This window comes from Saccharopolyspora mangrovi, from assembly GCF_035320975.1.
In the GTDB taxonomy this organism is placed as follows: domain Bacteria; phylum Actinomycetota; class Actinomycetes; order Mycobacteriales; family Pseudonocardiaceae; genus Saccharopolyspora; species Saccharopolyspora mangrovi.
On record NZ_JAWLNX010000003.1, the window covers coordinates 286,294 to 343,964 of the forward strand.

Below are 57,671 nucleotides of genomic sequence, written 5' to 3' on the forward strand. Positions count from 1 at the left end.
CCCCCCCCCCCGGGTTTCCCATGGCGCTGCCCCCCCCCCCCCCCCCCCCCCCCCGGGGGGGGGGGGGGGGGGGGGGGGGGCCCCCCGCGGCCCCCCCCACCCCGCTCTCCTGGTCCCGGATCGGTGGGCGGTTTCCACTGGGCATGGTTCGCCCGGTCAGCTCTCGCTGAAACTGCCCTGCTCCTGGGGTTTCGCGGCCCGGGACGGGTCCGCGGCCTTGGCGAGGGTGAGGAACAGGGCCGCCGCTGCCAGGCCGCAGAGGGCCAGGAGGTAGAGGCCCGCCGTGTCGGAGTTGAGGGTGGATTCGACCCACGTCTTGGCGACCGGGGCGACGAAACCGCCGAGGTTGCCCAGCGAATTGATCAGCCCGATGCCGGCCGCGGCGGCGGTTCCCGTCAGGTACGCGGCGGGGAAGGTCCAGAACACCGGCTGGACGGCGATGTAACCGGCCGCCGCCACCGACAGGCCCGCGATGGCCAGGAACGGGTTGCTGAACGCCGCCGAGGCGGCGATGCCGAGCGAGCCGACGGCCACGCAACCGGCCGCGACGAAGCGCTTCTTCGGCTGGGCCAGCCGGTCGGCCGCGGTGTTGACCACGATGTTGACCACGAGCGCGACCGTCCACGGGATCGCGGTGACCAGGCCGACCAGCAGCCCGACCTCGCTGCCGACCGCCTCCGACACCTGCGTGGGCAGGTAGAAGGTCATGCCGTAGACGCTGCACTGGATCAGGAAGTAGATCAGGCAGAAGTACAGCACCCGCGGGTCCACCAGCGCCGAGAGCAGCCGGTGCGGGCCGTGCTTCGCGTCGTCCTCGGCGTCCAGCGCGGTCCGCAGGGCGGTGCGCTGGTCGTCGGTGAGCCACTTGGCGTCCGCGGGGGAGTCGTCGAGGTAGAAGAAGGCCCACACGCCCACGACGCAGGCGATCAGGCCTTCGACGGCGAACATCCACTGCCAGCCCAGGACACCGGCCACGCCGTCGAGCTCCAGCAGGGCGCCCGACAGCGGCGCGCCCAGCACCGACGCCAGCGGGATGCCGAAGTAGAACAGCGCGTTGCAGCGGGCGCGGAAGGCGTGCGGGACCCAGTAGGTGATGTAGAGGATCACGCCCGGGAAGAACCCGGCTTCGGCGACGCCGAGCAGGAAGCGCATCAGGTAGAACAGGAACTCGTTGTTGACCAGCGACATCGCCGCCGAGATGAGTCCCCAGGTGACCATGATCCGGCACATCCACCAGCGGGCGCCGACCCGGGTCATGATCAGGTTGCTGGGCACCTCGAACAGCGCGTACCCGATGAAGAACAGGCCCGCGCCCAAGGCGTAGGCGGCGTCCGAGATTCCGGCGTGGGCCTGGAACTCCTCCTTGGCGAAGCCGATGTTGACGCGGTCCAGGAACGCGATGACGTACATCAGGAACAGGAACGGGATCAGCCGCACCATGACTCGGCGTACCGCTGCGTGCAGCGCCGGGGCGTCGGGTTGCACCTGGCCTCCTCGGTGAGGTTCGGTATGTCGAACGTTGTTCGTGATTTGGGTCACCGAGACTAGGAGTGCGGATCACCAGCGTCAACGGTGCTGTTCGAAATCGCAACCGTTGTTCGGTATTGCGGATGGACTATTGCGCGCGGACGCCCGAGCTGGTTACGTCGCCCCCATCCGCTGGAAACCACAGCACGGGAGGACGCGATGAGCACGCCGCGGCGCAGCGCCAGCTGGTTCGGGGCCTACGGGCGAGCGGGCATGACCGCCCGGTCCTGGGTGAAGAACCAGGGCTACAGCGACGAGGTGTTCGACGGCCGGCCGGTCATCGGCATCGGCACCACCTGGTCGGAACTGGCGCCGTGCAACGCGCACCAGCAACGCATCGCCGAATCCGTCAAGCGCGGCGTCTGGCAGGCGGGCGGATTCCCGCTGGAGTTCCCCAACATGGCGCTCGGCGAGACCCTGATGCGGCCGACGACCATGCTCTACCGCAACCTGCTGGCGATGCAGGCCGAGGAGACCATCCGCGCCAACCCGCTCGACGGCCTGGTGCTGCTGTCCGGCTGCGACAAGACCACGCCCGGACTGCTCATGGCGGCCTCCAGCGTCGACCTGCCGTCGGTGATGCTCACCGGCGGACCGATGCTCAACGGCAAGTACCGGGGCACCGACATCGGCTCCGGCACCGCCGTGTGGCAGGCCGAGGCGGACCTCGTGGCGGGCCGCATCGACCAGGAGGAGTGCTACTTCATCGAGGGCTGCATGTCCCGCTCCAACGGGCACTGCATGACGATGGGCACCGCCTCGACGATGGCCTGCGTCGTGGAAGCGCTGGGCATGCAGCTGCCCTACGCCGCGTCCTGGCCGGCGGTGGACGCCCGCCGCTACGCCACCGCGCAGCAGACCGGGCAGCGGATCGTGGAGATGGTCTCCGAGGACCTCAAGCCCTCCGACATCCTCACCCGCGAGGCGTTCCGCAACGCCATCCGCGCCAACGCCGCCATCGGCGGGTCCACCAACGCCGTGGTGCACCTGATCGCCATCGCCAAGCGGGTCGGCGTGGAGCTGACCGTCGACGACTTCGACCTCGACACCCGCGAGGTCCCGACGTTGGTGAACCTGCAGCCCAGCGGCAAGTTCCTGATGGAGGACTTCTGCTACGCGGGCGGCCTCCCCGCGGTGCTCAAGGAGCTCGGCGGGCTGGTCGACCGCGAGGCGATCACCGTCAGCGGCAAGACGATGGGCGAGAACATCGCCGACGCCGAGGTGCACAACCGCGAGGTCATCACCTCGTTCGACGAGCCGTTCCAGGCCGTGGGCACCGGCACCGCCGTGCTGCGCGGCTCGCTCGCGCCGGGCGGCGCGGTGATCAAGCAGTCCGCCGCTTCGCCCAGGCTGCTGGTGCACCGGGGCACGGCGATGGTGTTCGAGGACGTCGACGAGTACTACGCGGTCTGCAAGGACGACGACCTCGACGTCGACGAGAACACGGTGCTCGTGGTCCGCAACGCCGGCCCGAAGGGCTACCCGGGCATGCCGGAGGTCGCCAACGTGCCGGTGCCGAAGAAGGTGCAGGACGCCGGGTTCGACGACATCGTCCGCATCTCCGACGGCCGGATGAGCGGCACCGCCTACGGCACGGTCATCCTGCACGTCACGCCCGAGGCCGCCGCGGGCGGGCCGCTGGCGTTCGTCCGCACCGGCGACACCATCAGCATCGACGTGCCCAACCGGACGCTGGACCTGGAGATCCCGGACGAGGAGCTGGAGCGGCGCCGCTCCGAGTGGAAGGACCCGGACAACCCCTACGAGCGGGGCTGGCAGCGCCTCTACTACGACCACGTCCTGCAGGCCTCCGACGGAGCCGACCTCGACTTCCTGGTCGGCAAGTCCGGCAGCTATGTCCCCCGAGACGGCCACTGACGAACGGCCACTGAGGAACGGCGAACCGCGCTGAGCGACCCCTGCCCGGTCGCTCAGCGCGGTCAAGCGTTCCAATTTCGCGCGAAGTTCGAGTCCGAACTTCGGCCCTCGAACTTCGCGCGAAATTCGAGTCCTCAAGTCACCCGGAACTCCGCGCGTCATCCCAACGCGCCTTCGCCTCGGTGGGAAGTGCGTGGTCAGGCGGGGTGCCTTTCGAATTTCGCGCGAAGTTCGAGTCGGGACTGCGGCGCTCGAACTTCGCGCGAAATTCGAAGGGCCTGGTGGGGTCAGCGGCCGGCGGGGACTTGGGGGTCGCTCCAGCCGAGGTAGTTGGCGAAGTAGGAGGTGCTGTCGGCGTGGCCGATGGCGCCGTTGACGCTGCTGCTGTGGAAGCCGCCGTTGCCGTCGGCGATGCCGACGTGGCCGTACTCGCTGATGTTCCAGTAGACGAAGGCGCCGGCCGGGGGAGTGGAGCCGTCGGTGTGGGCCTTGCCCGCGGCGACCGCGCCGTTCCAGTGCTCGATGGCGGAGGGCCAGACGCCGGTGACACCCCAGGCGTTCTCGGCGGCCATCTCGCACATGCCCTCGTAGGAGGTGTCTCCCGCGCGGGCCTCGAACCACTCGACGGCGCCCTGGGCGGTGCCGTCGCCGGGCGCGAGCGGCGCGACGGCGGCTGACTGAACGGCCGGAGCCGCCGGAGCGGCGGCCAGCGCGGGCTGGGCGGCCAGCGGGGCGACGATCAGGGCGGTGGCGAGGGAGGTGGCGGCCAACCGGCCCAGACGATGATTCCTCACGATTTCCTCCGGAGATCGGTGAATCTCTAACGGACCTCCGGAACGTTATAGGTCCGGAATGTCGTGAGCCAGGGGGCCGTCCAGTTCTCGCCACGCCCCCTGCGGGCCGCGAAAACGGACGTCGTCCAGTCCGTTCGTCACGCTTCGGAACGGACGAGCACGGGGCGTCGAAACGGACCGCCCGAACCGGGCGAAGGCCGGCCGATCGCTGCTCGGATCGGCGTAGCGGCCGGGCGGCCGAACGGGTGGGCGACCATGAAGATGCGGCCACCAGTGGTACCGGTAGCCTGTCGCGACGTGCCTTCCGCGGTCGCGACTGCCCCGCCTCGACCCACCCAGGTCGAGCCGGTGGAGATCCAAGAGCTCGCCGATGAGATCGGCGCGCGCGTGGTGCGCGTACCCGGTTGTCCCGCCGCCGACGCGGCGGTCACCGGTGCCACACTCCGCGCCCAACACGTCCGTCCCGGCGACGTCTTCGCCGCCCTCCCCGGTGTCCGCGTGCACGGCGCGGACTTCGCCGAGCAGGCGCTGGCCGAGGGCGCGCACGCGGTGCTCACCGACGCCGAGGGCATCCTCCGCGCGGGCCTGACCGAGCACCCCGCGGTGCGCGCGGGCAAGGTCGCGCTGCTGGAGCACGACGACCCGCGCGGCGTCCTCGGCAGGGCCTCCGCGCTGATCTACGGCGACCCGTCCAGCAAGCTCAAGATCCTCGGCGTCACCGGCACGTCCGGCAAGACGACCACCAGCTACCTGCTGGAGTCCGCGCTCAACGCCGCGGGGCTGACCACCGGCCAGATCGGCACCGTGGAGACCCGGATCGCCGGTGAGCGCCTGGACAGCGCCTTCACCACCCCCGAGGCCCCCGACCTGCAGGCGCTGCTGGCGGTGATGGTCGAGCACGGCGTCAGCACGGTGGCGATGGAGGTCTCCAGCCACGCGCTGGCGATGGGCCGCGTGTCGGGCACCCGCTTCGCCGTGGGCGCCTTCAGCAACCTCTCCCAGGACCACCTGGACTTCCACCGCGACCTGGAGGACTACTTCCAGGCCAAGGCGCTGCTGTTCGACGGCCGCGCCGAGCGCGAGGTGGTCTGCGTGGACGGCGAGTGGGGGCGCAGGCTGGTCAAGTCCGGCACCGTCACCGTCTCCACCGAGTCGACCGGCGCCGACTGGACCGCCACCGACGTCACCGCCTACCCGACCGGCGAGCAGACCTTCACCGCGCACGGCCCCGACGGCGTCGAGATGCCGATCCGGCTGCGCCTGCCCGGCCCGTTCAACGTCGCGAACGCGCTGCTGGCGATCGGCGTGCTGCACGCGGCCGGGGTGCCGCTGGCCGCGATCGAGCAGGGGCTGGCCGAGGTCGACGTGCCCGGCCGCATGGAGCGTGTCGCGCTCGGGCAGGACTTCACCGCTGTGGTGGACTACTCGCACAAACCCGGTGCGGTTTCGGCCGTGCTGGACGCCGCGCGAGCGCAGGTCGACGGTGACGTCATCGTCGTGCTCGGCTGCGGAGGCGACCGGGACACCGCCAAGCGCCCGCTGATGGGCGAGGCCGCCGCGCGGCGGTCCGAGCTGCTGATCGTCACCGACGACAACCCGCGGAGCGAGGACCCGGCCGACATCCGGGCCGCGATGCTGGCGGGGGCCCAGGAGGTGCCCACCGGCGAGCGTGGTGAGGTGATCGAGATCGGCGACCGCCGGGCGGCCATCGTCGCCGCGGTCGAACGCGCCAAGCCCGGCGACATCGTCGTCGTCGCGGGCAAGGGCCACGAGACAGGACAGGAGGTGGCGGGCGTGGTGCACCCCTTCTCGGACCGGGAGGAGTTGGCCGCCGCGCTGCGCCATAGGCTTGGCCGCAACGAAGAAACCCAAGATCGTCGGGGGCGGGACGCGACAGCGGGCGCGTGAGCGCCGAAACGCTCATCCGCAGCAGACCAGGAGGCCGGGTGCGAACCCAGCCTGCCGGGCGCGGGTGTCCCGCAAGAACACCGAGGAGGCAGGTTGATCCGGCTCAGCCTCGCTGACATCGCTTCGGCGGTGGACGGCAGGCTTCACCGTGCGGAAGGTTCGGAGGTCGTCAGCGCCGGGGTCGAGTTCGACTCGCGCAAGATCGCCGAGGGCGGGCTGTTCGTGGCCGTGCCGGGAGAGCGCGTCGACGGGCACGACTTCGCCGCGCAGGCGATCGCCGACGGCGCGACCGGCGTGCTGGCCGCGCGCGAGGTGGACGCCCCCGCAGTGCTGGTGCCGACGGTGCCGGTCGAGGAGCGCTCCAGCGCGATGGCGCTGGCAGGCGACGCCGACGGCACCGGCGCGGCCGTGTTGGCCGGGCTGGCGAAGCTGGCCCGGCACGTCGTGGATCGGCTGCCGCAGCTGGCCGTCGTGGGCGTGACCGGCTCGTCCGGCAAGACGTCCACCAAGGACCTGATCGCGCAGCTGCTGACCCCGATGGGGCCGACCGTGGCGCCGCCCGGCTCGTTCAACAACGAGCTCGGCCACCCGTGGACCGTGCTGCGCGCCGACGAGCAGACCCGGCACCTGGTGCTGGAGCTGTCGGCTCGCGGCGTCGGGCACATAGCCGCCCTCTGCGAGGTCGCGCCGCCGCGCGTCGGCGTGGTGCTCAACGTCGGCCACGCGCACCTCGGCGAGTTCGGCTCGCAGGAGGCGGTCGCGCAGGCCAAGGGCGAGCTCGTCGAGTCGCTGCCCGCCGACGGAGTCGCGGTGCTCAACGCCGACGACCCGCTGGTCGCGGCGATGGCCGAGCGCACCCGGGCGCGCGTAGTGTTCGTCGGCGAGTCCCCGAACGCGCACGTGCGCGCCGCGGACATCGAGGTCGACGAGCTCGCGCGGCCGACCTTCACGCTGGTCACCGAGGCCGGCGAGCAGCGCGTGACGCTGCCGCTGTTCGGCGAGCACCACGTCGGCAACGCGCTGTCGGCCGCCGCCGTGGCGCTGGAGCTGGGCGCGACGCTGCCGCAGGTCGTCGAGCGGCTGGGCTCGATCCAGCGGGTCTCCGCGCGACGCATGGAGGTCGCCGAGACCCCGAACGGCGTCACCGTCGTCAACGACGCCTACAACGCCAACCCCGAGTCGGTGCGCGCCGCGCTGAAGACGCTGGCCGCGATGACCAGGGGCCGCCCCGCGCGGGCGTGGGCCGTGCTCGGGCCGATGGCCGAGCTCGGCGACGCCGACGTGGAAGCGCACGACGAGATCGGGCGGCTGGCCGTCCGGCTGAACATCGACCGGCTCGTGGTGGTCGGCGAACAGGCCCAGGCGATGCACCAGGCCGCGTCGCTGGAGGGGTCGTGGGGAGAGGAATCGGTGCTGGTTCCGGACATCGACGCCGCCGTCGCGCTGCTGCGCGCCGAGCTGCGTCCCGGTGATGTGGTCTTGACCAAGGCGTCCAACTCCGCCGGGCTGTGGCGGGTCGCGGAAGCCTTGTTCGCCGATGGCGGTAATGGGGAGCAGCAGCAGTGAAGCCGATTCTGATTTCCGCCGCGGTGGCGCTCGTCGTCTCGATCCTGTTCACGCCTTACCTGATCCGGGTGTTCTCCCGGCAGGGCTTCGGGCAGGAGATCCGCGAAGAGGTGCAGGGCACGCACGCCGCCAAGCGCGGCACGCCGACGATGGGCGGCATGGCCATCCTGGTCGCGATGTGGTGCGGCTACCTGGTCACCCACCTGATGCTGGGCGACCAGCCCACCGCCACAGGACTGCTGGTGCTGGGGCTGACCACGGCGCTGGGCATCGTCGGGTTCCTCGACGACTTCATCAAGATCCGCAAGCAGCGCAACCTCGGTCTGAACAAGACCGCGAAGCTGGTCGGCCAGCTGGTCGCCTCGGTGCTGTTCGCGATCCTGGCGATCCAGTTCCCGAACCGCAACGGCGTCACGCCGGCGTCGGTGGACCTGTCGTTCCTGCGGGACATCACGGTGATCTCGTTCGGCGCCGTCGGGTTCGTGATCTTCGCCTACATCGCGATCAGCGGCTGGTCCAACGCCGTGAACTTCACCGACGGCATGGACGGGCTGGCCGGTGGTACCGCGGCGATGGTGCTGGCGACCTACGTGCTGATCTCGTTCTGGCAGCTGCGCAACGACTGCTTCGGCGCCGGTCCGGCCCCGGGCTGCTACACGGTCCGCGATCCGCTGGACATCGCTGTGGTCGCCGCCGCGGGGATGGCCGCCTGCGTCGGGTTCCTGTGGTGGAACGCCGCGCCCGCGAAGATCTTCATGGGTGACACCGGCTCGCTGGCGCTGGGTGGTCTGCTGGCCGGTCTGTCGATGGCGACCCGCACCGAACTGCTGATGATCATCATCGGTGGCGTGTTCGTCGTCGAGGCGCTGTCGGTGGTGCTGCAGATCGTGGTGTTCCGGACGACCCGGCGACGGCTGTTCCGGATGGCCCCGTTCCACCACCACTTCGAGCTGGCGGGCTGGGCCGAGACCACGGTCATCATCCGGTTCTGGGTGCTGGCGGGCATCAGCTGCATGTTCGGCGTCGGCCTCTTCTACGCCGACTGGCTAGCCCTGGCTAGGTAGGGATGCCCATCTGTGGTCAACCTGCTTTGCGGTGCGGGTAGCGGAACCTGAGCGGCTCCGTGGACTGCGGGTGCCACTCCTGATGTATGTCCAATGCACGGCGGAGTGGCCGTCCTCGCCACGAAGCCGCTCAGAAATCCCCCGAAGGGGATGGCTCCGCGGTGCAAGTGCCTAGGGTGGGCTAAGCGGCTCCGCCGCTTGAGGACGTTGGTTCGGACGAAGACGAAGCAGGGAGGCGCAGTGGCTGCGAGCCGGTACCGAGGGTTGCGGGTGCTGGTCGCCGGTGCCGGGGTGTCCGGGCGGTCGGCGGCGGAGGCGCTGCTGGCGGCGGGCGCGGAGGTGACGGTGACCGACGGCTCCGCCGACCGGCTGGCCGCGCTCGCCTCGCTGGAAGCCCAGGGCGCGCAACTGGTCACCGGGCTCGACGTCCCGTCGGAGGGCACCGACCTGGTCGTCACCAGCCCCGGCTGGCGTCCCGACGCGCCGCTGCCCGCGGCCGCAGCGGCGGCCGGCGTCGAGGTGATCGGCGAGGTCGAGCTCGCCTGGTGGCTCGACCAGGAGAAGCCCGAAGGTCCTGCGACCTGGCTCGCGGTGACCGGCACCAACGGCAAGACGACCACCGTGAGCATGCTGGAGTCGATCCTGCGCGCCCACGGCGACGACGTCGTGGCCTGCGGGAACGTGGGCCTGCCGGTGGTGGACGCGGTCCGCGCCGGGCACCGGGTGCTGGCGGTGGAGCTGTCCAGCTTCCAGCTGCACTGGCAGTCCGCGCTGCGCCCGAAGGCCGCCGCGGTGCTCAACCTCGCCGACGACCACCTCGACTGGCACGGCTCGCTGGAGTCCTACGGCGAGGCCAAGGCGAAGGTGTTCGCGGGCAACGAGGTCGCGGTGTTCAACGCCGACGACGAGTGGTCCGCCCGGCTCGTCGAGCCCGCCGGTGGGCGGCACGTGTCGTTCACCCTCGCCGCCCCTGCGGAGGGCCAGCTCGGGGTCGCCGAAGAACAGCTGGTGGACCGCGCTTTCGGCGAGGACGTGGTGCTCGCCGAGCTGTCCGAGGTGCGCCCGGCGGGCCCGCACAACGTCGCGAACGCGCTGGCGGCGGCCGCGCTGGCCCGCGCCCACGGCGTCGCGCCGGAGGCCGTGGCCGAGGGGCTGCGCACCTTCGAACCCGGCGCGCACCGCTCGGTGCTCGTCACCGAAGCCGCCGGGGTGTCCTATGTGGACGACTCGAAGGCGACCAACCCGCACGCCGCCGACGCCGCGCTGCGCGCCCACGACTCCGTCGTCTGGATCGCGGGCGGCCTGCTCAAGGGCGCCGACGTCGACGACCTCGTCCGCGCCAACACCGGGCGGCTCGCCGCGGTGGTGCTGATCGGCCGCGACCGCGCCGAGTTCTCCGCCGCTCTCGGCCGACACGCCCCGGATGTGCCCGTGCACGAGGTCGCAGCGGGGGACGATGCGGGCATGCTTGAAGCGGTTCGCCTGGCTCATGACTGCGCGCGGCCCGGCTCGGTGGTGCTGCTCGCCCCGGCCGCCGCGTCGATGGACATGTTCACCGACTACGCCCACCGCGGCCGGGCCTTCGCCGACGCCGTGCGCGCAGTGCTGTCCGAAACCCCGGCGGCGACGACCCGCGGCGGGTGATCCGGTGGCCACCGCTGCGACGAAGACCGCTGCCGCGCGAGAACCCCGCAAGCGCGCCGGGATGACCGTGCTGTCCACGCTGACGGCCTGGCTGACCCGCCCGCTGGCCTCGTTCCACCTGCTGCTGGCCGTGTTCGGCCTGCTCACGGTGTTCGGCCTGGTGATGGTGCTCTCGGCGTCCAGCGTCGACTCGTTCAACAAGGACGGCTCGTCCTACAGCGTGTTCGTCAAGCAGGTCATGTACTGCGGCGCCGGGCTCGTGCTGTTCTACGTCGCGCTGCGCGCCCCGGTGCGCCTGCTGCGCCGCTACAGCCTCGGCATCCTGGCCGTCTGCCTCGCGCTGCTGGTGCTCGTGCTGATCCCCGGCGTGGGCACCGAGCTCAACGGCGCGCGCAGCTGGTTCGTCGTCGCGGGCGTGTCCTTCCAGCCGGTGGAGTTCGCCAAGGTCGCCTTCGCGCTGTGGGGCGCGCACGTGCTGGTCACCAAGCGCGGCCTGATGACCCAGTACCGCCACCTGCTGGTGCCCGTGGTGCCCGCCGCGCTGCTGATGTTCACGCTCGTGATGCTGCAGCCCGACCTCGGCTCGACGATCACGCTGTTCGTGGTGCTGCTGGCGCTGCTGTGGTTCGCCGGAGCGCCGCTGCGGCTGTTCCTGATGATGGCGCTCGGCGCGATCACCGGCGGCATCGTGCTGGCGATGATCGCCGAGTACCGGATGGCGCGGCTGACGTCGTTCCTCGACCCGGCCTCGGACCCGTCCGGCAACGGCTACCAGGCCATGCAGGCGCTGTTCGCGCTCGCCGACGGCGGGCTGATGGGCCGCGGCCTCGGCCAGGGCTGGTCGAAGTGGCAGTACCTGCCCAACGTGCACAACGACTACATCTTCGCGGTCATCGGCGAGGAGCTCGGGTTCATCGGCTGCGCCGTGGTGCTGATGCTCTACGCCACCACCGCCTACGTGGGCATGCGCATCGCCTTCCGCAACACCGACCCGTTCATCCGGCTGGTCGCGGCGACCCTGACCACCTGGCTGGTCGGCCAGGCGGTGATCAACATCGGCTACGTGGTCGGCCTGCTGCCCACCACCGGCCTGCCGCTGCCGCTGATCTCCTCCGGCGGATCCTCCGTGGTGACCAGCATGCTGGTGTTCGGGCTGCTCGCGAACTTCGCCCGGCACGAACCCGAAGCCATCGCCGCGCTACGGTCTCTGGGACCGGGGCGGGTCGGTAGGCTGCTGCGACTGCCCACCCCGGCGCCGTACCGTCCGCCGGCCAGGCGGAAGACTTCCCGGCCCGTCCCCCGGACCCGGCCCGGCGCCAAGAGCGCGGGCGCGTCCGGAACGCGCCGGAGCGGAGCAGAACCCCGCGCACGAGGTGCGCGCAGCGGGCCCGGCTCCCGGGCTCAGACACGAGGAGGACACCGTTGAGCGGGGACCAGACGGTTCGCATCCAGCAACTGGGCGGACCGCAGGGCGCTGCGATGGGCATGCGCCGGCTGTCGGTGGTGGTCGCCGGAGGCGGCACCGCGGGGCACATCGAACCGGCCCTGGCGCTGGCCGACGCGGTACGACGCGTCCGTCCCGACGCCCAGATCACCGCCCTGGGCACCGAACGAGGACTGGAGAACCGGCTGGTCCCGGCTCGCGGGTACCCGCTCGAGCTGATCCCGCCGGTGCCGATGCCCCGCAAGCCCAACGCCGACCTGCTCAAGCTGCCGCTGAAGGTGCGCGAGTCGGTCCACCAGACCCGCGACGTGCTCGACAAGGTCGGCGCGCACGTGGTCGTCGGTTTCGGCGGCTACGTCTCGCTGCCGGCCTACCTCGCCGCCCGCGGCCGGGTGCCGATCGTGGTGCACGAGGCCAACGCCCGCGCCGGACTCGCCAACAAGGTCGGCGCCAAGCTCGCCACCCGCGTCCTGTCGGCCACCCCCGACAGCGGGCTGCCCGGCGCGCAGACCATCGGCATCCCGCTGCGCGAGTCGATCACCCGGCTGGACCGCTGGAAGCTGCGCATGCAGGCCCGCCAGCACTTCGGGCTGCACCCGCACGCCCCGACCGTCCTGGTCTTCGGCGGTTCGCAGGGCGCGCAGACGCTCAACACCGCCTTCTCCGGCGCCGCGCAGGCCCTCGGCCGGGCGGGCATCGGCGTGCTGCACGCCCACGGGCCCAAGAACAGCGTCGCCATCCAGCAGGTCATGGGCGCGCCGATCTACCGGACCGTGCCGTACTTGGAGCAGATGGACCTCGCCTACGCCGCCGCCGACCTGGTGGTGTGCCGCTCTGGCGCGATGACCGTCGCCGAAGTCTCCGCCGTCGGCCTGCCCGCGGTGTTCGTGCCGCTGCCGCACGGCAACGGCGAGCAGGCGCTCAACGCCCAGCCCGTGGTCAGCGTCGGAGGCGCCCGGCTGGTCGCCGACGCCGAGCTGACGCCGCAGCGGGTCATCGACGAGATCATCCCGATGGCGCTGGACGCGCAGCGGTTGCAGATGATGAGCCAGGCGGCGATGAGCAGCGGCCACCGCGAGGCCGACCAGGTGCTCGCCCGCATCGTGATGGAGGTGGCGGGTCAATGACCGCCGACATGGACCGACTGCTCGAGCGGGTCCACCTCGTGGGCATCGGCGGGGCCGGGATGAGCGGCATCGCCCGCATCCTGCTCGCCCGCGGCCGCCAGGTCTCCGGCTCCGACGCGCGCGACTCGCGCACCGTCCTGGCGCTGCGCGCCCAGGGCGCCAGCATCGGGATCGGGCACCACGCCGAGAACCTCGACCTGCTCGACCAGGAACCGACGGCCGTGGTGGTCTCCACCGCGATCCGCCCGGACAACCCCGAGCTCGTCGCCGCCCAGGAACGCGGCATCACGGTGCTGCGCCGGGCCGAAGCGCTGGCCGGGCTGATGTCCGACCACCGCGTCGCCTGCGTCGCGGGCACCCACGGCAAGACCTCGACCACCTCGATGCTCACCGTCGCGCTGCAGCACTGCCGCGTCGACCCGTCGTTCGCCATCGGCGGCGACCTCAACGAGTCCGGCGCCAACGCCCACCACGGCGACGGCGGCGTCTTCGTCGCCGAAGCCGACGAGAGCGACGGCTCGTTCCTGGTGTTCTCGCCGTCGGTGGCGGTGGTGACCAACGTCGAACCCGACCACCTCGACCACCACGGCACCGCCGAGGCCTACACCAAGGTCTTCGAGGACTTCATCGCCCGCATCGAACCGGGCGGCGTGCTCATCGTCTGCTCCGACGACCCGGGCGCGGAAACCCTCGCCGCGCAAGCGGAATCGGCCGGTGTGCGGGTCCGCCGCTACGGCGCCTCGGCGACCGCCGACGGCGATGCCCGGCTGGCCGGGTACCGCGCCGACCACGGCGTCGGCGTGGTGTCGGTGGAGCTCGTCGGCGTGGCGCCCGAGTTGATCGACGTGCAGGTCGCCGTCCCCGGCGAGCACATGGCGGGCAACGCCGTCGCCGCGCTGCTGGCCGGCCTGGAGCTCGGCGCCCCGCTGGAGGGGATGCTGGAGGGCCTGGCCGCGTTCGGAGGCGTGCGCCGCCGCTTCGAGTTCAAGGGCCGGGTCGACGGGATCCGCGTCTACGACGACTACGCCCACCACCCGACCGAGGTCGCCGCGCAGCTGCGCGCGGCCCGCCCGGTCGCCGGTTCCGGCCGGCTCGTCGTGGTGTTCCAGCCGCACCTGTTCTCCCGGACCGCCACCTTCGCCGCCGAGTTCGCCGAGGCCCTCGGCCTGGCCGACGAGGTCGTCGTGCTCGACGTCTACGGCGCGCGGGAGGACCCGCAGCCCGGCGTGACCGGCAAGCTGATCTCCGACGCGATCCCGCTGCCCGCCGAGCACGTGCACTTCGAGCCGTCGTTCACCGACGCAGGTCCCCGCGTCGCGGGCCTGGTGCGGCCCGGCGACCTGGTGCTGACGATGGGCGCCGGTGACGTGACCATGCTCGGCCCGGAGATCCTCGCTGAGCTCGACCGGGCCGCCGGTTCCGGCGGCAACGGCAACGGGGAGGAGCAGGGGTGACCGATCGGGGCGCGGCGGAGCGAGCGCGGCGCCGTCCGGTGCGCCGGGACGCGCCGCCCGCTCCTGCCTGGCGGCGCTTCCTGCTGCCGGGCCTGCTGGCGGTGGCGACCATCGGCTTTCTGGTCGTGTACTTCTCGCCGCTGCTGGGCGTGCGGGCGGTGCAGGTGGAGGGCAACCGGAGCCTGGACTCCGACGCGGTGGTGAAGGCCGCCGAGGTCGCCGAGGGCACGCCGATGCTGCGTGTCGATCCCGAGCAGATCCGGGAGCACCTGCACGCGCTGCCCAAGGTCGCTGACGCCCAGGCGGTGCTGGACTGGCCGTCCACGGTGCGCATCCAGGTCACCGAACGCGCCCCGGCCGCCTACTTCCGCGCCACCGACGGCGTCCGGCTGCTCGACGTGGCCGGAGTCCCGTTCGAGACGGTCGCCGACCCGCCCACCGGGGTGCCGGAGCTGCGGGCTCCCAAGGCCTCCGCCGACGACCCCGCCACCCGCGCCGCGCTGTCGGTGCTGGTCGCGCTGCCGGTTCCGGTCCGCGCGGAGGTGACCGCGGTGCACGCGCAGAGTCAGAACGACATCCGGCTGGAGCTCAACGGCGGTCGCAGCGTCGACTGGGGATCGGTGAAGGACACCGAGCGCAAGGCGCTGATCCTGCCGCCGCTGCTGACCCGCCCGGGCAAGGTCTACGACGTTACGACACCCGCGCTGCCCACCGTCGCCTGAACGGCCGTCACCGACCGGTACCGGATCAAGATCGTTCCGCTCGCGCTACCGTGTGCAGCGTGTTCAGGGTGAGTGGTGAAGCGCCGGAGGCGGTCTTCTCCGGAGGGTCCGGTGCGGCGGAGCGGACCCGCCGCTTGCGACCCGTCCCCCCACCGGCGCCGCCGGTTCCCCGGGCACCGGCCGTGGACCTCGCCGAAGCCGAGGAGTTCCTGCGGCTGTTCCACGCCGAGAACCGCGTCGAAGGCCCGATCCAGCAGCGGCTGGCGCGGATGCGCTACGAGGTCGAGACGACCGGCACCTACCGGCACACCCCCGACGAGCTCGCCTACGGCGCGAAGGTCGCCTGGCGCAACAGCGCCCGCTGCATCGGCCGGCTCTACTGGCGCAGCCTGAAGGTCCGCGACCTGCGCGACGTGCACACCGTCTCCGGAGTCGCCGCGCACTGCGTCGAGCACCTGCGGATGGCCACCAACGGCGGCAAGATCCGGCCGGTGATCAGCATCTTCCCGCCGGAGACCCCGCAGCGCCCGGCGCCGCGGATCTGGAACGAGCAGCTGATCCGCTACGCCGGCTACCGCAACCCGGACGGCTCCGTGCTCGGCGACCCGCGCTACACCCGCTTCACCGAGGCCGTCACCGGTTTCGGCTGGCGAGCTCCCGCCCGGCGCAGCGGTTTCGACCCGCTGCCGCTGGTGGTGGAGACCCGCGAGGAGGGCGCGCACATGTTCGCGCTGCCCCCGGACGCGGTCCACGAGGTGCCGATGACCCACCCGGACCTGCCGTGGTTCGCCGAGCTCGGCCTGCGCTGGCACGCGGTTCCGGTCATCAGCAACATGCGGCTGAGCATCGGCGGCGTCTCGTACCCGGCCGCGCCGTTCAACGGCTGGTACATGGGGACCGAGATCGGCGCCCGCAACTTCGGCGACACCGACCGCTACGACCTCGTCCCGGTCGTGGCCCAGCGGCTGGGCCTGGACACCTCCCGCGAGAACACTCTCTGGCGGGACCGCGCGATGGTGGAGCTCAACCGCGCCGTCCTGCACTCCTACCAGCAGGCCGGGGTGACGATCACCGATCACCACACCGAATCCCACCGCTTCCTCACCCACCTCGCGAAGGAGGAGTCGGCGGGCCGCAAGTGCCCGGTCGACTGGTCCTGGATCGTCCCGCCGATGTCGGGCTCGCAAACCCCGGTCTTCCACCGCTACTACGACGAGGAAGCCCCCGGCCCCAACTACTTCGGGGACGAAGAAGCCACCCGGAGGGCCCTCTCCGGAGGCCCACCCCACTTCACCTGAGCCCCAGGGCTTCAGCGTAGGCATGGGGGTCTGTTGCTCGTCATTGGTCTGCGCAGTTGTAGCCCGGAGCGGTGAGGCAGAACGGTGATCGCAGGGGACTTTGGTTCGTCCTGCTGACTGAGCGTTGTGGATATCCCAATTTCGCTGCAGTGGCAGACCGTTTGTGCGGTGTGAAGCGAAAGTGGTTTCCCTGCAACGAAACATCGATAAGATAAACGTGTGAATCTCCGGTACAAGTTCCGCTTGTACCCGACGCCTGGTCAGCAGGCGGCGCTGGCTCGGGCGTTCGGGTGCGCTCGAGTGGTCTTCAACGACGCCATCGCCGCCCGGCAGGATGCTTACGAAGCCGGGGAGAAGTTCCCTTCCGCAGCGGAGTTGTCCGAGAGACTGATCACCGATGCGAAGAGAGCCTGCGAACGGTCGTGGCTGGGTGACGTGTCGTCCGTGGTGCTGCAACAGGCACTGCGTGACGTGGATCGGGCGTACAGCAACTTCTTCGACTCGATCAGCCGAGGCGATCTGGCGAGGCGAAGCCCTTGTATCCAGGCGCGGTAGGAAGCACGGTTTACCAAACCGTGTGGAAGTCAATACGCTTATCAGTAGGCCCGGAGTCCGAGCTCTACGGCCTCGGCTGGCCGAACGAGCTCACGCTGGCCAACGTGGTCCACGTGCTCACCGAGGTGCCGTTCCTGCGCTACCTGGCCAACAGCGCGTTCGTCGCGGTCACGGTCACCGTCATCGCCCTGCTCCTGCACTTGATGGCCGCCTACGCGCTGGCCCGGTTGTCGTTCCGGGGGCGCGGTTTCGCGTTCGCCTCGGTGGTGGCGACGCTGCTGATCTCGCTGCCGGTGATCCTGGTGCCGCTGTTCATGGTGGTCCGCGCCTTGGGACTGGTGGACACCTACGCGGGCCTGATCGTGCCGGGCCTGTTCAACGCCTTCGGCGTGTTCCTGCTGCGCCAGTTCTACCTCGGCGTTCCCCGCGAGCTGGAGGACGCCGCCCAGCTGGACGGGTGCGGCCACTGGCGCATCTACTGGCACGTGGTGCTACCGCTGAGCCGCCCGATGCTGGCCGCGCTGGCGGTGCTGTTCTTCCTGGCCAACTGGAACTCGTTCCTGTGGCCGCTGGCGGTGGCCCAGGACGAGTCGCTGCGGGTGGTCCAGGTCGGCATCGCCTCGCTTCAGGGCCAGTACGCCTCGAAGATGCACTACGTCATCGCCGCCGGGGCGCTCGCCGCCCTGCCCACGGTCCTGGTCTTCCTGTTCGGCCAGCGCTGGCTGGTCCAATCCCTCAAGACCACCGGCCTCCGCTGACCAGCAACGCAGTCCCGGCAACACGGATTACCGCCGTATTCAGGGACCTGATTACGCCGGTAATCGGGGACCTGATTACCGGCGTAATCGGGGTTCGAGAGGTGAGTGGGCACCCTCTGTCGGGGGTGGGTCGTAGCGTTGGGGTGTGCGGGCGGCTCGGTTGGTGTCGTTGTTGTGCTTGTTGCAGGTCCGGGGGTCGATGACCGGGCCTGAGCTGGCGCGCGAGCTGGAGGTCTCGGAGCGGACCGTGGCGCGGGACGTGCTCGCGCTGGCCGAGGCCGGGGTGCCGGTGTACGCCGAGCGCGGGCGCGGCGGCGGGTACCGGCTGCTCGGCGGGTACCGGTCCAAGCTCAACGGGTTGCACCGGCAGGAGGCCGAGGCGCTGTTCCTGTCCGGGGTGCCGGGGGCCGCGATCGACATGGGCTTGGGCGAGGCGGTCGAGACCGCGCGGCGCAAGACCGCTGCCGCGCTGGCGCCGCCGTTCCAGGACGCGCCGCAGCGGGTGGGGCAGCGGTTCCACCTCGACGCGCCCCGCTGGTTCCGCGAAGCCGAAACTCCCTCAGCGCTGCCGGAGATCGGCCGGGCGGTGTGGCGCGACCTGCGCATCACCGCCGACTACCAGCGCGGCGAGCGGCTGGTCCGCCGCGAGCTCGAACCGCACGGTCTCGTGCTCAAGGCTGGGGTCTGGTACCTGGCCGCGCGCTGCGACGGACGGTTCCGGACCTACCGGGTCGACCGGTTCCGCGAGGTCAGCGCGGGGGAGGGGTTCGACCGCGACGAGTCCTTCGACCTCGCCGAGTTCTGGGAGCGCACCGCCGAGGAGTTCGCGCGCTCGCTGCTCACCCTCGACGTCGAGATCCGCCTCAGCCCCACCGGACTCCGCCGGCTGCACGCCACCGTCGACGGTCCCGCCGCGGCCGAAGCCGAGGCAGCCGCCGGTGAACCCGACGAGCACGGCTGGGTCCGCACCGCGTTCCGGGCCGAATCGTTGCAGGTCGCGTTCTCCCAGATCCTCGCGCTCGGCCCGGAAGCCGAGGTCCTGGCACCGGAACCGCTGCGCCAGGACCTGGCTCGAGCCGCCGAGCGCTTCGCCGCGCTCTACCGGTAGTCGGCGACGTCGCCCTGCCCGTCGACCCACTCGACCTCCAGCGCGAACCGCCAGCAGTCCGGCTGCGAGCCGTCGGTGTCGGTGAAGCCGTACTCCTTGGCCAGGAATCCGCTGGACAGCGACTGGGTGTTCCAGCGCGCCACGTCCGGATCGCAGGCCAGCGCCACGACCGCGCGGCCCACGTAGGCGGGGGACTCGGCGATGGCGAAACCCGGTGGGGCGATCGTGGACTCGCGCCAGTTCTCCTCGGTCACGCCGTAGTGCTCCAGCATCATCTCCGAGCGCAACCACCCCGGGGTCAGCGAGACGGCGGTGCCGCCCAGCTTTGCCAATTCCTCGCCCTCGGCGCGCGCCAGCCGGTGCATCGCGGTCTTGGCGACGTCGAAGAAGGCACCGCACCAGTTGCGGTAGAACTTCTCGTGCACCTCGGCGGTGCCGTCGGTGAGCTCGACGACCAGCCCGCCCGGACGCTTGCTCAGCAGCGCCAGCGCGAAGTGGGCGGTGATCATGTGGGCCTCGATGCCGGTGCGCAGCCGCTGCAGGCCCTTGGTCAGGTCCTGCTCCCAGATCGGCCTGTCCCAGTCCATCAGGTGCTCGCCGCCCAGGTCGTTGACCAGCACGTCCAGCTGCCCCTGCTCGGATTCGACGCGGCGCAGGAGCTCTCGCACCTCCTCCGGGACCGTGTGGTCGACGCGGACGGCGATGCCCTCACCGCCGGCGCGGGTGACCATCTCGGCGGTGTCCTCAATGGTCTCCGGGCGGTCGTAGTCCGAGCGCTGGGCGCGCGTCGTGCGGCCGGTGCAGTACACCGTCGCGCCGGCTTCGCCGAGCTGCACCGCGATCCCGCGTCCGGCGCCGCGCGTCGCGCCCGCCACCAACGCGACCTTGCCTCGCAAATCCCCTGCCATGTCCACCGTTCCTCCGGTCGTCCTCGGTTCGGGAGCAGACGTTGGCAGCTGAACCAGACACCTGCAGTCCGGATTTCCCGGCGCTGTCCGCTGCGAAGAAGCCGTTGTGGAATCGCTACTGCCTCAACCGGGTGAGCGGGTGGCCAGGTACGGTGTTCGTTGTGGTGATCACGTTCGCGACGGGGTCATCGCAAGGGGAGGAACGAGAAACTGGGCTCGCTGCGGCAACGGGCGGACCCGCTGAGCGACACGGACGACGTCGGGGCGGAAACGACGAGGTGCACAGCACAAAACTGCTGCTACCGAAACCGGCGTGGCTGCTGGACGCAGGGGCGCGATCGCGCCTACGGTCCGGACCGGGCACGGGGTCGGGTGTACTGCCAATCCCGCGCCGGCGACCAGGGGGAGCCGCATCGGCGGCACCGGCTCAGCGGCCGTCCCGGCGGTCGATGCAGAGAGCACACCAGCCACGATCAGGAAGGCGGATCCGATGACGCCCCCGCACAACTATCTCGCGGTGATCAAAGTCGTCGGCATCGGTGGCGGCGGCGTCAACGCCGTGAACCGCATGATCGAGGTCGGGCTCAAAGGTGTCGAGTTCATCGCGGTGAACACCGACGCGCAGGCCCTGCTGATGTCCGATGCCGACGTCAAGCTCGACATCGGGCGTGAGCTCACCCGCGGTCTCGGCGCCGGTGCCGCACCGGAGGTCGGCCACAAGGCCGCCGAGGACCACGCGGAGGAGATCGAAGAGGTCCTCAAGGGCGCCGACATGGTCTTCGTGACCGCCGGTGAGGGTGGCGGCACCGGAACCGGTGGCGCCCCGGTGGTCGCCAACATCGCGCGCAAGCTCGGTGCGCTGACCATCGGCGTGGTGACCCGGCCGTTCTCCTTCGAGGGCAAGCGCCGCGCGTCCCAGGCCGAGCAGGGCATCAAGGAGCTGCGCGACTGCTGCGACACCCTGATCGTCATCCCGAACGACCGGCTGCTGCAGCTCGGCGACATCGGCGTGAGCCTGATGGACGCGTTCCGCTCGGCCGACGAGGTGCTGCTGTCCGGTGTCCAGGGCATCACCGACCTGATCACCACGCCGGGTCTGATCAACCTCGACTTCGCCGACGTCAAGAGCGTCATGTCCGGCGCGGGCAGCGCGCTGATGGGCATCGGTTCGGCGAGGGGTGATGGCAGAGCGGTCGAAGCCGCGCAGAAGGCGATCAACTCGCCGCTGCTGGAGGCCTCGATGGAGGGCGCCCACGGCGTTCTGCTGGCCATAGCGGGCGGTTCGGATCTCGGCCTGTTCGAGATCAACGAGTCGGCGTCGCTGGTCCAGGAGTCCGCGCACCCCGAGGCCAACATCATCTTCGGTACGGTCATCGACGACTCGCTCGGCGACGAGGTCCGGGTCACGGTGATCGCGGCCGGGTTCGACTCCGGCACGCCGACGCACAAGAAGCTGGAGCCGACCCGGGTCGGCGGTCGCAGCGAGGAGGGCGAGGCGCCCGCGCCGAAGGCCGACAAGCCCGCGGCCACGACCGGCACCGAGACGCAGCAGCAGGCCCCGGCCGCGCCGAGCACCCCCGCTCCGGCGCAGCCCGCGCCGGCTCCGGCTCAGCCGGTCCAGCACTCGGAGCCCGCACCCGCGCAGCCTTCGACCCCGCCGCAGGTCGAGCAGCAGCCGGCGGCCCCGCAGCAGCAGGCCCCGGCGCCGCAGCAGACCGGCTACCAGCAGTCCAGCCAGCCGCAGAGCTCGCAGCCGAGCCAGCCGCAGCAGCGGTCCTACGGCAGCGACGGCTCGTCGACCGGTCAGCCGGGCGTGTCGGTTCCGGGCCGCACCAGCGGTTACCCGACGCACTCCAGCGGAACCGGTGCGGCCCGTCCGGGCGGGCTGCCGAACCGGGCCGTCCCGGTGGGCGACGACACCGACGACGACGTCGACATTCCGCCGTTCATGCGGCGCTGACGCGTAGGCGAGAATCGACACCGGAGACCGCGGGTTTCCGGTGTCGATTTTTCTTTTCGGGAGGCTGGGCAAGTGCGGATTCGGCGCGTGACGACCACGCGGGAGGGCGGCAGCTCCAAGGCGCCGTTCGACTCCTTCAACCTCGGCGGCAAGGTCGGTGATGCGCCGGAGGCGCTCGCGGCCAACACCCGCAAGCTGGCCGAGGGCATCGGCCTGCCCGAGGACCACCTGGTGTGGATGGAGCAGATCCACGGCCGCACCGCGACCGTCGTGGACGGCCCGCAACCCGCGGCGGTGGAGGCCTCCGATGCGCTGGTGACGGCTCAGCCGGGGCTCGCGCTGATCGCGCTGACCGCCGACTGCGTCCCGGTACTGCTGGGCGACCCCGAGGCCGGGGTGATCTCCGCGGTGCACGCCGGGCGCGTGGGCGCGCGGATCGGGGTGCTGGTGGAGGCCCTGAAGGCGATGCGCGAGGCCGGGGCCCGGCTGGACCGGGTGGAGGCGTTGATCGGGCCCGCCGCCTGCGGTGCGTGCTACGAGGTGCCGCCGGAGATGCAGGCCGATGTCGAGAAGCACCTGCCGGGCAGCGCCTGCAAGACCCGCAAGGGCACCACCGGCCTCGACCTGCGCGCCGGGCTGTACGAGCAGCTGGCGCAGGTTGGCATCGCCAAGGTCGGCGTCGACCCGCGCTGCACGATGGAGACCCCGGAGCTGTTCAGCCACCGCCGCGACAACGGCAAGACGGGCCGCTTCGCGTCGGTGATCTGGATGGAGGACGAGTGACGCCCGAGCAACGTCGTGCGGAGCTGGCCGAGTCGCTGGCGGAGGTGCGGGAGCGGTTGGCCGAGGCGTGCCGCGCCGCCGGTCGATCTCCGGAGGAGGTCGAGCTGCTGGCTGTGACCAAGACCTTCCCCGCATCCGATGTGGCACTTCTCTCCGATCTCGGGTTGTCCGCGTTCGCCGAGAACCGGGAGCAGGAGGCGCGCGGCAAGGTCGCGGAGTTCGCCGAGCTGCGCCCGCAGGCCTCGCCGCGCTGGCACATGGTCGGCCAGTTGCAGCGGAACAAGGCGCGAGCGGTGGCCCGCTGGGCCGACGTGGTCGAGTCGGTCGACAGCGAACGGCTCGCCGAGGCGCTTGCCCGCGCAACCGCCAACGCCCTCGAATCGGGCGACCGGGAGCGCCCGCTGGACGTGTTGGTGCAGGTCAGCCTGGACGGCAGCACCGGTAGGGGTGGCTGTAGACCGGAGGACGTTCCCCGGCTCGCCGAAATGATCGCCGGAACGAGCGAACTTCGGTTGCGGGGAGTGATGGCTGTCGCTCCACTGGGTGGCGATGCTGCTGTGGCTTTCAACACACTTTCGTTGATCTCCGAGCGCTTGCGAGTCGATCACCCCGAAGCTGTTGATGTGTCAGCGGGGATGTCCGGCGACCTGGAGAGTGCTGTTGCCCACGGCTCGACCAGGGTGCGTGTCGGAACCGCGCTGCTCGGTGGGCGGCGGTTAACCTCGCCGTAGCCGTCAAAAGGGGGTCGAAGGCCGGCCGCCTCGTGCTCGGTGTCAGGGAGCCGCAGAGGAAGGGCATGCCGATGAGCGCTCTGCACAAGTTGAAGGCCTACTTCGGCATGGTCCCGGCCGACGAGGTGGACGAGTACGAGGACGAGATCGCCTACCACGACCGGTACGACGATGATCGTCCTGCGTACGACTCCCGTCCGACCTACGGGGACCGGGCCGCTTACGACGACGACCGGGGTGCGCCCCGGCGCAGGTCCTCGGGCACCCGCGGCGGCTTCCAGGCCGACGCGGAGACCGAGTCCTACGCCGAGGAGTTCCGGGAGCCGCCGCGACCCCGGCGGCAGTGGGCGTCGGAAACGGCGTCACGCAGCACTCTGCCCAACGATCAGCCGCGAAGTGACGGCGTTTCGCGTCTGCGGGCGGTGACCGACACCGGTACTCAGTTCAACTTGAGCAAGATCACAACTCTGCATCCGCGCAGCTACAGCGAGGCGCGGACCATCGGCGAGCAGTACCGGGACGGCACGCCGGTGATCATGAACCTGACCGAGATGGAGGAGGCCGACGCCAAGCGCCTGGTCGACTTCGCCGCAGGTCTGGCGTTCGCGATGCGGGGTTCGATCGAGAAGGTCACCAACCGCGTGTTCTTGCTCTCACCGCCCAACGTGGACGTGGCGGCCGAGGACAAGAGGCGGCTAGCAGAGGGGGCCTTTTTCAACTACGGGTGAGTGGTGGCACAGTTGAGGCGTGAACCCGGTGCAGATCGTCCTGTTCTACGTTCTGTTCTTCTTCTGGCTCCTGCTCACGGCGCGTATCGTGGTGGAACTCGTTAGAGTGTTCGCCCGCGATTGGCGGCCCGTTGGGGGGGTTGCAATCGCGTTGGAGAGCATCTACACAGTGACCGACCCACCCGTAAAGTTGGTGCGTCGGGTGATTCCGACGGTCCGGATCGGCGGCGTCGGACTGGACCTATCGATTATGGTGCTGCTGCTGGTCGTGTTCATACTGATGCGACTGGTGCAACCGGCCGGGTGACGGGGAACCCGACCGACCCGCAGCCGAAGGAGTGCGTGAGGTGATCTTGTGGGCCTGACCCCCGCCGACGTGCATAACGTCGCGTTCAGCAAACCTCCGATCGGCAAGCGGGGCTACAACGAGGACGAGGTGGATGCATTCCTCGACCTGGTTGAAGCCGAGCTTGCCCGGCTGGTTGAGGAGAACAACGACCTGCGTGGCCAGGTGGAGCAGCTGGAAACCCAGCTGCAGTCCGCTCAGGTCGACTTGGACGACGCCCGTAGCCAGGCTGCGTCCGCTGCTGCCTCGACCCAGGCCGCCCCAGCGGAGGAACCGCGCCGGCTCACCCCGGTCCCGGCGCCGACCGCTGCCGAGCAGACGTCCCCGGGCGGTGATCACCACGTGCAGGCCGCCAAGGTGCTGGGTCTGGCGCAGGAGATGGCCGACCGCCTGACCGGCGAGGCCAAGGCAGAGGCCGACGGCATGTTGTCGGAGGCCCGGACGAAGTCCGAGCAGCTGCTGTCGGAGGCTCGTTCGAAGTCCGACAGCATGGTCAACGAATCTCGGACCCGTGCCGAGACGATGCTCAACGACGCCCGCACCCGGGCGGAAACGCTTGAGCGGCAGGCGCGCGACAAGGCCGCCAGCCTGGAGCGCGACGCGCAGCGCAAGCACGCCGAGGTGATGGGCAACATCACCAACGAGAAGAACGCCCTCGAGAAGAAGATCGAGACTCTCCGCACGTTCGAGCGCGAGTACCGCACTCGACTGCAGACGTACCTGGAGTCTCAGCTGCGAGAACTGCAGGACCGGGGCTCTGCCGCGCCAGCGGAGAGCAGCAGCAGCGGTGGAAGCCGTTCCTCGGGTCAGCAGGCCACCAGCTACAGCTTCGGGGCCAGGGCGGCCGAAGCGGGCTGATTCCCCGTTCAAGACTTGGCATACCGGCGGTGATGGGTCATGGCCCGTCACCGCCGGTATCTGCCGAGAGGGGATCGGCGAGAGAACGGAATGCGAGTGCTGCTGGTCGTACTGCTGCTGGTCCTGGTGGCCGCCGCGACATTGGTGGCATCCGTCCTCGGCGGAGGTTCCGGCTTCGCGTGGATCTCGGTCCTGGCGAGCGTCCTCGGGGCCGCGCTGCTGGTCTTCGACCGGATCAGGGCCCGTCGCAGCAAGAACAAGACCACCCCGGCCCGGCCGCAGGGCGCGGAGCCGGGTGAGGAGCGCAGCAACGCGGCCGAGGCGGCCGACCAGGGCGCCGAGGTCGTGGTGATCGACGAACGTCCGCGCTACCACGTGCGGACCTGCGATTGGCTCGGCGACGCGGAGACGCTGCCGCTGACGCTCGGCGAGGCGCGGGAGCTCGGCTTCACGCCGTGCGCCCGGTGCGCGCCCAACGCGACGATCGCGGCCGAGTCGCGCCGGAGCCGGTGAAAACCACTGGCGAGATCCCGGTACTCTGTAAGGACCAGGCGTTGATCCGGCCATCACCGGGGAGCCTCCGGAAGAACGGGTGCCCCCGGGTGCCTCAGTAGAACCGGACGGGTCCGGCCCGTGACAGCCGGCAATCGAGTGGCCGTCGGCGTTCTCGCCGTCGGCAAGCGGGGTGGTACCGCGGTGCCCGGTGCGTCCGGGAGTCGTCCCCGTCCTCCAGGGCGGCAACGACACATTGCGAGGAGCAGCTCCGCGATGGCATACCCCAAGGTTTCCTTTGGCGCGTCCGACGAGCGCGGCGTGGCGGCCCAGCCCGCGTTCCCGGCGATCGAACGCCAGGTGCTGGACTTCTGGGCCGACGACAAGACCTTCCGCGCCTCCATCGACGCGCGCGAGGCCGGCCACAACGGCTCGAACGAGTACGTCTTCTACGACGGTCCGCCGTTCGCCAACGGCCTGCCGCACTACGGCCACCTGCTCACCGGCTACGTCAAGGACGCGGTCCCGCGCTACCAGACGATGCGCGGCAAGCGCGTCGAGCGCCGGTTCGGCTGGGACACCCACGGCCTGCCCGCCGAGGTCGAGGCCGAGAAGCAGCTCGGCATCACCTCGAAGGCCGAGATCGACAGCATGGGCATCGCCGCGTTCAACGAGGCGTGCAAATCCTCCGTGCTGCGCTACACCGCCGAGTGGGAGGACTACGTCACCCGCCAGGCGCGCTGGGTGGACTTCGAGAACGACTACAAGACGCTCGACCTGGACTACATGGAAAGCGTCATGTGGGCGTTCAAGACCCTGTGGGACAAGGGGCTGGTCTACGAGGGCTACCGGGTGCTCTGGTACTGCTGGCGCTGCGAGACGCCGCTGTCGAACACCGAGACCCGCATGGACGACGGCTACCGGCCGCGCCAGGACCCGGCCGTGACGGTCGGCCTGCGGCTGACCGCGCCGGGGCAGGAGCTCGACGGCGCGCTGGCGCTGGTGTGGACGACGACCCCGTGGACGCTGCCGTCCAACCTGGCCGCAGCCGTGCACCCCGACGTCGACTACGCGCTGGTCGCGCCCGCGCAGAGCACCGAGCGCTACCTGCTCGCCGAGGCGCGCCTGCCGGCCTACGCCCGCGAGCTCGGCGAGGACGTCGCCGACCGGGTCGTGGCCCGCTACAAGGGCTCCGACCTGCTGGGCACCTGCTACCAGCCGCCGTTCGACTTCTTCGTCGGCCGCGACAACGCCCACCAGGTGCTGGCCGCCGACTACGTCACCACCGACGACGGCACCGGGATCGTGCACATCGCACCGGCTTTCGGTGAGGACGACAAGCTGGTGACCGACGCCGCCGACATCGTTCCGGTCGTGCCGGTCGACGCGCACGGCAGGTTCACCGCCGAGGTGCCGCCGTACGAGGGCCAGCAGGTCTTCGACGCGAACAAGAACATCATCCGGGACCTCAAGGAGCGCGGCCTGCTGCTGCGCCACGAGACCTACGACCACCAGTACCCGCACTGCTGGCGCTGCGACAACGCGCTGATCCAGCGCGCGGTGTCGTCCTGGTTCGTGGCCGTGAGCCAGTTCAAGGACCGGATGGTCGAGCTCAACAAGCAGATCAACTGGGTTCCCTCGCACATCCGCGACGGCCAGTTCGGCAAGTGGCTGGAGAACGCCCGCGACTGGAACATCTCGCGCAACCGGTACTGGGGCTCGCCGATCCCGGTGTGGTGCTCGGACAACCCCGAGTACCCGCGCACCGACGTCTACGGCTCGCTGGACGAGCTCGAACGCGACTTCGGGGTGCGGCCGACGAACCTGCACCGCCCGGAGATCGACGAGCTGACCCGGCCCAACCCGGACGACCCGACCGGGCAGTCCACCATGCGCCGGGTGCCGGAGGTGCTGGACTGCTGGTTCGAGTCGGGCTCGATGCCGTTCGCGCAGGTCCACTACCCGATGGAGAACGCCGAGTGGTTCGAGCACCACTTCCCGGGCGACTTCATCGTGGAGTACCACGGGCAGACCCGCGGCTGGTTCTACACGCTGCACGTGCTGGCCACGGCGCTGTTCGACCGGCCCGCGTTCAGCAACGTGGTGGCGCACGGCATCGTGCTGGGCCACGACGGTCTGAAGATGTCGAAGTCCAAGAAGAACTACCCGGACGTCAACGAGGTCTTCGACCGCGACGGTTCCGACGCGATGCGCTGGTTCCTGATGTCGAGCCCGATCCTGCGCGGCGGCGATCTGGTCGTCACCGAGCGCGGCATCCGGGACGCGGTGCGCCAGGCGGTGCTGCCGCTGTGGAACTCCTGGTACTTCCTGGCGCTCTACGCCAACGCCGAGGGCGTCAGCGGTGAGTTCCGCACCGACAGCAAGCACGTGCTGGACCGCTACGTGCTGGCCAAGACCCACGAGCTGGTCGGCGACGTGCAGTCGGCGATGGACTCGCTGGACCTGGCCACGGCGACCGCGAACGTGCGGGAGTTCCTGGAGGTGCTGACGAACTGGTACGTGCGCCGTTCCCGGGACCGGTTCTGGGCGGGCGACAAGGACGCGATCGACACCCTGCACACCGTGCTGGAGGTGACCTGCCGGGTCGTGGCGCCGCTGCTGCCGCTGACCGCCGAGGCGGTGTGGCGCGGGCTCACCGGTGGCCGTTCGGTGCACCTGGCCGACTGGCCGCTGGTCGACGAGCTGCCGGCGGACGCCGCGCTGGTGTCGGCGATGGACCAGGTGCGCCAGGTCTGCTCCTCGGCGCTGGCGCTGCGCAAGTCCAACAAGCTGCGGGTCCGGCTGCCGCTGGCCGGGCTGGTGGTGGCCACGCCGGAGGCCGAGTCGCTGCGCCCGTTCGCGGACCTGATCACCGACGAGGTCAACGTCAAGGGCCTGGAGCTGAGCTCCGACGTCGCCGCGCACGGTCGCTTCGAGATCGCGGTCAACGCCCGCGCGGCCGGTCCGCGGCTGGGCAAGGACGTGCAGAAGGTGATCAAGGCCGTCAAGTCCGGTGATTGGCACCGCAGCGGGTCCACTGTGGTCGCCGCGGGCGTCGAGCTGCAGGACGGCGAGTTCACCGAGCGGCTGGTCTCGACCGACTCCGGCGCGGCTGCGGCGCTGCCGGGTGGCGACGGGCTGGTCGTGCTGGACACCGAGGTCACGCCGGAGCTGGCCGCCGAGGGCCTGGCCCGCGACGTGGTCCGGGTGATCCAGAACGCCCGCAAGGACGCCGGTTTCGAGGTCTCGGACCGGATCGAGGTCGTCGTCGAGGCGCCGGCCGAGGTCGGCGAGGCGGTCGAGGCGCACCGCGAGTTCATCGCGGGCGAAACGCTCGCGGACTCGGTCGTACCGGGCGACGCGGGCGACGTCGCGGCCGGCGCGGTCGGCGACGGCGTGGAGGTCAAGGTCGCGGTGTCCCGCGTCTGACCCCGCTTCTGCGCGACGAGGCCCCGGGAGTTCGCTCTCGGGGCCTCGTCGTCGCCAGGGGCTGCTGGCGGACGTCGTCGCGGTGCCCACGGAGTGGGACGGTGTTGTCGCGGGGTGGACCCGGGCGCTAACTTTTCGCCCCGAAGGTCATGAGCGCCAGCGTCAAGCCCCGGCTTGCTGGCCGGCAACCCTCCTACCGCGGTGGGGTGCCCCGGGTGAGGACCTGGCCGGTCGCGCAGCGCGGCCCGGCAAGCGCGGGCCCGCCGAGGGCCCTCGAGGCCCCGGGAGGGTCGCGATGTCTTCAGCCGTCATCGATGTTCCGAGCCAGTCGGTCGCCGTGCCCGGCGTCGTCGGAGCCGGACTGCGCGTTCCGCTGGTCACCGGAGGTGTGGCGAGCTACGCCAACCTCGATCACGCGGCCAGCGCGCCCTGCCTGTCGGCCGTGCGCGACGCGGTGGACGAGCTGCTGCCGTACTACGCCAGCGTGCACCGGGGAGCCGGGTTCGCCTCGCAGGTCTGCACCCGCGTCTACGAGGGCGCGCGGCAGGTGCTGCTGGACTTCACCGGAGCCCGCCAGGGCGACGAGGTCGTGTTCACCCGCAACACCACCGACGCCCTGAACCTGCTGGCCTCGGCCGTGCCGCGAGGGGCCTCGGTGGTGGTGTTCGACACCGCGCACCACGCCGCGCTGCTGCCCTGGCGCAACGTCCGCCGCATCTCCGCTCCGCAGAGCCCGGCCGACGCCGTCGCCGCCCTGGACGCGGCGCTGGCCGAATGCCCGGAGGGGCCCAGGCTGGTCGTGCTCACCGGCGCCTGCAACGTCACCGGCGAGCTGTGGCCGGTGGCCGAGCTCGCCCGCGTCGCCCGCCGCCGGGGAGCCCGCACCGTGCTGGACGCCGCGCAGCTCGCCCCGCACCGGCCGATCCGGCTCGCCGAGCTCGACGTCGACTACGCCGCGCTGTCCGGCCACAAGCTCTACGCGCCCTTCGGCGCCGGGGCGCTGATCGGCCGCGCCGACTGGCTCAACGCCGCGGACCCGCACCTCGCCGGTGGCGGTGCGACGCGCGTGGTCAACGAGCGCGCGGTCAGCTGGACCACCGGTCCCGAGCGGCACGAGGCCGGCTCGCCCAACACCGTCGGCGTGCACGCGCTGGCCACCGCCTGCCGCACCTTCACCACCCGCTGGGAGGGCGTGGTCGAGCACGAGTCGTCGCTGCTGGGCCGCCTGCGCGCGGGCTTGGCGGAGGTCCCCGGGCTGCGCGAGCTGAGCCTGTTCGGACCGGAGCACGACCGGGTCGGGGTCGTCAGCTTCACCATCGACGTCCAGGACCCGGGCCTGATCGCCGCCGCGCTGTCGGCCGAGCACGCCATCGGCGTCCGCGACGGCCTGTTCTGCGCCCACCTCGGCACCAAGAACCTGCTGGCCAAGGCGGGTTCGGACGCCGAGCGCGCGCTGCGCGTCAGCATCGGCCTCGGCACCACGACCGAACACGTCGACCGCCTCGTCGCGGCCCTGAAGTCCCTGGTCAGCGAGGGCCCCGCGACGAGCTACCGGCAGGTGGGCGGCCGCTGGGAGCCCGCCGACGACCAGCGCCCCCTCCCGCCGTTCCTGCCCTGACCGTTCGAATTTCGCGCGAAGTTCGAGGGGGGAGTTGGGGGGTGGGAATTTCGGCGGAAATAGGACAGGCCCGGGGCGGAGGTCCTGGTGCGCCGGTGGTCGTCCGGGTCGGGGACAATGACGGGGTGAGCACCGAGCAACCCCCTCCTGAGCAGGCGGCCTCCGCGCCGGAGCCCGCCGAGACGAACCCGGCCTCCGACGCCCCGAAGGGCGGGTCGGGGAAGCTGCTGGCGCTGCTGTTCGGGGTGGCCGCGGTGGGGCTGGCCCTGGACGTGGTCACCAAGATCGCCGTGGTCGCCAACCTCGAGGGCAACCCGCCGGTGAGGGTGCTCGGCGGCCTGTTCTACCTCGACGTGCTGCGCAACCCCGGTGCCGCGTTCTCGATGGCCACCGGCATGACCTGGCTGCTGGCGCTGCTGGCCATCGCCGTGGTCGGCGTGATCGTGTGGCTGGCGCCGAAGCTGCGCTCGCCCGGCTGGGCCGTCGGCCTCGGCTTGGTGCTCGGCGGCGCCTGCGGCAACCTCGGCGACCGGCTGTTCCGCGCGCCCGGGCCGCTGCAGGGCCACGTGGTGGACTTCCTGTCCTTCCTGGCGCCCGGCGGCCACGTGTTCCCGGTGTTCAACGTCGCCGACAGCTGCATCACCTGCGGCGGCGCTCTCGTGGTGCTGCTGTCGCTGCTGGGCCGCGACTTCGACGGGACGATCCACCGCAAGCAGAAGAAGGCCGACAAGTCGTGAGCGAACTCCGAACCCTCCCGGTGCCCGAGGGCTTGGACGGCATGCGGATCGACGCCGGCCTGTCCAAGCTGCTCGGCCTGTCCCGCAACGCCGTCGCCGGGCTCGCCGAGGCGGGCGACGTGCTGGTCGACGGCAGCCCCGCGGGCAAGTCGGACCGCCTGATCGCCGGCTCCTGGCTGGAGATCACCCTCCCGGCCGCCGAGCAGCCGCTGCAGGTCGTGGCGGTGCCGGTCGAGGGCCTCAAGATCCTGCACCAGGACGACGACATCGTCGTGGTCGACAAGCCGATCGGCGTGGCCGTGCACCCCAGCCCCGGCTGGGAGGGCCCGACCGTGGTCGGCGGCCTGGCCGCGGCGGGCGTGTCGATCGCCACCTCGGGTGCCGCCGAGCGCCAGGGCGTGGTGCACCGCCTCGACGCGGGCACCACCGGCGTGATGGTGGTGGCCAAGAGCGAGCACGCCTACACGGTGCTCAAGCGCGCCTTCAAGGAGCGCACCGTGGAGAAGCGCTACCACGCCGTCGTGCAGGGCCTGCCCGATCCGAGCCGGGGCACCATCGACGCCCCGATCGACCGTCACCCGCGGCACGACTACAAGTTCGCGGTGGTCACCGGCGGCAAGCCGAGCATCACCCACTACGAGACGGTGGAGGCCTTCCGCGCCGCGTCGTTGATCGACGTCAAGCTGGAAACCGGCCGCACGCACCAGATCCGGGTGCACTTCTCGGCGATCAAGCACCCCTGCGTCGGCGACCTCACCTACGGCGCCGACCCGGTGCTGGCGCGGCGACTGGCCATGACCAGGCAGTGGCTGCACGCGCGGAGCCTGTCCTTCGAGCACCCCTCGGGCGGCTGGGTGTCGTTCGAGAGCGAGTACCCGGACGACTTGCAGCGCGCGCTGGACGAATTGCGCGATCAGGACGGCTAGAGCGGGTACCGTGGTGATCGGTTCGGCGCGCGACGAAGGGGGTCCGATGGCTCAGGAATTTCAAGGATCGGACACACCGACTCCGCCACGCGGCCTGCCGGTCATCGACCCGCAGGCCGACCTGGACACACCGCCGGAGGGGCTCAACAGCCTCGGTGACGTGATCAGCGCTCAGGACGTGGGCCCGGCAACGCCCTCGGTCATCGGCGAACCCGAGCCCGAGCGCCCCCGCGACGACGCCGGCGACTGGCCGACGCTGCAGTACCGCAGCAAGCAGCGCCCGGAGAAGCCACGCCGAGGCCCCCTGGACTTCTTCCGCCGCGACTGAGCTTGTTGGTGGTCGTCTTGCGTGGCGGTGCGGGTGGCGGAACCTGAGCGGCTCCGTGGACTCCGCGCGCCGCTCCTTGGTCCAATACGCGGCGTCACGGCGTGCTCGCCACGAAGCCGCTCAGAAATCCCCCGCAGGGGAGGGCACCGCGGTGCCAGCTGCCAGGGCGGTGAAAGAGAATGCGGCTCCGCCGCATGCTTCAACAGATTCCTAGAGCTCGGTGATGTCCCAGAGCAGCGTGCGCTGCTGATCGCCGGGCTGCGGCGTCCAGCGCACGGCGGTGAGCTCGGTGGATTCCGGGAGCACGTAAACGGTGTGGCCGCCGGCGGTTTCGCCTGGTTGCACGCCCATCCGGTGCGGTGGGCGGGACGACATCGACACCGGCGCCTTGGTCACCGGTGAGCCGTCCTTGGCGATCAGCTCGAGGTACATGTCGGGCAGCGACGGGAACGGCACCTGGCCGTGGTTGGTCAGCTCGGTGTGCACCACGACGGAGCGCTCACCGGGCTTGAGCTCGTAACCGGCGGCGGTGTACAGGAAATCCGCCGGGTCGACGACCTCGATGAGCTGGATGCTGATCCGCTCGCCCGACACGCCGTGCACGTCGAGCTTGGTGCCGACCTTGCCGGTCGTGGCCGGGGCCTGCGCCGGAACGGGTGCGGGCTGGTCGCCGCGTGCCCACGCTGCCGAGCCGGGCGGACCCCAGGTGCTCATCGGCGGCTGCGGGGCGACCGGCTGCTGCGGGTGGGGCGTCGGGTACGGCCCGGAGACCGGGTGCGGCCCGGAGACCTGATAGGGCCCGGAAACGGGGTGCGGACCGGAGACCGGGTGGGGGCCGGAAACCTGGTGGGGACCGGACATCGGGTGCGGCCCGCTGTACTGGGCCGCCTGCTGGGGACCGCTGGCGGCGTTCTGCGCGGCCCACTGCTGAGCTGCGGCAACGGCGTTGCGGATGCCCTGCTGATCGCATTCCACGCCGACGATCAGCGGCAGTCCGGTGGTGGACAGGGCGGCGAGTCGCGCGCCGACCTCGCGCACGTCCATGCCGAGCCGGCCGGCGATGTCCGGGACCGCCGCCCGGCCCATCTCTGCGACGACGCTCAGCAGTCGCACGTCCACGGGATCAGGGCCAGTCACGTCGTGCCACGCTACCCGGTCGAGCGGGCGCGTGCGTGCGAGGCACGAGTTCCCGACACCGACGCGACCTGCGCATGACCTCCGACACGCCGGGCGTGGGCGACCCCGGACGGCGGCGCGGGGAAACGCCTGTCCAGTCGGTGGCCGGAGTTAGGCTGCAGCTCTCGAATCCCGCCGCGAAGGAGTGCTTCTCGTGTCCGTCGACCCCTTCGTCCACCTCCACGTGCACACCGAGTACTCCATGCTCGACGGTGCGGCGAAGGTCGGTGCGCTGTTCGCCGAGGCGAAGCGGCTCGAGATGCCCGCGGTCGCCATGACCGACCACGGAAACATGTTCGGCGCGGACGAGTTCTACCAGCAGGCCCGCAAGACCGGCATCAAACCGATCATCGGCATCGAGGCGTACCTGGCGCCGGAGAGCCGGTTCCACAAGAAGCCGGTGTTCTGGGGCGAGGCCAAGCAGCGGGGCACCGACGAGTTCGGCGAGGGCGGTGACGTCTCCGGTGCCGGTGCCTACACGCACATGACGATGTTCGCCCGCAACGCCACCGGTCTGCGGAACCTGTTCACGTTGTCCAGTCGCGCGAGCTTCGAGGGCATGTACCGCAAGCCGCGCATGGACAAGGAGCTGATCAGCGAGCACGCGGAAGGCATCATCGCGACGACCGGGTGCCCGTCCGGCGAGGTGCAGACGCGGTTGCGGCTGCGGCAGTTCGACAAGGCGCTGCAGGCGGCGGCGGAGTACCAGGAGATCTTCGGCGAGGAGAACTTCTTCCTGGAGCTGATGGACCACGGGCTGCCGATCGAGCGGTCCGTGCGCGAGGGCCTGCTGGAGATCTCCGAGAAGCTGGGCATCCCGCCGGTGGCCACCAACGACAGCCACTACGTGACGGTCGACCAGGCCGATTCGCACGGCGCGCTGCTGTGCGTGCAGTCGGGCAAGACGCTGTCCGACGACAGCCGGTTCAAGTTCGACGGTGACGGCTACTACCTCAAGTCCGCCGAGGAGATGCGCGCGTACTGGGACTCCGAGGTCCCGGGCGCGGCGGACAACACGCTGCTGGTGGCCGAGATGGTGGAGTCCTACGAGGACGTCTGGTCCTTCCAGGACCGGATGCCGCGCGTGACCGACGGCAGCGGCAAGTCCGAGCGGGAGCTGCTGGAGGCCGAGGTCGAGCAGTACCTGCCGACCCGCTACCCGGACGGCCCGAGCCAGGAGTGCCTGGAGCGGGTCAAGACCGAGCTCGACGTGCTCGACACCAAGGGCTACTGCGCGTACTTCCTGGTGGTCGGCGACCTGACCCGGTGGGCGAAGTCGCAGGGCATCCACGTCGGACCGGGCCGCGGGTCGGCCGCGGGTTCGCTGCTGGCCTACATCTTGCACATCACCAACCTGGACCCGCTGGAGCACGGCCTGATCTTCGAGCGGTTCCTGAACCCGGAGCGCGACTCCCCACCGGACATCGACCTCGACTTCGACGACCGCCGGCGCGACGAGGTGCTGCAGTACGCGATCAACAAGTACGGCCGGGACAAGGTCGCCCAGGTCATCACCTTCGGCAAGATCAAGACCAAGGCGGCGATCAAGGACGCCGCCCGCGTCCACCACGGTCAGCCGGGCTTCGCGATCGCCGACCGGATCTCCAAGGCGCTGCCGCCGCCGATCGCGGCCAAGGACATCCCGCTGTCGGGCATCGTCGACCCGCAGCACGAGCGCTACGCCGAGGCCGCCGAGGTCCGCTCGCTGATCGAGACCGACCCGTCGGTGTCGCAGATCTTCGCCACCGCGCGGGGTCTGGAAGGCCTGATCCGCAACGCCGGTGTGCACGCCTGCGCGGTGATCCTCTCCTCGCAGCCGCTGATGGGCACGGTGCCGCTGTGGGCGCGCGACGACGGGTCGATCATCACCGGCTGGGACTACCCGTCGTGCGAGGCCATCGGCCTGCTCAAGATGGACTTCCTGGGCCTGTCCAACCTCACGATCCTCGGCGACGCGCTGGAGATGGTGAAGGACAACCACGGCCTGGAGATCGACCTGTCCAAGCTCGGGCTGGACGACGCCAAGACCTACCAGCTGCTGGCGCGCGGCGAGAGCCTGGGCGTGTTCCAGCTCGAAGGCGGCGGCATGCGCGAACTGCTCAAGCGCATGCAGCCCACCGAGTTCGGCGACGTGGTGGCGGCGAACGCGCTGTACCGGCCGGGCCCGATGGAGGTCAACGCGCACCTGGACTACGCGGACCGCAAGAACGGCAAGAAGCCGGTCGAGCCGATCCACCCCGAGCTCGACGAGCCGCTGAAGGACATCCTGGCCGAGACCTACGGCCTGATCGTCTACCAGGAGCAGATCATGGCGATCGCGCAGAAGGTCGCCGGTTACAGCCTCGGTCGAGCCGACATCCTGCGCCGGGCGATGGGCAAGAAGAAGAAGGAGGTCCTGGACCAGGAGTTCGAGGGCTTCCAGGCCGGGATGCGGGACCAGGGCTTCTCCGACGAGGCCATCGACAAGCTGTGGGCGACGGTCCTGCCCTTCGCCGGCTACGCGTTCAACAAGTCGCACGCGGCCGGGTACGCCCTCGTGGCGTACTGGACGGCGTACCTCAAGGCCAACCACCCGGCCGAGTACATGGCCGCGCTGCTGACCTCCAACGGCGACAACAAGGACAAGATGGCCGTCTACCTGGCCGAGTGCCGCCGGATGGGGGTGCGCGTGCTGTCGCCGGACGTCAACGACTCCAAGGACACCTTCGCCGCGGTCGGCGGGGACATCCGCTTCGGCATGAGCGCGATCCGCAACGTCGGTTCGAACGTGGTGGCCTCGATCGTCAAGACCCGCGAGCAGCAGGGCCGCTACACCTCGTTCTCCGACTTCCTGGACAAGTCGGAGATCCTGGCCTGCAACAAGCGGGTCATCGAATCGCTGATCAAGGCGGGCGCCTTCGACTCGCTGCAGCACACCCGGATGTCGCTGTCGCAGCACCACGAGGCCGCGGTGGACGCAGTGATCGGGCTCAAGCGGCAGCAGGCGATGGGCCAGTTCGACCTCTTCGGAGCCGACGACTCCGACGCCGCGGCCGAGGCGTCACCGCTGGCGCACCTGAAGTTCACCGACGAGGAGTGGCCGCGCAAGCAGCTGCTGGCCTACGAGCGGGAGATGCTGGGCCTGTACGTCTCGGCGCACCCGCTCGACGGCGCGCAGCGGCTGCTGGCGCCGTACCAGGACACCGGGATCGCCGAGCTCGTCGGCGGCGAGCGGGAGACCGGCAGCGGCAAGGACCAGATCAAGATCGCCGGGATGATCTCGGGGATCCAGCGGCGCATCAACAAGAACGGTCACCCGTGGGCGATCGTGACGCTGGAGGACCTCGACGCCAGCGTGGAGGTGCTGTTCTTCCCCAAGTCCTACGAGATGTTCGCCGACTGCCTGGTGGAGGACACCGCGCTGGCGGTCAAGGGCCGGATCAACGAGCGCGAGGGCACCATCAGCGTGTTCGCCTCCGACGCGGTCCCGGTCGACATCTCGGCCGCCGAGGGCGAATCGGGTGCGGATTCGGCGTTCGTGATCAAGGTTCCGGTGGGCAAGGTGGACCAGTCGCTGGTCAACGAGCTCAAGCGGACGCTGCAGGCGCACGCCGGGACGACCCCGGTGCACCTGCAGCTGCAGGGCTCGCGCGGCACCACGCGGCTGGCGCTGTCCAGCGACTTCTTCGTCTCGACGGAGAACGGGCTGCAGGGCGAGCTCAAGGGCTTGCTCGGGGCGGGGTGCTTCGAACTGGCGTGATTCGTCGAGTTTGTGGTTGAGAGTGCCCTCAGTCCGGTGTGACAAGCCGTTGTGAACGGTGTTCACTGGCTTGGAGGGTCTCCTACCCGCCTACCCGGAGGAAGCTCCATGCCCACCACTGAGGCGCGCACCGAACCGGTCGCCTTCGACAGCGAATTCGTCTCGAACCTCTACGACAAGTACGGCCAGATCCGTTCCGCCACACCGGTTCAGCGCATGATCACCCCGCACGGGCTGCCGGTGTGGACGATCACGCGCTACGACGACGCCAAGGCCGCGCTGACCGATCCGCGCCTGGCCAAGGACTTCCGCCGCAGCCGCGAGGTCATCGTGTCCAAGACGGGCGGCTCGGGGCGTCCCTTCAACACCGACGACCTCAGCGAGCAGATGCTCAACCTGGACCCGCCGGACCACACCCGGTTGCGGAAGCTGGTGGTCAAGGCCTTCACCGCGCGCCGCATCGAGGCGCTGCGCCCGCGCATGGAGGAGATCACCGCAGCGCTGCTCGACCGCGTCGACGCCGCCGGTGAGGTCGACCTGCTCGACGCCCTCGCGTTCCCGCTGCCGATCCAGGTGATCTCCGAGCTGCTGGGCGTCGACGAGAGCAGGCGCGACGACTTCCGGCACTGGACCAACACGCTGCTCGACGCCTCCGACGACGAGTCGAGGGCGAAGGCGGGCACCGAGATGGCGGCCTACCTCGTCGAGCTCCTCGCCGCCAAGCGGCAGCGGCCGGGCGATGATCTGCTCACGGCGTTGATCGAGGTGTCGGAGGACGAGGACCGGCTCAGCGAGACCGAGCTGATCTCGATGGTGTTCCTGCTGCTGGTGGCCGGGCACGAGACCACGGTCAACCTGATCGGCAACGGGGTGCTGGCGCTGCTGCGCAACCCGGAGCAGTGGGCTGCGCTCGTCGCCGACCCCGGGCTCGTGACCGGTGCGGTGGAGGAAGCGCTGCGCTTCGACGGCCCGGTGATGCACGGGACGTTCCGGCACACCACCGAGGCCGTGACCATCGGCGACGTGGAGATCCCGGCCGGCGAGATCGTGTGGGTGGGCCTGGCCTCGGCCAACCACGACCCGCAGAAGTTCCCGGAACCGGAGAAGTTCGACATCAGCCGGGACAGCCACGGGCACCTGTCGTTCGGGCACGGCATCCACTTCTGCCTGGGCGCGCAGCTGGCCCGCATGGAGGCCCAGATCGCGCTGCGCCAGCTCGCCGAGCGCTTCCCCGGCCTGCGAGCGGGCGGCGACCTCGACGACGTCGAGTGGCGCTTCTCCACCCTCATCCACGGGCTGCAGCGGCTGCCGGTCCGATTGCAGTAGTTCCCCGGTTTGCCCGGCGCGGGTCGGTGTGGGCGCGGTTTACTGGAACGACGTCTCGTGGATGGGGGTTTCCATGACCGCGCACACCGACCCGGTCCCGTTCGACTCCGGGTTCGTGCAAGACCTGCACGCCCGCTACGCGGAGCTGCGTGAGGCAGGACCGGTGCACCGGCTGGTCAACGACAGCGGTCTGCCGGTGTGGGTGGTGACCCGCTACTCCGATGCCCGCGCGCTGCTGGCCGATCCCCGGCTGGGCAAGGACGCGCAGACCATCTTCCGGCTGGTCATGGACCGGTTCGCGCCCGACGCCGAGCGGCCGGAGGCCGAGGACGGCAGGTTCGCGGGCGCCGGGTTCGACATGCACATGCTCAACATGGATCCGCCGGACCACACCCGGCTGCGCAAGCTGGTGGTCAAGGCCTTCACCGCCCGCCGGATCGAGGAGCTCCGCCCGCGGATCGAGCAGATCAGCGAGGAGCTGCTGACCGCGATGGCCGGTGAGTCCGAAGTGGACTTCCTGGACGCGTTCGCCTTCCCGCTGCCGATCCGGGTGATCTGCGAACTGCTCGGCGTGGACGAGAGCCGCCGCGACGACTTCCGGGACTGGACCAACAAGCTGCTCGACGACATCGACGCCGAAGCCTCCGCGCAGGCCGCCGGGGACATGGCGCAGTACCTGACCGAGCTCCTCGCCGCCAAGCGGCAGCGGCCGGGCGATGATCTGCTCACGGCGTTGATCGAGGTGTCGGAGGACGAGGACCGGCTCAGCGAGGCCGAGCTGATCTCGATGGTGTTCCTGCTGCTGGTGGCCGGGCACGAGACCACGGTCAACCTGATCGGCAACGGGGTGCTGGCGCTGCTGCGCAACCCGGAGCAGTTCGCCGCGCTGCGGGCGAACCCGGACCTCGTGGACGGTGCGGTCGAGGAGATGCTGCGGTTCGACGGGCCGCTCATGCACACGACGTTCCGCTTCACCACCGAGCCGATCACGATCGGCGAAACCGTCATCCCCGCAGGCGAATTCGTGTGGGCGGGGCTCGCCGCCGCCAACCGCGACCCGGAGCGCTTCCCGGAAGGCGATTCCTTCGACGTCACCCGCGACCCCCACGGGCACCTGGCCTTCGGGCACGGCATCCACTTCTGCCTCGGCGCTCCGCTGGCGCGGATGGAAGCGCAGATCGCGCTGCGCGGCCTGCTCGCGCACTTCCCGGACCTGGAGCTGGGCACGGCCCCGGAGAACCTCGCGCGGCGCAACTCCAGCCTCATCCACGGGCTGCGAGACCTGCCGGTCCGCCCCGCGCCTCTTTCGTGAGGACGAGGCGAACCCACCGCGAGGCGCCTCTCGACGACCTGACGACCGGCGCGCTCGACGGCGTGGTGGTCACCCGGTGAGCGGCCCGCCCGGTCGCCGGATCAGCGCAGCGCGATGATCGTGTACGGGCCGACGTCGCGCTTGACGAAGGCCGGCGAGTCGAAGACCGCGCGGTCGAAGTGGACGTAGTAGTCGCGGACGTTCGGGTTCTGCGGGAACGCGTCGCCCTTGAGCTGCAACGCGAGATCGCCCTCGTGCTCCGGCGGAGCCTCCACGGTGGAGTACCGGCTCTGCGGGTTGTGGAGGACGAACACGTTGGGGCTGGCGAACTTCGAGCTCCGGAGCATCGTCAGCAGTTCGTCGCTGCTCTTGGCCTCCGTCCAGCGCTCCACCTCGGCCGCCCGGTCGCCGTAGTCGGCCAGCGGGTTGGCGTAGTGCGGGGTCTCCTGCTGGAAACCCCAGTACGGCTGGAACGACATCAGCTTGTAGTCGGTGCTCAGCAGCACGTTCTGGTCGGGCTCGCGACCGGTGAGGGCCGCGACCGCGCGGATCTCGTCGTCGAACCACGAACCCGGCTGCTGCGGATCCTTCTGGCCCTTGGCGTTGTCGCCCGTCGGGTAGTAGTCGGTGTAGGCCTGCTCGGTGTAGCCCAGCAGCTTGTCGTTGATCGCCTCCTGGCTGACGTCCACCGCGCCGACCAGGCCCAGCGCGCAGGCGACGAGGGTGATCTGCACGCCGTACCGCGGGTCGATCTTCTTCCGCAGGTAGCCGATGAGCTCCAGCAGCCCGAGCACGCCGGCGACCGGCAGGACCAGGTCCAGCACGACGTTGAGCCGGAAGGCCAGCAGCGTGGTCTTGGCCAGCAGCGCGAGCGTCGACAGGGCGAACCAGCCGTAGATCGCCAGCACGACCACCAGCATCGAGGCGGCGATCTCGCTGTGGCGGAAGCGCAGCAGCAACCACACGAAGCCCACCAGGCACAGCGCGCCGAACGCGGACGCCTCGGCCATCGGCACCGGCAGGAACGCGCCGTCCTCGGGCAGGTAGTGCTGCGCTGCGCTGCGCGGGTTGTCCAGCAGGAACTTCGTGGAGATCAGGTAGGGCAACCACACCAGCAGCGCGATGACCAGGCTGACCAGGCCGATCGGGAGCAGCCGCAGGAACAGCTGCTTGAACACCGCGCCGGCCGCGTCGCCCCGCCGGACCCGTTCGACGCCGGTGATCAGCGCCATCAGCACGATCACCGCGACCGCGAAGCCGAAGTGCAGCGTGTAGGTGATCGCCGCGAAGCCGACGAAGCCGCCGATGCAGATCAGCGTCCAGCGCGGCGGGCCGTCGGCCAGCCGCAGCGCGCGCCAGGCCAGCACGGCCACCGGCAGCAGCCACGCCGCCGACGGCCAGGCGTAGGGCTCCACGATGCCGTGCAGCATGCCCGACAGCGCGGTCACGACGGCGACGAGCACGGCGAGCCGGCGGCGCAGCACCACGCTCCACAGCGTGAACGCCACGACCGTGGTCACCGCCACCCAGCACAGCGCGTAGAGCTTGTAGGCCGCCCAGCCCTCCCAGCCCAGGAGGTTGGCGAACCGGCCGCCGAGCCAGAACCAGCCGCTGGGGTAGTAGGGCGCGGTGTCGGCGTAGTTCATGTCCGCGAGGCCCAGCGTGGAGGCCATGCGCGTCATCAACTGCATGCGGAAGCCGTTGTCGGTGGAGGATCCGCCGTAGTAGAAGCGCGTCGACTGCAGCGGGATGGCCAGCGACAACGTGCTGAAGGCGCTCAGCGCCACCCACGTGGCCACGACCTTGCCCCAGCGGCCGATGCGCGTCGCGCGGTACCCGAAGGCCAGCAGCACGAACACGGCCGCCAGCACCAGGCTGCTGCTGAGCATCGTCAGCGCCTCGGGTGCGTAGCTGGGTTCGCTGATGCTCAGGCGCGCGGCGGCGAACTGCAGCACCATGCTCACCGCCACGGCGACGGCGGAGCCGCCCAGCAGTTCGGCTACGGTGTTGCGCAACGGGAGCCGGACGACCGAGGCCTGCCGCGGCTCGTCGATCGGGCTCGGTCCGGTCAACTGGGGAGACGGCAGGATTCCCACCACTTCACTCGTCCTTCGGCGTAGCCGACATGAGGGCTCGCGCAGAATAGTTGATGTGCGCCCCGCGCCTGCCCATCGGGTGACTGGGACGGGTGCGAGGAAACGCTATGGTGGCCGGAAAATTTCGCAAGCCGGACTGGTGGCGGCGAACGCGAGGAGGAGGTCGGCGGGTGTCCGACAGCCCAGTGGACGATTCGGGTACGACGCGTGCCCTCCCGGAGCGGATCGAGCCCGAGGAGGCGGCGCTGCTCCCGCTCCTGGCACCGCCCAAGCCGAAGGTCGTGGTCAAGGCCGACCTGCTGCCCGCGATCAGCGCGATCTCGCTCGTCTCGTTGCTGGGGTTGCCGGTGGGGTGGTTGTGGTCCCGGTTGGCGCCGCCGCAGGAGAGCGTGCTGGGCCAGGGCGGTTCGGTGACCCCGCTGCTGGTGGAGAGCTACCACGAGTTCGACGGCATCGCGATCTTCACGCTGCTGACGTTCGCCGCGGGCCTGCTCACCGCCGCGGTGCTGTGGCGGATCCGCGGCAGGCGCGGCCCGGTCATGCTGATCGGCGGCGCGCTGGGTTCGCTGGTGGCGTCCTGGCTGGGCATCCAGATGGGCGGTTCGTTCGCGTCCGGGCTCTACCCGATGCCGCCGAACCCGCAGCTCGGCGACCTGATCACGATCGCCCCGGAGGTCACCACGAAGTGGGTGCTGGTGGCCATGCCGCTGGCCCTGTCCCTCGGCTACGGCATCGCCACGTCGTGGAACGGCTTCGACGACCTGGGGCGACGCCTGAAGTAGGCGCTCACCGGGGACGCAGCGAGGCGCTGAGCCGGTCGAGGACCGCGGCGCTGACCGCGCCGGGGACGTCCTGGTCGGCGGCGGTGACGAAGACGACCGAGCTCGTGCCGTCGCTGTTGGTGGCCACGACGGCGACCGCGACGGAACGGGCGTCGCAGCCCGCCGGGGCGGGCAGGGTCACCCGCGCGTTGACGCGCGTGGCCGGGACACCGCCGGTGAGCTGGAGCTGTTCGGGCGGGGACTGCTCGACGACCGGTGGGACGCCGTCGCGGGTGAAGGCGTGGCCGATGAACGTCCTGAGGGTCTCGTCGGCGACCGCGGCGTTGTCGGGTCCGAGCCGGGCGCTGGCGCCGGCCATCGCGCGGAAGCTGTTGTCGTCCCCCGGGCAGAAACCCAGCTGCTGGTGCGCCACCCCGGTCAGGGTGACCGCGTCGGCCGGTGGGCCGACGGCGTGCACGTCCTCCGGGTTCGGGTCGACCTCCCAGTCCGGCGGCACGTCGTAGGCTGCCTGCCGCTTCGGCACCGCGACCGCCTGCCAGCCGAGCACGACGGGCTCGATCTCGGGCGTGGTCGCGAGCGGAGCGGGTGGGGCGGGCGCCGCTCGGCGGTCCCGCAGCTCGATCACGACGATCGCCGCCATCGCGCCGATCAGCACGACCGCGCCGAGCACGATCGCGGTGATCAGCCACCCGCGCCTCTTCCGGCGAGGGGGCTCGGGCTGCTGGAACGCACCGAAACCCCGGTACTGCTGCCGGGGGTCCCACGGGCCACCAGGTGTGGACATGCGCCGATCCTAGATCGCCGAGACCCCCTACCGCCCCCTGCTAGTTCAGGCTCGGTTGCTGGGCGAACTCGGCGAGCGGTGCGGGGACGGCGCGCAGCTCGCGGAGGAACTCGGCTTCCCGGAGCAGCAGCTTGCGCACGTTGCGCAGCCGGATCAGCGGGTCGGTCTCCTCCAGCAGGTCCTGGCGGTCTTCCGCGGTGAGCACGCAGTCGTCGGCCAGCAGGTACGACAGATCGGCCGACTCGGCGTCCTCGCCGGGAACCTCGCGGGGGTCGTTGCGCATGCCCGAGGCGTGGTAGCGCTGGTGGGCGTCGCGGGCGGCGGCGGTCAGCCGTTCGCGACGGCCGGGCGTGTCGGGTTCCGGGGCGGTGTCGGGCAGCCACTGCACCCGTGCCAGCAGGTAGGGCGCGGATTCGCGGTCGATCTGCAGCAGCCGGAAGCGCCGTTCGCCGAAGGCGGTGACGTCGTAGCGGCCGCCGGGCAGCTGGCGGGCCTGGTCGAGCACCGCCGTGCAGCCGACGTCGTACATCGAGTCGACGTTGTCCTCGCCGACCTCCCAGCCCTGCCGGATGGTGACCACGCCGAACCGGCGGTCGGGCACGTCCTCGTTCAGCAGGTCCTGCACGAGCTCGCGGTAGCGCGGCTCGAAGATGTGCAACGGCAGCTGCCCGCCGGGCAGCAGCACGGACCCCAGCGGGAACAAAGGCAACGTGTCCAACACGCCCCCAAACTACTGAAGAAATTGATTCAGGACTCGTTCTGCCTCAGGACGGCGGCCGGAACACCGCGAAGGGGTCGGTGACCTGCAGGTCTCGTGAGGTGAAGCGGAACAGGGCGGGTGGCCTGCCGCCGGAGCGGCCGGCCGGCAGCGTGCGGCCGGTGGCCTCCAGCACGCCTCGGCGGGACAGCACGCGCTGCAGGTTCGTCGCCGCCACCTGGTAGCCGAGCGCCGCCGAGTAGATGCCGCGCAGCTCGGAGACGGTGAACTCGGCGGGGGCCAGCGCGAAGCCGATGTTGGTGTAGGAGAGCTTGGCGCGCAGCCGGTCTCGCGCGGCCAGCACGATCTCCTCGTGGTCGAAGGCCGTCGCGGGCAGGTCGTCGACCGGGAACCAGCGGGTGTCGGCGGGCACCTCGGGGTCGACGTCGGCGGGCACCAGGCACAGGAACGCGGTGGCGATCACCCGCCGGTCCGGCACCCGGCCGGGCGCGCTGAACACCGAGAGCTGCTCGACGTGGGAGAGCTTGTGCACGTCGACCTTCTCGGCCAGCTGCCGCCGGATCGATTCCTCCACGTCCTCGTCGTGGGCCAGCCAGCCCCGGGGGAGCGACCAGCGGTGCAGCGCAGGCTCCTTCGCGCGCTGCCAGAGCATCACCTGCAGCCGCTCGTCGCGGATCTGCAGGACTCCCGCGAGCACTTCGTGGCCTGCGTCTCTGCCATCGGCCGTGGTCTCGGTGTTACGATGTGGCACGTTTTCGATTCTAAGGCGAAAACCTCGGGGCCGTTGATCCGGGGTGGAATGCGGGGTCTCCGGCGCGTCCCGGAGCACCCCGGCGAGGAGGACGAGATGGCGACTGCGACGTGGCAGCGGACCGATGCCGGCTTCACCGGTGTCGAAGCCGACGCCGCCTGGGCCGAGGAGGTCCGGCGGCTGGCCGAGGAGCGCGACGCCGTGCTGCTGGCGCACAACTACCAGCTGCCCGAGATCCAGGACGTCGCCCACCACACCGGTGACTCGCTGGCGCTGAGCCGCATCGCTGCCAACAGCGACGCGAGCACGATCGTCTTCTGCGGCGTGCACTTCATGGCCGAGACCGCGAAGATCCTCGGCTCGGAGAAGACGGTGCTCATCCCCGACGAGCGGGCGGGCTGCTCGCTGGCCGACTCGATCACCGCCGAGCAGCTGCGCGCCTGGAAGGCCGAGCACCCGGGCGCGGTCGTGGTCTCCTACGTCAACACCACCGCGGACGTGAAGGCCGAGACCGACATCTGCTGCACCTCCTCCAACGCGGTGGACGTGGTCCGCTCGATCCCGGACGACCGCGAGGTGCTGTTCTGCCCGGACCAGTTCCTGGGCGCGCACGTCAGGCGCGAGACGGGCCGGGAGAACCTGCACATCTGGGCCGGTGAGTGCCACGTGCACGCCGGCATCAACGGGCCCGAGCTGGCCGAGCGCGCCGCGGCGTCGCCGGAGGCGGACCTGTTCATCCACCCCGAGTGCGGCTGCGCGACCTCCGCGCTCTACCTCGCGGGCGAGGGGACGGTGGAGCCGGAACGGGTGAAGATCCTCTCGACCGGCGACATGCTCACCGCCGCCAAGGAGACCGGCGCGACCTCGGTGCTGGTGGCCACCGAGGTGGGGATGCTGCACCAGCTTCGGCAGGCCGCACCGGAGATCGACTTCCGCGCGGTCAACGAGCGCGCCTCCTGCCGGTACATGAAGATGATCACCCCGGCCGCTCTGCTGCGCTGCCTGCGCGAGGGCGCCGACGAGGTGCACGTGCCCACCGACGTCGCCGATCGCGCGCGGGCCTCGGTGGAGCGGATGATCGCCATCGGCAAGCCGGGCGGTGGCGAGTGACCTGGGAAGCCGGTGCTGATCTGCTCGTGGTCGGCACCGGTGTGGCCGGGCTGACCGCTGCGCTGCGCGCCCGCGAGGCCGGGCTGCGGGTGCTGGTGGTGAGCAAGGACTTGGTGTCGGCGGGCAACACCGGCTGGGCGCAGGGCGGCATCGCCGTGGTCCGGGCCGACGAGCTCGATCCGGGCGACAGCCTGCACAAGCACGTCGAGGACACGCTGACCGCCGGGGTCGGCCTGTGCGCGCCGGAGGCGGTGCGCGAGATCCTCGCCGACGGGGCCGAGGCCATCGGCCGGTTGCGGGCGGCCGGGGCGGAGTTCGACGCCGCTGGTGGCGAGCTGGCGCGCACCCGCGAGGGCGGGCACCAGGCGTTCCGCGTGATCCACGCGGGTGGCGACGCCACCGGCGCCGAGGTGCAGCGGGCGCTGGTGGCGGCCGTGCGCGGCGGCGGGATCCCTGTGCTGGAGGAGCACTGCGTGGTCGAGCTGCTGCGCGGTGAGGGCGGTGCGATCGCCGGGGCGCTGGCGATGGATTCGCAGAGCCGCCCCGGTGTGCTGCACGCGCCCGCCGTCCTGCTGACCACCGGCGGCCTGGGGCAGCTCTACGCCGCCACGACCAACCCCGAGGTGTCCACTGCGGACGGTGTCGCGCTGGCGCTGCGGGCCGGTGCCGGGGTGGCGGACCTGGAGTTCGTGCAGTTCCACCCGACCGTGCTCTACGCCGCCGGTGAGGCGCGCGGACGCCGTCCGCTGGTGACCGAGGCGGTGCGCGGCGAGGGTGCGGTGCTGCTCGACGTGCGCGGCGAGCGGGTGATGGACGGGGTCCACCCGCTGGGCGACCTGGCCCCGCGCGACGTGGTGTCGGCGGCGATCACGCGGCGTGCCGCCGAGACCGGTGCCGAGCACGTCTTCCTGGACGCCACCGGGATCTCCGGGTTCGCCGAGCGGTTCCCGACCGTGCACGCCTCGTGCCGGGAGGCGGGGATCGACCCGCTGACCGAGCCGATCCCGGTGGCCAGCGCGGCGCACTACTCGTGCGGCGGCGTGGTGTCCGATGTGGATGGGCGAACGGCGGTGACCGGACTGTACGTCGCCGGGGAGGTGGCCTGCACGGGCCTGCACGGCGCGAACCGGCTGGCCTCCAACAGCCTGCTGGAAGGCCTGGTCGTGGGCGGCCGGGCCGCCTCGGCGGTGGCCAGGGACCTCGGTTGCGGCCTGCTGTCGCGCACGTCGGTGGGCGAGGTCGAGCCGCCCGCGTTCGCGGTCGTCGAGCGAGACCTGCTGCAGCGCACCATGAGCCGGCACGCGGGCATCGGCCGCAGCGAGGACGGCATGGCCGAGGCGTGCGCGGTGCTGGACCGCAGCTCCGTGGTCCGCCCGCTGCGGTCCCGGCAGGCGGTCGAGGACGCGTCGCTGACGCTGACCGCCCAGGCCCTGCTGGCCGCGGCCCGGCTCCGCGAGGAATCCCGCGGCTGCCACCGCCGCACCGACTTCCCGGACACCGACGACCTGCGCTGGCGGCGCAGCACCGTGCTCCGGCTGGACGCCTCGGGGTGGTTGATCCACGCCGAGACCGGAATTGCGAGGACAGCGGCATGACTTTCGACTTCGACGGCGCCCGCGAGATCGTCCGCACGGCGCTGGCCGAGGACCTGCGCCACGGCCCCGACGCCACCACCGAGGCCACGGTCGACCGGGACGCGGTCGCCGAAGCGGGCTTCAACACGCGCAAAGCCGGTGTGCTGGCGGGAATCCCGCTGGTGCGGCTGGTGCTCGACGAGGTGCTGGGCGCCGACGCCTACCAGGTGCTCGACGAGCGCGCCGACGGCGACCGGCTCGCTCCCGGCGACTGCGCGCTGCGCGTGAAGGCCCCGGTCCCAGGACTGCTCACCGCGGAGCGCACCGCCCTGAACCTGCTGACGCACCTCTCGGGCATCGCGACCGCGACGTCCTGGTGGGTCGACGCCGTGCAGGGCACGGGCTGCCGGATCCGGGACAGCCGCAAGACCCTGCCGGGCCTGCGCGACCTGCAGAAGTACGCGGTCCGCTGCGGTGGCGGCGTCAACCACCGGATGGGCTTGGGCGACGCGATCCTGATCAAGGACAACCACGTCGTCGCCGCGGGCTCCCCGTCCGCGGCCGTCCGGGCCTGCCGCGCCCGGTTCCCGGACCTCCCGATGGAGGTGGAGGTGGGCGACCTCGACGAGCTCGACGAGGTCCTCGCCGAGAACGTCTCGCTGGTCCTGCTCGACAACTTCACCCCCGAGGACTGCGCGGAAGCCGTGCGGCGGACCCGGGCGACCTCCCCGGGCACCGAACTCGAGTCCTCCGGCGGCCTCACCCTCGACGTGGCCCGGGCCTACGCCGACACCGGAGTCCACTACCTCGCGGTCGGGGCCCTGACCCACTCCTCCCCGTCCCTGGACCTCGGCCTGGACATGTGACCCGAAACCACCACCGCACCGTCCCCGACCAGGCACGACTCGCCCGACCGCGTGGAGGGATCCGAATTTCGCGCGAAGTTCGAGGCTTGAAGTTCGGCTTCGAACTTCGCGCGAAATTCGAAAAGTCCTGGTCCGGAGGCCTCGTGGCGGGTCGGCGGGCGGCGCTCCCGGTCCGGCATGATCAGGTGGAACGGGAGGTGTGCGTGGTGGCTTCTGCTCTGTTGGACGGCGCTCGGGTGGCGCGGCGGCCCACCGGTCCGGTGCTGGCGCTGCTGGTGGCCGTGGTGTGCCTGCTGGTGGGTCCCGCGGTCGTGACGTTGGCGCTGCTGCCGGTGTTCGGGATGTCGGCGCTGGCGTTGGTGGAAGGGCCGATGGGGCTCGGGACCCAGCTGGTGCTGCTGCTGAGCTTCCTCGGGGCCAGCGGTGTGCTGGCCGTCTGGGTGCTGGTCAAGGAGCGGCGTCCGCTGGCGAGCCTGGGGTTCTTCCCCGCTTCTCGGATCGGGGCGCACCTCGCGCTGGGCGCCGGGGTGGCGGTGCTGCTGCTGGCGGTGCCCGTGGTGGTGAACCTCGCGGGCGGGCAGTACCTGGTCGGACCGGTGCGGTTCGCGCAGGTGGGCGCGGTGTTGCTGGCCTTGGTGGGCTTCACCGCCCAGGCCTGCACCGAGGAGGTCGTCAGCCGCGGGTTCCTGCTGCAGGCCGCCTACCGGAAGTGGGGGCTGACCGCGGCGATCCTCTTCCAGGCGGTGGTGTTCGCGCTCCTGCACGGGTCCAACTTCGACGTCGGCGTGCTGCCCCTGATCAACGTCCTGCTGGTCGGACTGGTGCTGGGCCTGTGGGCGGTGGCCGAGGGCTCGCTGTGGGGCGTGTGCGCGTTCCACGTCGTGTGGAACTGGTGCCAGGGCAACGTGGCCGGGATCCAGGTGTCCGGGATGGACATCCAGGCCACCTTGCTGAGCCTCGACCCCGAACCGGGGTCCGCCGATCTGATCACCGGCGGCGGCTTCGGCGTCGAGGGCAGCATCATCACGACGTTCGTCCTGGTCGTGGCGACCGCGCTGGCGTTGCGGGTGGTTCAGAAGCGGCGGTTGGTGAGCACCGGGACGGCTTGACGGGCTCCTTCGACCGCTGCGGGGTCGATGTCGACGACCTTGACCGCGGGGTCGGCGCCGAGCTGGGCGTGGACGTGGCCGAGCGGGGTGGCCACCAGGCTGTGGCCGACGCCCGTGGGCGCCTTCCCCGAGGGTTCGCGGCCGATGCTACGCGGGTCGCCCTGGCCGCAGGCCACGATCCACGAGGTCGAGTCGAGCGCGCGGGCGCGCACCAGCAGCTCCCACTGCTCGACCTTGCCCTCGCCGGAACCCCACGACGCGGGCGTGACGATCACCGAGGCGCCCTCGTCGGCGAGCTTCTGGAACAGCCCGGCGAACCGGACGTCGTAGCAGGTGGTGAAGCCGATGCCGACGCCGTCGAGGGTGACCACGACCGGGTCGGTGCCGGGGGCGACGGTGCGGGACTCGGCGAAGCCGAAGGCGTCGAACAGGTGGATCTTGTCGTAGGAGGCGTCCAGGCCGCGGCCGGTGATCAGCAGCGTGTTGGTGACGCGGCCGTCGTCGGCGGGGGTGAACATGCCCACGACCACGGCGATTCCGGCTTCCTGGGCGAGGCGGCGGACCTCGGTGGCCCACGGCCCGTCGAGCGGCTCGGCCAGCGGTCCGAGCTTCACGCCGAAGCAGGCCATCGTGGCCTCCGGGAACACCGCCAGGTCGGCGCCTTCTTCGGCGGCCCGGCGGATGCCGTCGGCGACCAGCTCCAGGTTCGCCTCCGGATCCGGCCCCGACACGATCTGGCACAACGCGATCCGCATAACCACAACCATCCTTCGCCGACGTCTGTTCGGAAGTGGCGGAGCCACTTTCTCTTTTCGGTGAGCGCCTGAGCAGCTGGCACCGCCGGGGGTTCTGAGCGGCTTCGTGGCGAGCACGCCGCGACGCCGATGTCCACCCCTTGGGTAAGCGGCATACATCAGGAGTGGCGCGCGGAGTCCACGGAGCCGATCAGGTTCCCCTACCCGCACCGCCGCGCAAAATGAGTGGATACCTGATGTGAACCGATATGATGTTTGTATACCGACGATATGCAAGCAAGGGGTCAAGTTGCCGTCCGGACGTGAACTCGCTTACGCCCACCTCAAGGACACCGTCCTGAGCGACCCCAGCATGCAGGGGCAGTTCGTCAACGAACAGGCCCTCGCCGACGAGATCGGCGTGTCGCGCACGCCCATCCGCGAAGCCCTGCTGCTGCTCGCGGCCGAGGAACTGGTCCAGCTGGTGCCCAAGCGGGGTGCCTACATCGCGCCGGTCGGCGGCCGGGAGATCCGCGAGCTGTTCGAGATCCGCGCGATGATCGAGTGCTACGCCGCCCGCCGGGCCGTCGAGCTCGACGCGGTGCCGCTGGAGGAGATGCGCTGGCAGCTCGACGAGCAGCGGCAACTCGGTGACGACCAGGCGCGCGAGTTCATCGCCCACGACCACCGGTTCCACTCCGCGCTGGTCGCGGCCGTCGGCAACGAGATGCTGTCGAAGACCTACGACGGGCTGCGCGCCCGCCAGATCCGGGCGGGCGTGGAGGCGCTGTTCCGCTCCGACGGGCGGCGCAAGTCCGTGCTGGCCGAGCACGAGGCGATCTGCTCGGCGCTCGCCGCGGGCGACCCGGAGGCCGCGACCGCGGCGATCACCGAACACCTCAGCGCGACCCGGCTGGTGCTGCAGTCCGGCTGAGCCCGAGTCCGATCAGCGTCACCACGCAGGTCGCCGCCAGGTAGCAGGCGGGAGCGACCCAGCTGTCGAAGTAGGCGTACAGCGAGGTGAACAGCAGCGGCGCCAGCGCTCCGCCGATGATCCCGGCGAGGGTGTAGGCCAGTGACGACCCGGTGGCGCGCAGCGCCGGGCTGAACTGCTCGGCGATGAACGCCGCCTGCGGCCCGTACATCAGCGCGTGCCAGACCAGCCCGACGATCACACCGACGATCAGCAGTCCGGCGGAACCGCCGCTGACCAGCGGGAAGAACGCGAACGGCCACACCAACCCGCCGACGGCGCCGATCGCGTAGATCGTCCGGCGCCCGAAGCGGTCCGACAGCGCACCGGCCAGCGGCATCAGGAACAGCTGCAGCGAGGAACCGAGCATCACGCCGGTGACCGCCCAGCTCTTGGGCATGTCCAGCTGCTGCGTGGCGTAGGTGAGCACGAAGACCGTGAACAGCGCGTAGAGCACGTCCGGGCCGACGCGGGAGAGGATCCCGGAGATCAGCGCGCGCGGCTCCTGCGTGATGACTGCGCGCACCGGGGCGCCGGCCTGCTCGCCCTTCTGCTGGAGCTCCTGGAAGACCGGGGTCTCCTCCAGCTTGACGCGGATCCACAGGCCGAAGATCACCAGCACGGCCGACAGCAGGAACGCGACCCGCCAGCCCCAGGACATGAACTGCTCGGAGGTCAGGCCGGCGGCGAGCCCGGCGAGGACGCCGTTGGCCAGCAGGTTGCCGGCCGGCGGTCCGATCTGGGCGGCGGAGGCCCAGAACCCGCGATGTTCATCGCTGCCGTACTCGCTGGACAGCAGCACGGCGCCGCCCCACTCGCCGCCGATGCCCACGCCCTGGGCGAATCGCAGCACCACGAGCAGCACCGCGCCGAGCGCGCCGACCTGGTCGTGGGTGGGCAGCAGTCCGATGAGGACGGTGGCGATGCCGGTGATCAGCAGCGTGATCACCAGGACCTGCTTGCGGCCGAGCACGTCGCCGAGGCGGCCGAAGACGAACCCGCCGAGCGGGCGGGAGACGTAGCCGACGGCGTAGGTGGAGAACGCCAGCAGCGTGCCCGACAGCGGGTCGTGGCTGGGGAAGAACAGCTGGCCGAAGACCAGCGCCGAGGCGACCGAGTAGGCGGCGAAGTCGTACCACTCCAGGGAGGTTCCGCTCAGGCTCGCCACGAATGCCTTGATCAGGTCTTTGCGCGCCGGTCTCGCGGCGGTCGCGGACGCGTTCGTCATGGGCTCCCTCGATTTCCAGGTGGGCCGGCAAAGTGTGATACGAACTGTATACAAGACGTATGCCTGATGGGGAGGGTGTTTTGTTTCCACTGCGTTTCGACGTCGGCGGCCAGGCCGTCGAGGTTCGGGTGAAGACGCTGCTCAACGCCGGTTACGCCGGTCGCAGCCAGGACGACGTGGCCGCCCACGTCGCGGAACTCGCCGAGCTCGGCGTGCCCGCTCCGACCCGCACGCCCTGCCTCTACCCGGTCGCGCCGTACCTGGCGATGCAGACCGACGCGGTCCCGGTCCAGCACGGACGCACCTCCGGCGAGGCCGAGTGGGCGCTGGTGATCACCGACGACGACGTGCTGCTCACCGCCGCCTGCGACCACACCGACCGGGAGCTGGAGGTCCACGGCGTGGCCTGGAGCAAGCAGGCCGGCCCGGACGTCCTCGGCCGCGAGGCGTGGCGGCTCGCCGACGTCGAGGACCACCTCGACGAGCTCACCCTCACCGCCTGGGCAGGTGGGGAGAAGATCCAGGACGGCACCCTCGCCGACCTGCTCACCCCGCACTACTGGCTCGACGAGCTCCGCGAGCGGGGCCTGGCCGAACCCGGCACGGTCCTCATCTCCGGCACCATCCCGATGACCCCCGGCGTCGACCAGTTCGCCACCACCTGGCGGGTCGACCTCGCCGACCCCCGCACCGGCGACACCATCACCTGCTCCTACGCGGTCAACCCGATGCCGGAACCCGTGGCCTGACGCTCACCGGCGACCGCCACGTCCGCGACGTCCCGGCTCGGGGGCCGGATCACTCCTGTGTTCCGGCCCCCGATTACCGGAGTCTTCCGGGTTCTGAACACCGCGGTAATCGTGCACCGCCGCGGACGGGCGTGTTGGGAGTGGAGGGGGAGGAAGATCTCAAGTTATTGAGTATGAGTTGCAATAGCCCTTATGGTGCATGAGTGCTGAAACGTCGGAGTCTGGTCGTGGGGTTATCGCTCGTCGCGGGGGTTGTGGCGGCGGGGTGCGCTGCGCCTTCGCAGCCAGGGGAACCCGGGGCGATGCTGCTGGCCGACGGGTACGAGCCGGAGAGCTTGAACCCGCTGCTCGGGTACGGAGCGGAAGGGGCGGCGAAGTTCTACGACGGGCTGCTCGCCTTCGACGGGCGGGCGCAGCTGCGGCCCGCGCTGGCGGTGCAGCCGCCGCAGTCCAACGCCGACGCCACCAGCTGGACCGTGAAGCTGCGCGACGGCGTGAAGTTCCACGACGGCACGCCCTTCGACGCCGAGGACGTGGTGGCCACCTACCGCGCGGCGACCGACCCGGCCTACGCCTCCACGATCTCCTCCGACTACGACGTGCTCGCCGGAGTTCAGGCCGTCGACCCGCACACCGTTCGCTTCGACCTGAAGTTCCCCTACTCCGCCTGGCCGTCCAAGCTCGTGCTGGGCATCCTGCCGAACGAGGCGCTGAAAACCCCGTCGTCGCAGGAGAACTCGCCGCTCAACACCCGCCCCGTCGGCACCGGCCCGTACAAGTTGGTGGAGTGGCGCCAGGGCGACCAGATGACCTGGACCGCCAATCCCGACTACTGGGGCGGCGCACCCTCGGTCCACGACATCACCGTCGTGTTCGCCAAGGACGACAACACCCGCGCCCAGCGGTTAGCGGCCGGCGAGTTCGACGGCACCGTGCTCCCGCCGGTGCTCGCCGAAGGCGCCGCGCGCGACGGTTTCCGCGTCGTGCACCACGAGACCGCGGACTACCGCAGCATCGCGCTGCCCAACACCCATCCCGTCGCCGGTGACCGCGCGGTCCGCACCGCGCTGAACTTCGCCGTGGACCGGGAGGGCATGATCAAGGCGCTGCTCGGCGGGCGCGGAAAACCCGCCTACGCACCGGTTCCGCCGTCGATGGGCGCCAACCACGAGCCCGCCGCGACCTTCGCCCACGACCCTCAGCAGGCGGGCCGGATCCTCGACGACGCCGGGTGGCGAGTCGGCTCCGACGGCATCCGCGAGCGCAACGGCACCCGCGCGAAGTTCACCGTCATGTACTTCGCCGACGACAGCCTCCGCCGCGACCTGGCAACGGGTTTCGCCTCCGACGCCCGCGAGGTCGGCATCGAGGTGGAGCTCGCCGGGGTGGACCGCTCCGCGGTCCCCGGCCGACTGGGCACCGACGGCATCGTGCTCGGCGGCGGCAACCCGATGGACCCGGACCCGCAGGTCTACTCCAGCCTGAGCTCCTCGGCGATCGGCACCGGCACCTACAACAACCCAGGTCAGTACCGCAACGCCGAGGTCGACACCGCGCTGGACGCAGCCCGCCGCGAGCTCGACCCGGCCAAGCGCGCCGAGCTCTACCGGCAGGCGCAGCGCGCCTACGTCGCCGACCCGGGCCTGGTGTACCTGGCGTTCATCGACCACAGCTACGTGCTGCGCGACGGTTCCTTCACCGGCTACCAGCCGCCGATCGAGCCGCACACCCACGGCACCACCTGGGGACCGTGGTGGAACGTCGAGACCTGGAAACCGCGCGCATGACCCGGGCGATCACGCGCCTGGTGCTGCGGCGCCTGGCCTTCGCCGTCCCGGTGCTGGTGATCGTCGCGCTCGGCGTGTTCCTGCTGGCCGCCGCCTCGCCGTTCGACCCGGTCGACCAGTACTTCGGGGTGCGGCTGTTCACCGCCTCGGCCACCGACGTGGCCCGGGTGCGCGCCGAGCTCGGCCTCGACCGGCCCGTGCTGGAGCAGTTCTGGCAGTGGTTCAGCGGGCTGCTCACCGGGGACCTCGGGGTGTCGCGGTCGATGCGCCAGCCCGTCGCCCAGGTCGTCGCCGAGCGGCTGCCGTGGACCGCGCTGCTCGCCACCACCGGACTCGCCCTCGCGGTGCTCTTCGCGCTGGTCGGCGGCACGATCGCGGCCTGGCGGCAGGGCGGTGCGGTGGACCGACTGGTCACCGCCGTCGGGCACGCCCTGGAAGGCGTCCCGCCGTTCGTGCTGGCGCTGCTGTCGATCGCGGTGTTCTCGCTGGGCCTGGGCTGGCTGCCGGTGGCGGGTCTGACCGATGCCGGGCAGCAGACCTCCTTCGGGCAGGTCGCCGAGCACCTCGCGCTGCCCGCCCTGGTGCTGGGCGTCTCCCAGACCCCGTGGCTGGTGCTGCACGTCCGGCAGTCGATGCTCGGCTCGCTGTCCGAGGACCACGTCACCGGTGCCCGGGCGCGCGGACTCGCCGAGCGCGTCGTGGTGCTGCGGCACGCCCTGCCGACCGCGCTGCTGCCGTTCGTGACCCTGATCGGCGCCCGCATCCCGGAACTGGTCACCGGGACGGTGCTGGTCGAGGAGGTCTTCTCCTGGCCCGGCCTGGCCGGTGCGGTGGTCACCGCCGCGACCGCCGTGGACTACCCGCTGCTGGCGATGGTGACCCTGGTGGCCACCGCCGCCGTGCTGCTGGGCTCGCTGCTGGCCGACGTCGCCGCGGTCCTGCTCGACCCGAGGGTGGCCGCAGATGGCTGAGCAGACCTGGAAACCCGCGGGCCGCGCCGGTGTCTCCCGCGCCCGCCCGCACACCCGCCTGCGCGCGTCCGTCATCGCGCTCGCACTGCTGGTGCTCGGCGCGGTGCTCGTGCCGGTGCTGCTGGGCGGGCAGGGCGTGAGCTACGAGGAGATCCGCCTCGCGCCCGGCCTCGCGCACCCCTTCGGCACCGACTCCAACGGCCGCGACCTGTTCGTGCAGTCCATGTCGGGACTGCGGGTGTCGCTGCTGGTGGCCGCGTTCAGCGCGCTGGTGTCCACAGTGCTCGGTTCGCTGGTCGGCGTCGTGGCCGGCGGGCTCGGCGGCTGGACCGACCGGCTGCTGATGCGCCTGGTCGACACCGTCAACTCGGTGCCGCACCTGCTGCTGGGCGTGGTCATCGTCGCGCTGTACCGGGGGAGCCTGGTGGCGGTGATCTGCTCGATCGCCCTGACGCACTGGACGACGGTCGCGCGCATCGTGCGCTCGGAGGTCCTGTCGCTGCGCCAGCGGCCCCACATCGACGCCGCGATCGCCGGCGGCTCCTCGCGGACCCGGATCCTGCGCAGGCACCTGCTGCCCGCGATCGTGCCGCAGGCCGCGCTGTCGGCGGTGCTGCTGGTGCCGCACGCGGTGTGGCACGAGACCGCGCTGAGCTTCCTCGGCCTCGGCCTGCCACCGCACCTGGCCAGCATCGGCAACATCCTCGGCGACGGCCGCGACGCCGTGCTGCTGGGAGCCTGGTGGATCGTGCTGTTCCCGTCGGCGCTGCTGGTGATCACCACGCTGGCGGTGTCGGGACTGGCCGCGACCTGGCGGGACCGGATCGTGCCGCGACGACGATCGGAGCTGTCGCTGTGACCCACACCCGAGCCCCCGAGGTGACCGATCTGCTGACGCTGCAACGCCTCTCGGTCCGCTTCCGACTGCCGCGCGGTGTGCTGGTGCGGGCCGTCAGCGACGCGACCCTGCGGTTGCGGCCCGGCCGGGTGCTGGCGCTGGTCGGCGAATCCGGTTGCGGCAAGTCGGTTCTGGCCTCCGCGCTGCTGGGACTGCTGCCCGGCAACGCCGAAACCCGCGGCCAGGCGCTGCTCGACGACGGAACCGACCTGCTGTCGGCCCCGGAACCGCTGCTGGCCGGGCGGATTCGCGGCCGACGCATCGGACTCGTCCCGCAGTCGGCGAGCACCCACCTCA

49 protein-coding genes and 1 riboswitch (1 of these 50 running past the window's edge) are annotated in these 57,671 nt (G+C 71.0%); of the genes, 39 read left to right on the forward strand and 10 right to left on the reverse strand.

What is annotated here, in order from left to right:
* Positions 1–156 precede the first annotated feature (156 nt).
* On the reverse strand, positions 157–1,485 hold the full coding sequence (locus R4I43_RS06270) for an MFS transporter (protein ID WP_324264553.1): 1,329 nt from the start codon (positions 1,483–1,485) through the stop codon (positions 157–159).
* 201 nt (positions 1,486–1,686) lie between these two features.
* Here R4I43_RS06270 and R4I43_RS06275 point away from each other — a divergent pair, with 201 nt between their 5' ends.
* Positions 1,687–3,405: an IlvD/Edd family dehydratase gene (locus tag R4I43_RS06275; protein WP_324264554.1), complete on the forward strand. Its 1,719-nt coding sequence runs from the start codon at positions 1,687–1,689 to the stop codon at positions 3,403–3,405.
* Positions 3,406–3,692: 287 nt separating this feature from the next.
* Here R4I43_RS06275 and R4I43_RS06280 read toward each other — a convergent pair whose 3' ends face one another.
* Entirely contained in the window at positions 3,693–4,199 is a 507-nt protein-coding gene (locus R4I43_RS06280; RefSeq protein WP_324264555.1) for a CHAP domain-containing protein, read from the reverse strand.
* A gap of 261 nt (positions 4,200–4,460) precedes the next feature.
* Here R4I43_RS06280 and R4I43_RS06285 point away from each other — a divergent pair, with 261 nt between their 5' ends.
* From R4I43_RS06285 to R4I43_RS06340, 12 genes are all read left to right on the forward strand, one after another.
* Complete coding sequence (locus R4I43_RS06285; protein ID WP_324264650.1) at positions 4,461–6,107, forward strand: UDP-N-acetylmuramoyl-L-alanyl-D-glutamate--2,6-diaminopimelate ligase; 1,647 nt, start codon at positions 4,461–4,463, stop codon at positions 6,105–6,107.
* Between the two features lie 93 nt (positions 6,108–6,200).
* A complete protein-coding gene (locus tag R4I43_RS06290; protein ID WP_324264556.1) occupies positions 6,201–7,673 on the forward strand; it encodes a UDP-N-acetylmuramoyl-tripeptide--D-alanyl-D-alanine ligase in 1,473 nt (490 codons plus the stop codon).
* A complete protein-coding gene (mraY, locus tag R4I43_RS06295; RefSeq protein ID WP_324264557.1) occupies positions 7,670–8,737 on the forward strand; it encodes a phospho-N-acetylmuramoyl-pentapeptide-transferase in 1,068 nt (355 codons plus the stop codon). The genes R4I43_RS06290 and mraY overlap by 4 nt, the downstream gene beginning before the upstream one ends.
* A 150-nt stretch (positions 8,738–8,887) precedes the next feature.
* Positions 8,888–10,381, forward strand: a complete 1,494-nt coding sequence (murD, locus tag R4I43_RS06300; protein ID WP_324264558.1) for a UDP-N-acetylmuramoyl-L-alanine--D-glutamate ligase — start codon at positions 8,888–8,890, stop codon at positions 10,379–10,381.
* 61 nt (positions 10,382–10,442) lie between these two features.
* Positions 10,443–11,807 (forward strand): putative lipid II flippase FtsW, encoded by a 1,365-nt coding sequence (gene ftsW, locus R4I43_RS06305; protein ID WP_324264651.1) that lies wholly within the window; start codon positions 10,443–10,445, stop codon positions 11,805–11,807.
* 53 nt (positions 11,808–11,860) lie between these two features.
* Positions 11,861–12,952, forward strand: a complete 1,092-nt coding sequence (gene murG / locus R4I43_RS06310; protein WP_324264652.1) for an undecaprenyldiphospho-muramoylpentapeptide beta-N-acetylglucosaminyltransferase — start codon at positions 11,861–11,863, stop codon at positions 12,950–12,952.
* Positions 12,949–14,406, forward strand: a complete 1,458-nt coding sequence (murC, locus tag R4I43_RS06315; protein WP_324264559.1) for a UDP-N-acetylmuramate--L-alanine ligase — start codon at positions 12,949–12,951, stop codon at positions 14,404–14,406. The genes murG and murC overlap by 4 nt, the downstream gene beginning before the upstream one ends.
* On the forward strand, positions 14,403–15,128 hold the full coding sequence (locus tag R4I43_RS06320; RefSeq protein ID WP_324264560.1) for a cell division protein FtsQ/DivIB: 726 nt from the start codon (positions 14,403–14,405) through the stop codon (positions 15,126–15,128). The genes murC and R4I43_RS06320 overlap by 4 nt, the downstream gene beginning before the upstream one ends.
* A gap of 59 nt (positions 15,129–15,187) precedes the next feature.
* Entirely contained in the window at positions 15,188–16,426 is a 1,239-nt protein-coding gene (locus R4I43_RS06325; protein WP_407691205.1) for a nitric oxide synthase oxygenase, read from the forward strand.
* A gap of 219 nt (positions 16,427–16,645) precedes the next feature.
* Entirely contained in the window at positions 16,646–16,981 is a 336-nt protein-coding gene (locus R4I43_RS06330; RefSeq protein WP_324264561.1) for an RNA-guided endonuclease InsQ/TnpB family protein, read from the forward strand.
* Between the two features lie 20 nt (positions 16,982–17,001).
* Positions 17,002–17,739, forward strand: coding sequence for a carbohydrate ABC transporter permease (locus R4I43_RS06335; RefSeq protein WP_324264562.1), 738 nt, complete (start codon positions 17,002–17,004; stop codon positions 17,737–17,739).
* 163 nt (positions 17,740–17,902) lie between these two features.
* Positions 17,903–18,847: a helix-turn-helix transcriptional regulator gene (locus R4I43_RS06340; protein WP_407691209.1), complete on the forward strand. Its 945-nt coding sequence runs from the start codon at positions 17,903–17,905 to the stop codon at positions 18,845–18,847.
* Here R4I43_RS06340 and R4I43_RS06345 read toward each other — a convergent pair.
* On the reverse strand, positions 18,838–19,755 hold the full coding sequence (locus tag R4I43_RS06345) for an SDR family oxidoreductase (RefSeq protein ID WP_324264564.1): 918 nt from the start codon (positions 19,753–19,755) through the stop codon (positions 18,838–18,840). The genes R4I43_RS06340 and R4I43_RS06345 overlap by 10 nt on opposite strands.
* Before the next feature lie 490 nt (positions 19,756–20,245).
* On the opposite strand from R4I43_RS06345, the gene ftsZ reads away from it, so the two are divergent.
* The 12 genes from ftsZ to R4I43_RS06405 all read left to right on the forward strand — a co-directional run bounded on the left by ftsZ (position 20,246) and on the right by R4I43_RS06405 (position 32,691).
* Positions 20,246–21,715, forward strand: coding sequence for a cell division protein FtsZ (gene ftsZ / locus R4I43_RS06350; RefSeq protein WP_324264565.1), 1,470 nt, complete (start codon positions 20,246–20,248; stop codon positions 21,713–21,715).
* Positions 21,716–21,787: 72 nt separating this feature from the next.
* A complete protein-coding gene (pgeF, locus tag R4I43_RS06355; protein WP_324264566.1) occupies positions 21,788–22,498 on the forward strand; it encodes a peptidoglycan editing factor PgeF in 711 nt (236 codons plus the stop codon).
* On the forward strand, positions 22,495–23,229 hold the full coding sequence (locus R4I43_RS06360) for a YggS family pyridoxal phosphate-dependent enzyme (protein ID WP_324264567.1): 735 nt from the start codon (positions 22,495–22,497) through the stop codon (positions 23,227–23,229). Before pgeF ends, R4I43_RS06360 begins: the two co-directional genes overlap by 4 nt.
* A gap of 71 nt (positions 23,230–23,300) precedes the next feature.
* Entirely contained in the window at positions 23,301–23,957 is a 657-nt protein-coding gene (locus R4I43_RS06365) for a cell division protein SepF (RefSeq protein ID WP_324264568.1), read from the forward strand.
* 19 nt (positions 23,958–23,976) lie between these two features.
* Positions 23,977–24,264, forward strand: a complete 288-nt coding sequence (locus R4I43_RS06370; protein ID WP_093413156.1) for a YggT family protein — start codon at positions 23,977–23,979, stop codon at positions 24,262–24,264.
* Between the two features lie 48 nt (positions 24,265–24,312).
* Positions 24,313–25,161 carry a DivIVA-like cell division protein Wag31 gene (wag31, locus tag R4I43_RS06375; RefSeq protein ID WP_324264569.1) on the forward strand — a complete coding sequence of 283 codons (849 nt, stop codon included), beginning with the start codon at positions 24,313–24,315 and terminating at the stop codon, positions 25,159–25,161.
* A gap of 90 nt (positions 25,162–25,251) precedes the next feature.
* Complete coding sequence (locus R4I43_RS06380; protein ID WP_407691206.1) at positions 25,252–25,674, forward strand: hypothetical protein; 423 nt, start codon at positions 25,252–25,254, stop codon at positions 25,672–25,674.
* 255 nt (positions 25,675–25,929) lie between these two features.
* The gene (ileS, locus tag R4I43_RS06385) at positions 25,930–29,082 is read left to right on the forward strand and encodes an isoleucine--tRNA ligase (RefSeq protein ID WP_324264571.1); all 3,153 of its coding nucleotides are present in this window, start codon (positions 25,930–25,932) and stop codon (positions 29,080–29,082) included.
* Between the two features lie 145 nt (positions 29,083–29,227).
* Positions 29,228–29,343: riboswitch (SAM riboswitch) on the forward strand.
* A 34-nt stretch (positions 29,344–29,377) separates the two neighbouring features.
* Entirely contained in the window at positions 29,378–30,700 is a 1,323-nt protein-coding gene (locus tag R4I43_RS06390; protein ID WP_324264572.1) for an aminotransferase class V-fold PLP-dependent enzyme, read from the forward strand.
* A gap of 125 nt (positions 30,701–30,825) precedes the next feature.
* Complete coding sequence (gene lspA / locus R4I43_RS06395) at positions 30,826–31,437, forward strand: signal peptidase II (protein ID WP_324264573.1); 612 nt, start codon at positions 30,826–30,828, stop codon at positions 31,435–31,437.
* A 41-nt stretch (positions 31,438–31,478) separates the two neighbouring features.
* On the forward strand, positions 31,479–32,363 hold the full coding sequence (locus R4I43_RS06400) for an RluA family pseudouridine synthase (RefSeq protein WP_324264654.1): 885 nt from the start codon (positions 31,479–31,481) through the stop codon (positions 32,361–32,363).
* Positions 32,364–32,409: 46 nt separating this feature from the next.
* Positions 32,410–32,691 (forward strand): hypothetical protein, encoded by a 282-nt coding sequence (locus R4I43_RS06405; protein WP_324264574.1) that lies wholly within the window; start codon positions 32,410–32,412, stop codon positions 32,689–32,691.
* Between the two features lie 210 nt (positions 32,692–32,901).
* On the opposite strand, the gene R4I43_RS06410 is transcribed toward R4I43_RS06405, so the two are convergent.
* On the reverse strand, positions 32,902–33,828 hold the full coding sequence (locus R4I43_RS06410) for an AsnC family protein (RefSeq protein ID WP_324264575.1): 927 nt from the start codon (positions 33,826–33,828) through the stop codon (positions 32,902–32,904).
* Positions 33,829–34,021: 193 nt separating this feature from the next.
* Here R4I43_RS06410 and dnaE point away from each other — a divergent pair, with 193 nt between their 5' ends.
* The 3 genes from dnaE to R4I43_RS06425 all read left to right on the forward strand — a co-directional run bounded on the left by dnaE (position 34,022) and on the right by R4I43_RS06425 (position 40,244).
* Positions 34,022–37,606 (forward strand): DNA polymerase III subunit alpha, encoded by a 3,585-nt coding sequence (dnaE, locus tag R4I43_RS06415; RefSeq protein WP_324264576.1) that lies wholly within the window; start codon positions 34,022–34,024, stop codon positions 37,604–37,606.
* A 108-nt stretch (positions 37,607–37,714) separates the two neighbouring features.
* A complete protein-coding gene (locus tag R4I43_RS06420) occupies positions 37,715–38,932 on the forward strand; it encodes a cytochrome P450 family protein (protein ID WP_324264577.1) in 1,218 nt (405 codons plus the stop codon).
* Between the two features lie 73 nt (positions 38,933–39,005).
* Entirely contained in the window at positions 39,006–40,244 is a 1,239-nt protein-coding gene (locus R4I43_RS06425; protein WP_324264578.1) for a cytochrome P450 family protein, read from the forward strand.
* Between the two features lie 101 nt (positions 40,245–40,345).
* Here the strand turns inward: R4I43_RS06425 and R4I43_RS06430 are convergent, their stop codons facing one another.
* Positions 40,346–42,316: an arabinofuranosyltransferase gene (locus R4I43_RS06430; RefSeq protein ID WP_324264579.1), complete on the reverse strand. Its 1,971-nt coding sequence runs from the start codon at positions 42,314–42,316 to the stop codon at positions 40,346–40,348.
* 194 nt (positions 42,317–42,510) lie between these two features.
* Here R4I43_RS06430 and R4I43_RS06435 point away from each other — a divergent pair, with 194 nt between their 5' ends.
* On the forward strand, positions 42,511–43,122 hold the full coding sequence (locus R4I43_RS06435; RefSeq protein ID WP_324264580.1) for a DUF2567 domain-containing protein: 612 nt from the start codon (positions 42,511–42,513) through the stop codon (positions 43,120–43,122).
* 4 nt (positions 43,123–43,126) lie between these two features.
* On the opposite strand, the gene R4I43_RS06440 is transcribed toward R4I43_RS06435, so the two are convergent.
* From R4I43_RS06440 to R4I43_RS06450, 3 genes are read right to left on the reverse strand one after another with little or no spacing between them, the layout of a single operon-like run.
* A complete protein-coding gene (locus tag R4I43_RS06440; protein ID WP_324264581.1) occupies positions 43,127–43,906 on the reverse strand; it encodes a hypothetical protein in 780 nt (259 codons plus the stop codon).
* A gap of 40 nt (positions 43,907–43,946) precedes the next feature.
* Positions 43,947–44,624, reverse strand: a complete 678-nt coding sequence (locus R4I43_RS06445) for an LON peptidase substrate-binding domain-containing protein (RefSeq protein ID WP_324264655.1) — start codon at positions 44,622–44,624, stop codon at positions 43,947–43,949.
* A 46-nt stretch (positions 44,625–44,670) separates the two neighbouring features.
* Entirely contained in the window at positions 44,671–45,321 is a 651-nt protein-coding gene (locus R4I43_RS06450; RefSeq protein ID WP_324264656.1) for an NUDIX hydrolase, read from the reverse strand.
* Positions 45,322–45,471: 150 nt separating this feature from the next.
* On the opposite strand from R4I43_RS06450, the gene nadA reads away from it, so the two are divergent.
* The 4 genes from nadA to R4I43_RS06470 all read left to right on the forward strand — a co-directional run bounded on the left by nadA (position 45,472) and on the right by R4I43_RS06470 (position 50,034).
* A complete protein-coding gene (nadA, locus tag R4I43_RS06455; protein ID WP_324264582.1) occupies positions 45,472–46,485 on the forward strand; it encodes a quinolinate synthase NadA in 1,014 nt (337 codons plus the stop codon).
* On the forward strand, positions 46,482–48,080 hold the full coding sequence (locus R4I43_RS06460) for an L-aspartate oxidase (RefSeq protein ID WP_324264583.1): 1,599 nt from the start codon (positions 46,482–46,484) through the stop codon (positions 48,078–48,080). Before nadA ends, R4I43_RS06460 begins: the two co-directional genes overlap by 4 nt.
* On the forward strand, positions 48,077–48,925 hold the full coding sequence (nadC, locus tag R4I43_RS06465) for a carboxylating nicotinate-nucleotide diphosphorylase (protein WP_324264584.1): 849 nt from the start codon (positions 48,077–48,079) through the stop codon (positions 48,923–48,925). The genes R4I43_RS06460 and nadC overlap by 4 nt, the downstream gene beginning before the upstream one ends.
* A 206-nt stretch (positions 48,926–49,131) precedes the next feature.
* Complete coding sequence (locus tag R4I43_RS06470) at positions 49,132–50,034, forward strand: CPBP family intramembrane glutamic endopeptidase (protein ID WP_324264585.1); 903 nt, start codon at positions 49,132–49,134, stop codon at positions 50,032–50,034.
* Here the strand turns inward: R4I43_RS06470 and R4I43_RS06475 are convergent.
* Entirely contained in the window at positions 49,998–50,789 is a 792-nt protein-coding gene (locus tag R4I43_RS06475) for a carbon-nitrogen hydrolase family protein (RefSeq protein ID WP_324264586.1), read from the reverse strand. The two genes, R4I43_RS06470 and R4I43_RS06475, sit on opposite strands and share 37 nt — an antisense overlap.
* Positions 50,790–51,078: 289 nt before the next feature.
* On the opposite strand from R4I43_RS06475, the gene R4I43_RS06480 reads away from it, so the two are divergent.
* A complete protein-coding gene (locus R4I43_RS06480; protein WP_324264587.1) occupies positions 51,079–51,702 on the forward strand; it encodes a GntR family transcriptional regulator in 624 nt (207 codons plus the stop codon).
* Here R4I43_RS06480 and R4I43_RS06485 read toward each other — a convergent pair.
* A complete protein-coding gene (locus tag R4I43_RS06485) occupies positions 51,668–52,969 on the reverse strand; it encodes an MFS transporter (protein ID WP_324264588.1) in 1,302 nt (433 codons plus the stop codon). The two genes, R4I43_RS06480 and R4I43_RS06485, sit on opposite strands and share 35 nt — an antisense overlap.
* An 80-nt stretch (positions 52,970–53,049) precedes the next feature.
* Here R4I43_RS06485 and R4I43_RS06490 point away from each other — a divergent pair, with 80 nt between their 5' ends.
* The 5 genes from R4I43_RS06490 to R4I43_RS06510 all read left to right on the forward strand — a co-directional run.
* On the forward strand, positions 53,050–53,718 hold the full coding sequence (locus tag R4I43_RS06490) for a DUF2848 domain-containing protein (RefSeq protein WP_324264589.1): 669 nt from the start codon (positions 53,050–53,052) through the stop codon (positions 53,716–53,718).
* A 302-nt stretch (positions 53,719–54,020) separates the two neighbouring features.
* Positions 54,021–55,505, forward strand: a complete 1,485-nt coding sequence (locus R4I43_RS06495; protein WP_324264590.1) for an ABC transporter substrate-binding protein — start codon at positions 54,021–54,023, stop codon at positions 55,503–55,505.
* Entirely contained in the window at positions 55,502–56,476 is a 975-nt protein-coding gene (locus tag R4I43_RS06500) for an ABC transporter permease (RefSeq protein WP_324264591.1), read from the forward strand. The genes R4I43_RS06495 and R4I43_RS06500 overlap by 4 nt, the downstream gene beginning before the upstream one ends.
* Positions 56,469–57,335 carry an ABC transporter permease gene (locus tag R4I43_RS06505; RefSeq protein WP_324264592.1) on the forward strand — a complete coding sequence of 289 codons (867 nt, stop codon included), beginning with the start codon at positions 56,469–56,471 and terminating at the stop codon, positions 57,333–57,335. The genes R4I43_RS06500 and R4I43_RS06505 overlap by 8 nt, the downstream gene beginning before the upstream one ends.
* Positions 57,332–57,671, forward strand: partial view of an ABC transporter ATP-binding protein gene (locus R4I43_RS06510; protein ID WP_324264593.1) — the 5' portion only. It continues 626 nt past the right edge of the window; the window shows 340 of its 966 coding nt (coding positions 1–340); it begins with the start codon at positions 57,332–57,334; the stop codon falls past the right edge of the window. The genes R4I43_RS06505 and R4I43_RS06510 overlap by 4 nt, the downstream gene beginning before the upstream one ends.

Excerpts from the sequence above, each read along its gene's own strand:
- murD (WP_324264558.1), top strand. The coding sequence starts at position 8,888 with ATGGCTCCGCGGTGCAAGTGCCTAGGGTGGGCTAAGCGGCTCCGCCGC.
- ileS (WP_324264571.1), top strand. The coding sequence starts at position 25,930 with ATGGCATACCCCAAGGTTTCCTTTGGCGCGTCCGACGAGCGCGGCGTG.
- R4I43_RS06380 (WP_407691206.1), top strand. The coding sequence starts at position 25,252 with ATGCGAGTGCTGCTGGTCGTACTGCTGCTGGTCCTGGTGGCCGCCGCG.
- nadC (WP_324264584.1), top strand. The coding sequence starts at position 48,077 with ATGACTTTCGACTTCGACGGCGCCCGCGAGATCGTCCGCACGGCGCTG.
- murC (WP_324264559.1), top strand. The coding sequence starts at position 12,949 with ATGACCGCCGACATGGACCGACTGCTCGAGCGGGTCCACCTCGTGGGC.
- R4I43_RS06495 (WP_324264590.1), top strand. The coding sequence starts at position 54,021 with ATGCTGCTGGCCGACGGGTACGAGCCGGAGAGCTTGAACCCGCTGCTC.
- R4I43_RS06365 (WP_324264568.1), top strand. The coding sequence starts at position 23,301 with ATGAGCGCTCTGCACAAGTTGAAGGCCTACTTCGGCATGGTCCCGGCC.
- R4I43_RS06505 (WP_324264592.1), top strand. The coding sequence starts at position 56,469 with ATGGCTGAGCAGACCTGGAAACCCGCGGGCCGCGCCGGTGTCTCCCGC.
- R4I43_RS06275 (WP_324264554.1), top strand. The coding sequence starts at position 1,687 with ATGAGCACGCCGCGGCGCAGCGCCAGCTGGTTCGGGGCCTACGGGCGA.
- R4I43_RS06400 (WP_324264654.1), top strand. The coding sequence starts at position 31,479 with ATGCGGATCGACGCCGGCCTGTCCAAGCTGCTCGGCCTGTCCCGCAAC.
- R4I43_RS06285 (WP_324264650.1), top strand. The coding sequence starts at position 4,461 with ATGCGGCCACCAGTGGTACCGGTAGCCTGTCGCGACGTGCCTTCCGCG.
- R4I43_RS06425 (WP_324264578.1), top strand. The coding sequence starts at position 39,006 with ATGACCGCGCACACCGACCCGGTCCCGTTCGACTCCGGGTTCGTGCAA.
- R4I43_RS06485 (WP_324264588.1), bottom strand. The coding sequence starts at position 52,969 with ATGACGAACGCGTCCGCGACCGCCGCGAGACCGGCGCGCAAAGACCTG.
- R4I43_RS06440 (WP_324264581.1), bottom strand. The coding sequence starts at position 43,906 with ATGTCCACACCTGGTGGCCCGTGGGACCCCCGGCAGCAGTACCGGGGT.
- ftsZ (WP_324264565.1), top strand. The coding sequence starts at position 20,246 with ATGACGCCCCCGCACAACTATCTCGCGGTGATCAAAGTCGTCGGCATC.
- R4I43_RS06345 (WP_324264564.1), bottom strand. The coding sequence starts at position 19,755 with ATGGCAGGGGATTTGCGAGGCAAGGTCGCGTTGGTGGCGGGCGCGACG.
- R4I43_RS06420 (WP_324264577.1), top strand. The coding sequence starts at position 37,715 with ATGCCCACCACTGAGGCGCGCACCGAACCGGTCGCCTTCGACAGCGAA.
- nadA (WP_324264582.1), top strand. The coding sequence starts at position 45,472 with ATGGCGACTGCGACGTGGCAGCGGACCGATGCCGGCTTCACCGGTGTC.
- murG (WP_324264652.1), top strand. The coding sequence starts at position 11,861 with ATGGGCATGCGCCGGCTGTCGGTGGTGGTCGCCGGAGGCGGCACCGCG.
- R4I43_RS06475 (WP_324264586.1), bottom strand. The coding sequence starts at position 50,789 with ATGCGGATCGCGTTGTGCCAGATCGTGTCGGGGCCGGATCCGGAGGCG.
- R4I43_RS06390 (WP_324264572.1), top strand. The coding sequence starts at position 29,378 with ATGTCTTCAGCCGTCATCGATGTTCCGAGCCAGTCGGTCGCCGTGCCC.
- R4I43_RS06405 (WP_324264574.1), top strand. The coding sequence starts at position 32,410 with ATGGCTCAGGAATTTCAAGGATCGGACACACCGACTCCGCCACGCGGC.
- ftsW (WP_324264651.1), top strand. The coding sequence starts at position 10,443 with ATGACCGTGCTGTCCACGCTGACGGCCTGGCTGACCCGCCCGCTGGCC.
- R4I43_RS06500 (WP_324264591.1), top strand. The coding sequence starts at position 55,502 with ATGACCCGGGCGATCACGCGCCTGGTGCTGCGGCGCCTGGCCTTCGCC.